Source organism: Pseudomonas sp. FA117 (assembly GCF_057370475.1).
This window is the reverse complement of the sequence record NZ_CM170675.1, coordinates 3674582-3726444: the sequence shown is the minus strand read 5'-3', so window position 1 is coordinate 3726444 and position 51863 is coordinate 3674582. Positions and strand designations below refer to the sequence as shown.

Genomic DNA, 51863 nt, shown 5'->3' with positions numbered 1-51863 from the left:
ACTCGCGCAGTGGGTTCTACGGCAAGTTGGTCAGCCATGGCGACTTCCTCAGCCGACGCTTGGCCCCGGCGTTCGTGCGTGGCTGGGACGACTGGTTGCAGGCAGGCCTGCGCGCCAGTCGCGAGCGTCTCGGTGGCGGGTGGGAGCAGGCCTACCGCTGCAGCCCGATCTGGCATTTCGCCCTGGCTGCCGGGGTGTGCGGCGAGCCGGCCTGGGCCGGGGTGATGATGCCCAGTGTCGACCGGGTAGGGCGCTACTTTCCCCTGACCCTGGCCTATGGTGGCCCGGATGTGCCGGTGCTGGAGCGTCTGCGTTGCGACGGCGCGTGGTATGCCGAAGTCGAGCGCCTGGCGTTGTCGACCCTGGCGGCCGGTTTCGTGCTGGAGGATTTCGACCGTGCGCTGATTCAGTTGCCAGCGCCGTCACGGCCCGAGCCGATGAACACCGCGCCGACCTGGGGGCGGCCGGCGATGGGCGAGCTCTGGTTGGCATTGCCTGAGCAGGAGGGTATGGCGCAGGCAGCGGAGCAATGGCTGATGCAATTGGCCGTTCTGGCGGAGCAGCGGTCGCTTGCCGGGCATGCGCTGTTCTGGACCGAGGGTGGGCCGCAGGTGCCGCCGACGCTGGTGGTGAGCCGGGGATTGCCGGCCGTGGGCCGGTTCGTCGGGATGCTGGGCGGGGAGGGTGGAGGCGCGGCTTGAGCTTGATGCCCGCACCGGCCTCCTCGCGGAACCCGTCCGCTCCGACCGTCAGTCGGTAGACGCCGCCACCGCATCGATCTCCACCAGCATTCCATCCAGCGCCAGCCGTGGTACGGGGATCAGGGTGCAGACGGGGTGTCCGGTTTCCCAGACCCGATTCGCCTCGCTGACCCACTCGCGCAGGCGATGCTCGTCATGATCGACGATCAGCAGCGTCAGCTTGAGCACCTGTTGCAGGCTCGAGCCTTGCGATTTCAAGGCCGTTTCCAGGTTGGCCAGTGCCTGCCTGGCCTGCTGCGGGAAGTCGGCGGGCAGGTGTCCGTCGATGTCCTCGCCACCTTGCCCGGCAATGAACAGCAGCCGGGCCCCAGGTGCCAGTGCTGCAACGTGGGAGTAGCCATTGCTGCTAGGGTCGTACAGGCCCGGTGGGTTGGACAGCTCGAAGGCGGGGCGGGAATCAACGGACATGGCACTGCTCCTTGGGAAAGAGCAGGCAGTCTGCAACCTCGAGTCAACTAGAGGTCAAGCGTCAATATGACAATGGCTGCAGCGCTCAGGAATCGGCGAATGCGCGCAGCGTGTCGCCTTCCATCCGGTAGCGCACCCACTCGGGTTGCGCCTTGGCGCCGATGGAGCGGTAGAACTCGATGGCGGGTTCGTTCCAGTCCAGCACGCTCCACTCGAACCTGCCACAGTCGTTGTCGCACGCGATGCGCGCCAGGTGCTGGAGCAGCGCCTTGCCGGCGCCGCTGCCGCGGTGTTCAGGGCTGACGTAGAGGTCTTCCAGGTACAGGCCGTTGCTGCCCAGCCAGGTGGAGTAGCTGAAGAAGTACACGGCGAAACCGATGGCTTGATCACCCTTCGAGCAGATCAGCGCATGCGCCGTCGAGCCGTCGCTGAACAGGGTGCGCTGGATGTCCTCGACGCTGGCGATCACTTCATGCCGGGCACGTTCGTAATCGGCCAGGTCGGTGATGAAGCTGAGTATCTGCGCCGCATCGCTGGGCTGTGCCGGGCGGATATGAAGTTCCATGATGGTGTCTGCCACTCGAGAGAAAGAGCCCGGATGCTAAACCAAAGCGCTAGAATGCATGTACTGCAATCTTTTCAGTTGAAAGTGAACATCATGCATTCTGTACTGCGCCGACTCGATCTCAACCTGCTGCTGGTGTTCGATGCGCTGTACCGCAGCCGGACCGTGACCTATGCCGCCGAGGCGCTGGCCATCAGTCCGTCTGCCTTCAGCCATGCACTGGGGCGCCTGCGCGAGGCGCTGAACGATGAGCTGTTCATTCGCCAGGGCAATCGCATGCATCCGACCCAGCGTGCCGACATGCTGGCCACGGCGGTGAGCGAGAGCCTGAAACTGCTGTGCGATCAGTTGGACGAATGGGAACCGTTCGATCCGGCTACCAGCCAACGCACCTTCGTCTTCGCCGCCACCGACTACACGGCCTTCGCGCTGTTGCCGCAGTTGATGGATCGCCTTCGGGAAGTGGCTCCGAGCCTGTCGTTGCGCGTGGTCTATTCCGACCGCAAGGTGTCCATCGAAGACCTGGCGCGCGGGCGTATCGATTTTGCCCTGGGCTACAGCGAAGACCGGGAGGTACTGCCCGCCGGGGTCGATAGCGAGGATTGGCTGGTGGGCGAGTACATTGTCATTGCCAGCCAGCATCATCCAAGAATCAAGGGCGCTCCGGACCTGGACAGCTACCTCGAAGAGAAGCATGTGGTCATCACGCCTTGGGGGGAGACGCGCGGAGTGGTCGACCATGTGCTGGACGGCATGGGATTGAAGCGCAAGGTCGCCTTGCAGATTCCCGCAGTGATGATTGCACCTTTCATCATCGCCGGGACGGATTTGCTGATGACCATTCCTCGCCACGCTGCCGAAACGCTCCAGAGGGCGACACCCATTGCCTTGTACCCGGCACCCTTTGCCATTCCCGCGTACAGGTTGAAGCTCTACAGCCACAGCAAGTATGCGCGCAGCGATGCGCACGCCTGGATGAGCCGGCAACTGCGCGAGCTGTTCATTCAGCAGGCGCTGTAGATGCCCGCGCAGTTGCCGCAGCCCAGGCGCAGACCTTCAACCTCTGTCCGCCGCTCGCAGAAACGCGGTGATCAACGAAACAACCTCCGCTTGAATCACGCCCCGCGGCCGAGCGTTTTCACCACCTCGGCATATGACCCCATCCCCCGCGGCATCCTCTTCAAGCAGCGCCACCGTCCCCAGGCTTGCACAGCGACAGGAAGCTGAAGTGGCTGGCGTCCTTGATCGCCACATTTCGGCGCCGGCCTGGGTGTGGTTATTCGTCGATGACAGACCCCAGACGCTTGATCAGCAGGGAGCTGGGCGAGATGAGGCTTGGGGCGCGATGGTTGGCGCTGTCGGGGTTGCTCATTCGAATGCTGAATCCATGGCGGGCCAGAATCTCGAAATGCTGGCTCATGCGTGTTTCTGCAGGATAGAAGCGGTGAAACCTGCTGTCGAGGCGATGATCGCGGGACAAGCCCGCTTCTGCAGGAACCCCGCTGACCTAAGACTCAGCGGTGGAAACTGTGGGAGCTTCCAGCCCCCTGATCACATGATTTCCTACGCGCACGAATCAGATTTTCGCTATTTCATGTAGTCCCTTTCCCAAGCATCCTCTGCGCGCTTTTGCACCATCGTAGTCACAGCTAGTCTCGCTGGGCCGTTGCCAAATCAGCGGCCAGGTCTGCAAGCCTGTGCGGTATTACGATGGCGCCCACCTCCTGACGTCTTCGGCGTTTCGCCGCAGGTCCGGTTCAATGGTGGCTGCGTGCGGGTGACCTTTGGGTCAACCGGGTTTTTGCCTCGTAATGCCCCGGTCTTGCAGGCCTGCACGTAGCCGCCACCCTTCACCTGCAAGTGAGGAGTGGGCGGTCGGACTTCCGCATTACGAGGTGCATATGCTCAAGATCGTCCCCGACCCACCGCAAACCACCGAAGCCCCCGACTACCTCGAAGACACCCTGGTCGAAGCCATGGAGTACACCCTGTGTGGCCTGGCGGTAGCCAGCCAGTCGATCACCGTCCTCCCCAAATCTCCCGCCACGATCATGCTGCTCAGCGTGATGCACGAGTTCGACGCCGTGCGCTTGCTGTTGGAGTGCGCCTTGGCCCAGGTGCAGCTCAAGAGCCGAACGCAGCCGATGTCCCTGCACTAGCCCGTGCTCATTTCCAAAGGGCTTGCAGGGGGCTCTGTGGGAGCGGGCTCGTCCCGCGATCACGGGCGACGCCCGTGCCATACACCGCATCGCCTGCTTCGCGGGTTTACCCGCGAAGAGGCCAGCATTGGCTCGGCACAGCTCCACACCATCACAGCTGCCCCTGCAGAGCCACCCCAATTCACAGCACCTCGAAGGACTTCCCCATGGACAAGGACTCACCAGACCACCTCGGCAAGCTCGGCTGGACCGTCGGCACCACCACTTGCCTGGAAAGCGGCGTCAAAGGCAAACACCTGTTCCGCGTAGAACCCGGCAACTGCGCCGACCACGCGCTGCAGCAGGCTTCGGAACTACTCGATAGCGCCCGGCGGGCGTCTTCCATCGGTGTGATGGAGGACGAGCCGGTGCTGGTTTGGGCTGCGCATTACCTCAGTGAGATGGCCAAGGCGTTGATGGATGATGCGCATAGAGGGATGCGTGGTAGCGATTGAGGTAGCGGTTGGGCGGTTCAGCGTTGTCCGTCCGGTTTTACGAGGACGTCTTGGATGACGGCTTTCGACCCAAAACGGACACTGGTGAATCGCTTCAATCCCAGAGCAGCACCACCCGGCAGCTTCCGAAGTAGTATGTGAACAAGGCGCTGGGGCTGTTCTGGTCGGTGATGAAACTGGCCGCGGAGCTGTCTCAATGGTTTTTTCTGGCAACTATTGCAGCCAGAAGAGGCATTACCGCGAACACACCAAACAGCCAGCGCGCCGCCTGTGCTGTCCCTTCAACTCCCCCAGGCTCAATCAGCCCCCCGGCATTGGTGACCAGGCCGGCAAGAGCCGCACCTGTTGCAGTGGCAAGCAACTGGATGGTGGTAATCGATGCCCCTGCCAGCTCCTGCTCATTGGGCGAAGCTACCTTGAGCACACTTGTCAGCAGATGCGGCCATGTCAGGCCGACGCCCAAACCGATGACGGCCAACGCCATGCAAATCAGTGTCAACTCCAACCCTGTACCCTTACCGCTGGTTGGTACCAGCATTGCCAAAGCGATCATGCCAAACAAGCCGAGCAGAGGCCCGGCCATCATCACACGATAGATCGTCGACCCGGTCGCACCAGAACTGATCAGAGAGCCCAGGGTCCAGCCCGCCGCCATCAGTGCTGCCAGATATCCCGCTACCAGGGGAGATTGATGATGAAGAACCTGGAGGAACAACGGCACGTAAACTTCACCACTGGTCACCATGAGCACCAACAGCGACATCATGGCGTAGAGTGCCGCCAACCTGGAGCGCACAAGAAATGCTTCAGTCGGCAGCAACTTGTTATGTGAATTGCGTTCGACACGGATAAATAGTACGGCCAGGGCGAGTGCTATTCCGATCCCCAGGATATTCCGCGACAGATCCGCAAAAGTGCCTCCCGCACTGATAGCGAATACTGCAAGCGTCAGGAGTAACAGCTGTCTGTAGGGTATGAGGGATTTACCGGCGCTGCTTCGAGACTCATCTCGATCAGGCAGAACTGCGCAGGCTAGCAGTGCGAACAGTACAGCTGCGGCGGCCACTGTCCAGAATGCCGCTCGCCAGACACCCCACTCAGCAAAGACTCCGCCTACCGCGGGGCCGACCAATGTCGCCACACCCCACATACCTGAAACCAAAGCCATAGCGCGAGGCCATAGCGACTCGTCGAAAGCGATACGAATCATTGCATAGGCAAGGGCGAACAGCAGCCCGCCCCCGATGCCCTGAACCAAACGCCCAACCAGCATGAGAGGCATGTTCGGCGAGACGGCGCACATTGCCGCTCCGATCGCAAAAATCAAGGCAGCCACCGCGTAGCTCGCTTTCGGGCCTGCCAGCCCAAGCACTTTGCTGGACAACGCCGAGCCCAGGATGGAGGCCACTACAAACAATGTTGTGTTCCATGAATAAAGATCGAGCCCGCCAATATCGCTCACCACCGTGGGGAGCATCGTGGTGGCGATATAGACGTTGATTGCATGCAGCGCGACCCCGCCTGCCAGAGCAAGGGCGCGGGTGGCGTTCTTGCCGGACAACAGATCTTTCCATCCCGTTTGGGAATCAGATTTGCTTTCGTTGATGGCGCTGCAAGGATCAGGGATATGAGCGATCGTGGTGTCTGGTTTTTCCATGTGGTTTGACCCTCTTCACTTGTACTTGCGCAGATATGGGTCGTCCCTTATAAAACCTCATGTTTACATGAGGTCAATAGGTTTGTTGCGATGAAGATTGATGCAGGTGTCCCGCTCTCCGTCGGAGCCGTTGCCCGCCGCAGCGGCGTTACGGTGGCCACGGTGCATTTCTATGAAGCCAAGGGGCTGATCCAAGGTTGGCGTAATGAAGGCAACCAGCGCCGCTATAACCGGGACGTTTTGCGTAAGATCGCAATCATCAAGATTGCGCAGCGGGCGGGCGTTCCGCTGGCGAAGATCAAGGAAGCATTGGACGAGTTACCCTCGGGTCGAGCGCTGACCGCCAAAGATTGGGCGAGGTTATCCAGCCAATGGCGGGACATGCTGAACGAACGTATCCGAAGCTTGACCCATCTTCGGGATGAACTCGATGGATGCATTGGCTGTGGCTGTCTATCCATGACCGATTGCCCGCTGAGAAACCCAGGCGACCGGTTGGCGCTAGTCGGTGAAGGCGCAGTGTTGCTGGAGACGGATCAAGAGCGTTCCAGCGTCAAATAGGACTTGTCCAATGATTCGGTAGAGAAGTATTGCGCAAACGTGCCCCATCAACGGTCCAGAAGGACTACCGCACCATTCAATGAATAGTGGCTTTTAGGCATTATTTTCTTGGTAGGATCACTGCCCTTATCCGCCTGCTGGAGGCGGTGTGCTTGAATACAGGACGTTTCATGAAAAAAGTGCTGTTCGGTGTGTGTGTTCTCTCGCTTGCCGGCTGCGTCAGCGCGCCCGACACTGCCTTCAATCAGGCTACCCCAGGCTGCAAGGCTGCCACCGCCGAGATCAATGGCAAGCCGGTTTCAACGCAGTTCTGCATCAGGACCGTCGCTTTCAAACCTTCGCAGTACCGCGTGACGGTCAACGACCAGGTACTGTTCACCGGCACTGACTACCAGCGTGTGGCCTTTACCAAAACCATCAAGGAAGGCTCAGCCAAAGGTGGCTGCAACGAGTTGATCGAGTTGCAGGGTGGCGGTTCGAAGACGATGCCTTTGAGCGAATTGCCCTCCGAACTGGTAGCCGGCTGCCGAATCAAGGCCGACGCGGCTGGTAACTCCCTGCCCTTCAGCAAGAGCGCCGACTGTGACAAGGTGTTCTACAAGTCGCTGGCACCGCTGCTGGGCAAAGCGATGCCGGTCGAAGTCGCTCGTCAATGCACCGTGGCGGTGGGTGACCAGACTGTGTTCGACCAGCGCTTCGATTTTTAGCGTTTGTTCGGCTAAACGACGATATTCAATAACGCCCTGGCCTTTGCCAGGGCTGTTGCGGTTTTTCGCAAGTACGCTAGGCGAGCCACCACCCCTCACTCATACTTCACCAACACCACCGTAGCGTTATCCCGCCCGCCATACTCCGCCGCCAACCGAATCAACCGCTGACTGCTCACCTCCAGATTCTCCCGCCCGGCACCCTCCAGCACCCTTGCCAGTTCATGGTGCGGTACACAGCCATGCACACCGTCACTGCACAGCATCAGCAGATCCTGGGCCTGGACGCCCTGTACCCACACCTGCGGTTCGATCCGCGGCGCGGGGCCGATGGCCTGCAACAGCACGTTGCGCGCCGGCAGCCGGTCGAAATGCCCGGCATCGAGGGCCTGCTGGTACCAGGTCTGGTCGCGGCTCAATTGCTCCAGCTCACCGCCGCGATATCGATACAGGCGGCTGTCGCCGACGTGGAAGGCCAGCAGCGGCCCGCCGGCCTGGGGGCGCCAGAGGCCGGTCAGGGTGGTGCCCATGCCGCGGCCTTCGCCGAGCTGGCGGGTGCGGTTGTGTGCGTACAGGCGGGCGTTGACTGCCTCCAGTGCCTCGTGCAGCACGCCCAGGGCCTGCATCGACGGCACCTGGCAGGTCGCGTCCGGGTCGCTGCTGGTACGGGCGATCTGCGCCACCTGGCGGGCCAGGCAGTCGCGCAGGGTTTCCAGGGCCAGTGCACTGGCCAGCGCGCCCGCTTCGTGGCCACCCATGCCGTCGGCCACGGCCAGCAGCTCCAGGCACGGGTCGATCAGAAAGTGGTCTTCGTTGTGCTGGCGCACCGGGCCGGTGTCGCTGTGGCCGAAGGCGATGGCGCCACGCAGCACGCAAGGGGAGGTGGCCTTGTGGTTTTCCGGCGCGCTCATGGCTGCTCCTCGAGGAAGGCGCTGCGCTGGGCGAGGTCGGGGATATGCTCGGCCATGGCCTGCAACAGGGCCTGGCGGGTGTGGGCGTGGGGCAGGGCGCGGCGGGTGACGATGCGGGCGATGGGGCCGATCAGGTAGGTCAGGCGCGTTTCGCTGGCGTGTACGAACGCAGGGTCCAGTTCTGCCGCTACTGCTGCTTGCGCTTCGACGGCTGTGCTCGTCTGGCTCGCCAGGCTGTGTTCGGTCGGTGGGGTGTCGGTCGAGCTCAGCAACGCGTCGGTGGCGGCGACGAACTGCTCGCGGCCCCGTTCGGAAGGGATATGCGGCAGCAGGGCGCTGCGCAGGCTGGCGAAGTCGTCGGCGCCGGCCAGGCTGCGCTTGACCAGCAGGCGCGCCAGCGGGCCGATCTGCTGCGACAGCAGCGATTCGAGCTGCGGACGGACCTGGCGCTTCCAGGGTGTCAGGGTGTCGGTAGCCTCGCTGCCGGCCGTGGGCGGCGTGGCGAGGCTGGCGTGGCTGAACGAGGGTGGCATCAGCAGCCGGGTGCGGTCGTCGTCCAGTTCCACGCTGGCCAGGGTCTGCGGGCCAGACAGCGCTTCGAGCGCTTCGAGGAAGTCCTGCGCGCTGGCGAAGCGTTCGTCCGGGCGTTTGGCCAGGGCCTGGCGGATCAACGCGTCGAACTGCGGATCGAGGGTCGGGTTCAGGCTCGAGGGCGGTACCGGTGTCTGGTTGAGGATCTGCTGCATCACCATGGTCGCCGAGCCCGAGAACGGCCGCTCGCCGGTGAGCAACTGGTACAGCACGATGCCGGCCGAGAACACGTCGGAGCGCCCGTCCACCAGCTCGCCGCAGAACTGCTCGGGCGACATGTAGCTGGGCGTGCCGATCATCGAGCCAGTCTGGGTCAGCACCGAGGTGTCGATGCGGGCGATGCCGAAGTCGGTGACCTTGACCTGGCCGTCGGCGGTGATCAGCAGGTTGGCAGGCTTCACGTCGCGGTGCACCACGCCCTTGGCATGGGCGTAGTGCAGGGCACCGAGCAGCTGGCGCATCCAGCCCAGCACCTGGGCCAGTTGGCGCGGCTCCTGGTTCTGCAGGCGGGTGTTGAGGGCGATGCCGTCGACGAATTCCATGGCGATGTAGGCGGCGCCGTCGTCCTCGCCGTAGTCGTACACCGCGACGATGTTCGGATGGCTCAGGCGCCCGGCGGCCTGGGCCTCGTTCTGGAAGCGGCTGAGCAACTGCTGTTGCTGGGCGTCGCCGAGCAGCTCGCGGCGGATGGTCTTGAGCGCCACCACCCGCGCGATGTGCGGGTCGAAGGCCTTGTACACGGTGCCCATGGCACCCTTGCCCAGCACGCTGTCGATGCGGTACTTGCCCAGTTGTTCGAGCATGGTGAACTCCTGGTTACTCTTCGAGCATCTTCATGGCGCTGACCAGGCTGGTGCGCATGCGTACGAACGACTGGCCCATGCGTGCCAGCTCGTCGTGGCCGCTGACGTCCATTTCCGGGACGTCGTCCTCGCCCAGGCTGACCCGGTCGGCCAGCGCCGACATCGCCCGCAGGCGGCGGGTGACGAACAGGTGGACCATGACGTTCAGCGCACAGAACAGGAACACGAACACCCCCAGCAGCGACAGCATGAAGGTGTGCAGCATCTCGCTGGCGCGCTGCAGCGGCACGGCCAGTGGCACCGAGACCAGGCGCGCGCCGATGATCTCGTTGAGTTTCCAGCCGAAGCCGTTGTGCGTGCCATAGCGGTCGACCACGGTCTTGGGTGTTGTTTCCGGCGAAGTGTGGCAAGCCAGGCAGGCAGGGTCGGTGATCTGGATCGGCTGGGCGACGAACAGCGCCGGGCCCTTGCCGTCGCTGCGTTCGCCGATCAGCTCGCGGGTGTCGGGCTTGCCGCGCAGTTGCTCGACCACCTCGGTTTCCCAGCCGGTCGCCTTGTTGCGTGGGTTGGTCGGATTGAGGGTGGCTTCCTTGTAGAGGAAGTCGGGGTAGGTCTTGAGCAGTTGCTGGAGCTGCTCGGTGGCGGCGAAGGAGGGGATCGACTGCGGCAGGAACTCGAACTTCAGGCGGTTCTCCAGCAGCGGCACGATCTGCTCGGCGGTGTAGGTGCTGCTGGCGCTGGCGGCGCTCATGAGCATCCGCGCCTTGTCCAGCGACTCTTCGCGGGCGCTCTTTTGCAGCAGGTAATTGGCGAACAGGCTGCTGGCGATGAAGCCGACGACGAAGACCGCCAGGAACACCAGGTTGAAGCGTACGGCCAGTGTCAGTTTCATGAGGGCTCCGGTGGCGTCAGCGAGTGGCGTTCTTGCGTTCGAATCGGTACAGCGCGGTTTCCCAGTCCAGCGTGCCGCCGAAGCGCTGGACGATGGCCTGGCGGAAGGCCGGGTCGGCCAGGCGCGGTGCGAAGCGCGAGGCCATGGACCCGGTGTTGGGCTTGAGGGGGCCGAGCAGCAACGGGCTGGCGTCGGCGAAGGTGACGTCGCGCAGTTTGTTCAGCGGGTCGTTGGCCAGCTTGCGGGCCGCGACACTGGGCAGGGGGTCGAAGAAGGCCGGCGGCATGGCACTGATGAATTCGCCACTGGGCCGACCGGCCGCGCCGAGCGGCCCCTGACCCTTGGCCTGGGCGTATTCTTCGCGGCGCAGCACCTGCCTGGCGGTATCGCGTGGGGCCTGCTGCGGGTCGCGTACGCTGACCATGCCGTCTTCGACGAACACCTCGGTCCCGCTGGCATCGGCGTGGATGACACTGGCGGCCTTGCTGGCGTCGAGCGCCAGGTTGGCGGTGCTGACCTGCAGCCTGCCCTGGGGGACGCCGGCGAGCGGCTGCAGCTTGAGCCAGCCCTGCAGCAGGCTCAGATGGGTGGTGTTGCCGCGCTGTTCCAGGTACAGGTGCGTGTGCGGGCCGAGGGCCACGCGGGTGCCGGCCAATTGGTCGATGAGCACGCCTGCGCTGCCGGCCTCGAGGTAGTCGGTGCTTTGCAGGCGAGTTCCCGCGCTGGCCTCGTACAGGGTCGTGGCGCGGATCAGTTGCACGGGCTTTTCTGCCACGCTGATCACCCCGAGGTTGGCCGGGGCGGCAAGCAGTGGCGAGAGGTGGAGCAGGCCAGCCAGGAGGGGGAAGAGCGCGGTTCGTTTCACGGTTCGATCATCGTGTGGACGGCGGGGGTAACCCCAGGATCTGCGCAGGCTACCGACTCCACCGGCTCGATGAACGTCAATTTTTTCTATGTATTTCAAGCAGATGGATTAAGTGAAATCATGGAATAAAAGCGTGGCGACGGGTGTTCTCGTCATGGGCGCGCGGGGTTTTCGTTGGCTTTGCCGGCCCTATCGCGGGACCAGCCCGCTCCCACAGGTAGACATGGCAGGAATAAACGGGCGGGTTGGCTTGTTGTGTGGAGGTCCCCATTGATCACAGGCAAGACACCATGCACCCGACCTCACGCACCCTCCCGCAACGGCGCAGCGCCGCCCTTGGCGTCTGCGCCCTGATACTGCCACTGCTGGTCGGCGCGGCGCCGACCACCTTCACCGTCGCCCCGGGCAAGACCGAGCGCCTCAGCGTGCAGGCGGTCGGGGTGCAGGTGTACGACTGCCGCGCCGACGAAACCGGGCAGCTGAAGTGGACGTTCCGTGAACCGCTGGCGACCCTCACCGTCGACGGCAAGACGGTTGGCCACCATTTTGTCGGGCCGGCCTGGGAAATGGACGATGGCAGCCGGGTGACCGGCAAGGTGGTGGCGCAGGCCCCGGGTGAGGGCGAGCAGGATATTGCGCTGCTGCAACTGCAGGTGAGCAGCCATCAGGGGCAGGGTGTGCTGGCGGCGGTGGACGAGGTACAGCGCCTCGATACCCGTGGTGGCAAGTTCGCCGGGAGTTGCATGCAGGCGGGTGCGCTGCATGTCGAGCCGTACACTGCGAGGTATGTGTTTTTCGGGCGGTAGGGGCGGCGGGACTGGTGGCTATCAGAACTGGCCCTGTCGCGGGGCGAGCCCGCTCCCACAGGTTCAGCAGCGCTCTGGAGTGCTGCTGAACCTGTGTCGGCGCTGACGCAGCGGTCAGAGAATCGACAGCGGGTAGTCGACGATCAGCCGGAACTCGTTGACATCCCCTTCGGCCTGATCGGCATTGCCGCGGTGAATCGCTTCGCGCAGGCGCACCGACAGATCCTTGGCCGGGCCTGATTGCACCACATACTTGGCCTCGAGGTTGGTTTCGTGATGCTTGCCGTCCTCGCCGTAACCGTAGCCCCGGTACTTGCTGTCGGCGGCCATCTTGTCACCGTCGATCCCGTGGCCGTTGACGTAGCGGGCCATGAAGCTCAGCCCGGGCACGCCGAAGGTGTTCATGTCCAGGTCGTAGCGCACCTGCCAAGACTTTTCTTCCGGCCCGTTGAAGTCCGAGTACTGGATGGAGTTGGCCAGGAAGATGCCGTCACCGGTGTCTCCCGGGCCGTTGATGCCGAAGGCGACATAGTCGAACGGGGTATCGCCATGCACCTTCTGGTAGGCCAGGGTGATGGTGTGCGCCGAGAGGAAGCTGTACGCCGTGGAGAACGACCAGGTGGTGTTGCTGATCGATCCGGCGTCGGCGCGGCCGTCGTCGTGGGTGCGGTAGATGTTGAAGTCGAAGTTCAGCGACTGGTCGTCGGCCAGCGGCAGGATGTAGTTGGCGTTACCGTAGTACTGGCGCCAGATGTCCTGCAGCTTGGAGCCGTACAGCGACACCGACAGCGCGTCGTTGACCGCGTACTTGCCGCCGGCGTAGTCGATGCTGTCGGCCTGGATGTTGGCGTAGGACGCCCAGAGGCCGTGGTCGCCGTTGGTGGTGACCGGCCCGTTGCCGCCGGTGAAGTGGCCGGCTTCCAGGTCCAGTCCCTTGATCTCGCTGCTGAGCAGGTTGAAGCCGGTGGCGGTTTGCGGCAGCAGGCGGGTGCCACCGGCGGCGAACACCGGGGCGGTGGGTTGCAGGTCGCCCCAGCGCAGTTCGGTCTTGGAGATACGCAGCTTCAGTGCGCCCCCGGCACGTCCGTAGTCGTCTTCAGGGGAGCCGTTGTCCCTGACGGGCAGGTTGCCGGTGCCGGAGGTGCCCTTGCCGCCGTCGAGCTTGAGCGCCAGCTGGCCGAACGCTTCGACGCCGAAGCCCACGGTGCCCTGGGTGAAGCCGGAGCTGTAGTTGAGCAGGAAACCCTGGGTCCAGTCGCGTCGGTCCGGGCCTTGGGACTTGCCATCACGGTTGTAGTAGTAGTTGCGCAGGCGGGCGTTGAGCTCGCTGCCTTCGATGAAGCCCTTGGCCTCGGACTGGCTCGAGACGGCTTCGGCGAACGCGGCTTGCAATGGCGCACAGACCAGCGCCGCGCTCAGCATGGAGAGTCGCAGTGGCGACATGTCATACCCCTTGATTGGAATTGTTGAGGCAGGTGGCTGAATGAATGCTGTAGTTGTTGTAGGTGTATCCGTTGTCGATACCGCGCTACTAGTAACAAATGCCGCGCCGCGTCAGCCATTGTGTTTCGTTGATAATCGAAATCACGCGTATCGATTGAAACATTCCACCTTCAAGGGGTTAAAGTCGGTCCCGATAAAGTTTTCGTGCAGCCAGGGTCCCCCCCCGCGCTAGAGCGTTTCCTGGCTGGGCTCCACTTTATCGCCCTTTGGTTGTTTGCCGCCTGTACCCAGGCGGCTTTTTTATGGGCGCTTGCCAGGTAAATGGCCGATTAAATGGCTAAGGGCCATCTTTTTCACAAGTAACAACGAATCATCGGCAACTTCCACGGTGCCGAAAACAACAAGGCCGGTGACACTTGCTGTCACCGGCCTTGTTGTTTGTCACGCAGACTTCGATCAGCCGATCATGCCACCGCTTCGCGGCTGCTGCTGGCGACGCGGGTGTGGCGAAGGGTCGGCAGCAGGAAGGCGATCGCCAGCACACAGGCGCCGACCAGCAGCACGAAGCCGCCATCCCAGCCGAAGTGGTCGACCGTGTAGCCCATCGCCGCGCTGGCGGCGACCGAGCCGCCCAGGTAGCCGAACAACCCGGTGAACCCGGCGGCGGTACCGGCGGCTTTCTTCGGTGCCAGCTCCAGCGCCTGCAGGCCGATCAGCATCACCGGGCCGTAGATCAGGAAGCCGATGGAGAACAGCGCGATCATGTCGACGGTCGGGTTGCCCGGCGGGTTGAGCCAGTACACCAGGGTCGCCACGGTGACCAGGGCCATGAACACGATGCCGGTCAGGCCGCGGTTGCCACGGAAGATCTTGTCCGACATCCAGCCGCACAACAGGGTGCCGGGGATGCCTGCCCACTCGTAGAAGAAGTACGCCCAGGACGTCTTGTCGACGGTGAAGTGCTTGGCTTCCTTGAGGTAGGTCGGTGCCCAGTCGAGCACGCCGTAACGCAGCAGGTAGACGAAGACGTTGGCCAGGGCGATGTACCAGAGCATCTTGTTGCGCAGCACGTACTTGACGAAGATCTGCTTGGCGCTGAATTCCTGTTCGTGGCTGGCGTCGTAGCCTTCGGGGTAGTCGTTCTTGTATTCCTCGATCGGCGGCAGGCCCACCGATTGTGGCGTGTCGCGCATGGTGACGAAGGCGAACACCGCCACCAGAACGGCCACGGCGGCCGGGACATAGAAGGCGGCGTGCCAGTCGTTGGTCCAGCCCAGGCCGAGGATGAACAGCGGGCCGATCAGGCCGCCACCCACGTTATGTGCCACGTTCCACACCGACACCACGCCGCCGCGTTCCTTCTGCGACCACCAGTGCACCATGGTCCGTCCGCTCGGCGGCCAGCCCATGCCCTGGGCCCAGCCGTTGATGAACAGCAGGATGAACATGATGGTGACACTGGAGGTGGCCCAGTGCGCGAAACCGAACACGAACATCACCGCCGCCGACACCAGCAGGCCGAAAGGCAGGAAGTAGCGTGGGTTGGAGCGGTCGGACACCAGACCCATGAGGAACTTGGACAGGCCATAGGCAATGGCGATTGCCGAGATGGCCAGGCCGAGCTGGCCGCGGGTGTAGCCTTCCTCGTCGATCAGGTAGGGCATGGCCAGGGAGAAGTTCTTGCGCAGCAGGTAGTAGCCGGCATAACCGAAGAAGATGCCGGCGAAGATCTGCCAGCGCAGGCGGCGATAGGTACTGTCGACCTGTTCAGCGGGCAGCGGCGCCCGGTGCACGGCGGGGCGGAAGAAGGCAAACATCGGGGTACTCCAACGTTGTTGTTTTATCTGCGAAAGTGAATATTACATTTTCGTTACAGAAAACAATATCGCTTTCAGCCGCTGGAGTGTTGCTTTGCGAACCTTCCGCCCGATCATGATCAGATGCGTCCTGCGGTCACGCCTCCGTCGACCGGCAGTACGGTCCCGGTGATCCAGGCAGCTTCCTCCGAAGCCAGGAACAGAATGGCCTGAGCCACATCGGCCGGTTGGCCGTTGCGGCCCAGCGGGTGGAAGGCATTGAAGGTCGGCAGCACTTGCTGCACCTGCTCAGGCGGCATGAATGTGCTGTAGACCGGTGTTTCGACCACGGCCGGTGCCACGGTGTTGATGCGGATGTTGGCACTGGCCAGTTCCAGGGCCAGATTGCGGGTCAGCGCATGGACCCCGGCATTGGCGGCAGAGTAGGCCGCCGAGGGTGTTGCGCCGATGGCCTGCAGGGCCCACAGCGAGCCGGTCTGGACGATAGCGCCGCCACCGCGCTTGAGCATGGCCTTGGCGGCCGCCTGGGCCATGAAGAACTTGCCTTTGAGAATGATGTCGAGAAAGCCGTCGTACTCGGCGGGCGTAACGTCGAGGAAGGGCTTGGGCGCAAACACGCCGGCATTGTTGACCAGGATATCGAGCCCGCCGAATTCGCGCTCGGCCAGTTGCACCAGCTGCTCTGCGGTGGCCGGGTCGGCGATGTCGGCTGCCAGGGTACGTACGCGCGTGAGGCCCGGATCGATCTCGCCTGCAGCTTGACTGAGTTTTGCCCCGTCGCGACCACCGAGCACCACGTTCGCACCGGCCTCGACCAAGCGGCGCGCGACTTCCTTGCCGATGCCGGATCCGCCGCCGGTGACGATTGCGGTCTTGTTAGAAAAACTTTTCATGATGATGGATTCCAGTTGAATTTGATTGCAGCTGTACAGGCCATGCTGTGCTAGATTTCTCGCCTGTGTCCTCCATATTGTTGGCAGTCTGGGGCTGCCCAACAACGCATAAGAATTTGCTTTCTTTAAAAGAAAATCTATCAATGACAAGTCCCGCCTATCTCAATGCCCTGCGCGCCTTCGAGGCCGCCGCCCGGCACCAGAGCTTTTCCGCTGCCGCCGCAGAACTCAACGTCACTCCGGCGGCCGTCGGCCAGCAGGTGCGCAATCTCGAAGCCTGGCTGGGCATCGCGCTGTTCATCCGCGCAGGCAGCGGCAGTGCGCGGTTGGTGCTGACCGACGCTGCGCGGGCGGCCTTGCCGGATATCCGCGACGGGTTCGAGCGACTGAGCGTAGGGCTGGCGCGCCTGAAGGATGCCTCGGTGCATGCGGGGCTGACGGTAACGGTGAGCCCTGCCTTCGCATCGAAATGGTTGTTGCCGCGTATCGAGCGTTTCCAGCAGGCCTATCCGGACATGGACGTGCTGCTCGACACCAGCGCCCGCTCGCTGGACTTCCAGGTCGAGCGGATCGATGTCGGCGTGCGCTATGGTGCGGGCAAATGGCCGGGCCTGGCGGCGGTGCACCTGATGGACGAGGTGATGTTTCCGGTGTGTTCGCCAGACTATCCACTGCTGGAGGATGGCCGGCTGACGCCCGAGGCGCTGTCGCGCAGCACCCTGATCCACGACCAGACCATGGCGCGCGATGCCGACTACCCGACCTGGCGAATGTGGCTGGATGCGTCAGGGCTGGGATCGATCAAGTCCGACCATGGCCTGCGCATCAACAACTCGGCAGCGGTGCTGCAGGCGGCCATGGACGGGCAGGGCCTGGCGCTGGCGCGCAGTGTGATGGTGCGTGACGACCTGGCAGCGGGGCGGCTGATCCGCCCCTTCGCCGACAAGGGCCTGGATTGTCCGCTGACCCAGGCCTATTTCGTGGTCTACCGGCCGGAGAATGCGGGGCTGGCCAAGGTGCAGGCGTTTCGCGACTGGCTGCTGGAGCAGGCGCGCGGCACTTGAAGGGTGATGCGCCTACAGCTGCAGCGAGGCATCCTTCACCCAGATCCGCGCGCCTTCGGTGCCGGCCCGGGCCTGCAGGGCCATGCCTGACGGCAGGCGCATCCAGCTCCAGGGGCGCAGGACGAAATCTTCGCCCTCCAGGCTGCCGTCCAGCACCAGCACTTCGAGCCCGCGCCGGTTGTGCAGTTGCAGCGCTGCCGCAGGTGATAGCTGCTCGACGCTGACCCGCTCGTGCACATTCTCGAACAGCAACTGGTGCGGTTGTCCGTCCAGTTGCGTGCTCATCTGTACGTTGTCATCGTCATCGAACTGGCGCAGGCGGACAAAGATCGTGCAGCCCTGTTCACCGCCAGGAGTGTGCTTGCTCCCCGGCGGGTTACGCACGTAGCTGCCCACCGGATAGCGGCCGTGTTCGTCTTCGAACACGCCCTCGAGCACCAGGAACTCTTCGCCCCGCGGGTGGCGATGGGCGCTGAAACGGCTGCCTGGCTCATAGCGCACCAGCGTCGTGGCGCGGGCCTTTTCGCAGCCGATGCGAAATAGCGGGCGGCGTAGCACGCCTGGGCTTGGGCTGTCGATCCAGGGCAGGTCGGCGCCGTGCATGATCACGCGCTGGTCAAAGTCATCGTTGAGGTATTTCTGCAGTCCCATGGGGGCGCTCCCGGGGTGGTCTGAGGGTGTGGCCATGATCGACGCGCGCAAGCGCTGCGGCAATCGAGCAAATCTTCGCGGTCGCTAAAGAAAATCTATGTTGTCGACATGGGCGCGCAAATTCGACTATCCGTCTGTGCCTGAAAAATCTGCCGGCCAACCTGGCAGCTGCGTCGTGGTGCGAAGTTTTTCTTTCGGAATGGGACTATGACCGACAAGACCATCGCCGTCTCCACCCCACCTGTTCGCAGTTGGCTGTGGGCTGCGCTGTTGAGCCTGCTGGCCTTCGCCGCCAACTCGATCTTCTGCCGCCTGGCCCTGGCACAGGGGGCGATAGATCCTGCGTCGTTCACCGCGCTGCGTCTGCTCAGCGGCTGTGCCTTCCTGCTGATTCTGCTGCGCCTGCGTGCCCCGCGCCAGGGGTTGGGCGGCAGTTGGAAGGGCGGTGTGGCGCTGTTTCTGTATGCCTGGCTGTTTTCGCTGGCCTATGTGCAGTTGGGCGCCGGTGTCGGGGCCCTGGTGCTGTTCGGCGCGGTGCAACTGACCATGTTCCTGTATGCCTGGGCACGGGGCGAACGGTTCAGCGGCCGGGTGATGGCCGGGATGCTGGTCGCCTTTGCCGGGCTGGTGATGCTGCTGCTACCGGGCACTGCGGCGCCACCGTTGGCGAGTGCACTGCTGATGGCGTTGGCAGGAGTGGCCTGGGGCGGGTATTCGCTGCTGGGCAAGGGATCGGCGCGACCTTTGGCCGATACGGCGGGCAACTTTCTGTTCAGCCTGCCGTTGCTGGTGCTGCTGGTCGCGGGTCTGGCAATCGGCAATGGTCCGGTGCTAGGTGCGGGTGGGGTGCTCTATGCCCTGGCCTCTGGCGTGCTGGCGTCGGGGGCGGGGTATGCGCTGTGGTATGGCGTGGTCAGGCAAGTCAGTGCACAGCAGGCGGCGACGATGCAGTTGAGCGTGCCGGTGCTCGCCTCGCTGGGGGGCGTCTGCTTGCTGGGCGAGGAAATGTCGTTGCGCTTGCTGCTGGCGTCGGTGGTGGTGCTGGGCGGGGTAGGGCTGGCGCTGTCGGCCCGTTATCGCGGCGCCTGCTCGCCGGAGCGGCCTTGTGTCGCGAAAGGCCGCTCCTGCGATCATTGAGGCTACGGGTTGCGTGTCACTCGCCACACGGTGTTGGCCAGGTCGTCGGCGATGATCAGCGCACCTTTCGGGTCGACCGTCACGCCCACTGGCCGACCTCGGGTCTTGCCATCCTCGCCGCGAAAGCCCGTGGCGAAGTCGATCGGTTCACCTGCCGGCTTGCCGTTGCTGAACGGTACGAAGATCACCTTGTAGCCGACCGGGTTCGGTCGGTTCCAGCTGCCGTGCTCGCCGACGAACACGCCATCGGCGAACTTCTCGCCCATCGCCGGCAGCGAGAAATCGACCCCCAGCGCCGCGACGTGGGAACCGAGGCTGTAGTCCGGCTTGATCGCTGCGGCGACCTTTTCCGGATTCTGCGGCTGGGCGCGGGTGTCGACGTTCTGCCCCCAGTAGCTCCAGGGCCAGCCATAGAAAGCGCCTTCGCGCACCGAGGTCAGGTAGTCCGGCACCAGGTCCGGCCCCAGTTCGTCGCGCTCGTTGACCACCGCCCACAGTTGCCCGGAATCGGGCTGGATGGTCAGCGCCGTCGGGTTGCGCAGACCGGTAGCGTAGGGTTTGTGCGCGCCGGTCTGGGCGTCGATCTGCCAGACCATCGCGCGGTCGATCTCCACTTCCATGCCGCGCTCGGTGATGTTGCTGTTCGAGCCGATACCCACATACAGGTAGCGACCGTCCGGGCTGATGGTCAGGGCCTTGGTCCAGTGGTGGTTGATCGCCGAGGGCAGCTCGGTGAGGGTGGTCGGCGGGCCGTCTGCCTTGGTCTGGCCTTCGGTGTAGTCGAAGCGCACCAGCGCATCCTGGTTGGCCACGTACAGCTTGCCGTCGGCGAAGGCCAGGCCGTAGGGGGCATTGAGGTTCTCGGCGAACACCGTCTGCACCTCGTAGCGCCCGTCGCCATCGGCATCGCGCAGCAGGGTCAGGCGGTTACCGCTCTTGACCTGGGTATTGCCCTGGGCCTTGATCTGGCTGGCGATCACGTCCTTGGGCTTGAGCTTGGCGGCATTGCCGCCGCGGCCTTCGGCGACGATGATGTCGCCGTTGGGCAGGACCAGGGTCTGGCGCGGGATCTTCAGGTCACTGGCAATCGCCGTGATGCTGTAGCCGTCCGGCACCTTGGGCTTCTGCTCACCCCATTGCGCGGGCTCGGCGATTTTCATGCTCGGCAACAGGCCGCGTTCGGGCGCTGGAAGTTTCGGATCGGGGCCGCGCGCCTGGGTGGCGTCGCCTTCGCCGCCACAGGCCGCGAGCAGCAGGCTCATGCTGAGGATGGACAGCGCAAGTGGCGTCTTCATGCCGCACCTCCCGAACGCAGGTTGGTCAGGCCGACCCAGGTGGCGATGCAGGTCAGTACGCTGACGATGGCCGAGAGCACCAGCCCCGAGGGCATCACCGCCCAGGCGTCCTTGGCATGCTCGAAGGCGTTGACCAGCCCCAGCAGCCAGGTCACCAGCAACAACAGGACATAGAGCACCGGGCGACCGGCCTTGCGTTCGGCGCGGACCAGGTTGGCCAGTGCGAACAGCAAGGCCAGGCCGCAGAACAGCAGCCCCCCGGCGATCAGCCAGGCGGCGAAGTTGCTCCACTGGATCTGGAAGCTCTGGTAGTAGGCGATGTCGCTGATCAGTGCCCCGAGAAACAGCGGCACGGTCCCGGCGAGCAGGGTCGCATGCAGCGGCCCAGGCGTGCACCGGTAGGGGTCGTGGACGGTCGTGGTCATGGCGGCTCCTTGTCATTCGGCGATGAAGGCCAGCGTTTTTTACGCAGGCTGCGCCTAAGCAAGGATCGCGCGGCAGGGCAGTTGGTTCAGTGTAATTTCGCGTTCAAGTATTTGGCTCGTGGAGCAGGTGCCCGTTGCGGTCCAGGTGGTAACGCTGCAGGTCGCGCGCCAGGATCAGCCGGCCGTCGTAGTGTATCCGGGCTTCGGCCTGGATATCGTCGATGCACGGGCTGCGCCGTGGATCGCCCTGGTAGCGCGCGCTGAAGTGGGTGAGCACCAGGTTCTTCACGCCGGCAGCCTGGGCGAAGCTGGCCACCGATTCGGCGCTGCTGTGGCCGAAACTCACGCCGGTGCGCTCGATCAGCGGCTGGGTGAAGGTCGCCTCGTGCACCAGTACATCGGCGTTCTTCGCCACCTCTGCGAGCAGTTCGGGGCGGTCGTTGTCGCCGCAGACGATGATGCGCCGGGCCGGCCGTGAGGCGCGCAGGTAGTCGCGTGGTGCAAGCGCACGGCCTGCATGCGTGACCGCCAGGCCTCTGGCCAGCTCGCCCCACAGTGGCCCGCGGGGGATGCCGTCGGCTTCCAGGCGTGGGATGTCCAGGCGCGGTTCGGGGTTGAGTTCGGTGAACACGTAGCCGCGGCTGGGGACGCGATGGGACAGCTCGACCGCGCCGACTTCGACGCAGGCGTTGCTCCAGGTGCCGAAGGTTTCGGCAGCATGCAGCTGCAGTTCGAAGGGCAGGTAGGTGTCGCTGACCGAAAGGCTCAGGCGCACCCAATCGTGCAGTGCCGCAGGCAGGATCAGCTCGAGCGGCTCGCTGCGCCCGGACATGCCGGCACTGGCCAGCAGGCCGGGCAGGCCGAAGCAGTGGTCGCCGTGCACGTGGGTGATGAAGATCGCGCGCAGGTCGCGCACCGACAGCGGGGTGTGCAGGAGCTGGTGCTGGGTGGCCTCGCCGCAGTCGACCAGGTACCAGCCGCTGCCGCTGCTGTCGATCAGCGCAGTGGCGCTGACATTGCGTGCCTTGGTGGGGGCTCCGGCGCTGGTGCCGAGGAACAGCAGGTCCATGTGAACTCATCCAGGGAAGGTATCTGTATTCTAGGGTGTGACGTGCGTGCAGCCCAGTGCAACCAGTCCCGCCTTTGGCACAAGCACCGCCCTGCAGGTGCGTTATAGTCCGGCGCGTGAACCCTTTCCCCACAGGAGTGCCGCCCGTGACCGAGTACACCGCGTTCAAGGTCGAACTGACCGACAACATCGCCCATGTGCAGATCAATCGCCCGGAAAAGATCAATGCGATGAACGCTGCCTTCTGGGAGGAAATCGTCGAGATCTTCCAGTGGATCGACGACACCGAGGCGGTGCGCGCGGTGGTCATCAGCGGCGCGGGCAAGCATTTTTCCTCGGGCATCGACCTGATGATGCTGGCTTCGCTGGCCGGCCAGATGGGCAAGGACGCCGGGCGCAACGCGCGCCTGCTGCGGCGCACCATCCTGCGCCTGCAGGGCTCGTTCAACGCCGTCGACAAGTGCCGCAAGCCGGTACTGGCAGCGATCCAGGGCTATTGCATCGGCGGTGCCATCGACCTGGTGTCGGCCTGCGACATGCGTTACTGCAGCGCCGATGCGCAGTTCTCGATCAAGGAAATCGACATGGGCATGGCCGCCGATGTCGGCACCCTGCAACGTTTGCCACGTATCATCGGCGACGGCATGATGCGTGAACTGGCCTACACCGGGCGGATGATCGACGCCGGCGAGGCATTGCGCATCGGCCTGGTCAACCGGGTCTATGACGACCAGGCTGCATTGCTCGATGGGGTCTTTGCCATCGCCCGGGAAATTGCAGGAAAATCACCCATCGCCGTGGCCGGCACCAAGGAGATGATCAGCTACATGCGCGACCATCGCATCGACGATGGCCTGCAGTACATCGCCACCTGGAACGCCGCCATGCTGCAGTCCGAAGACCTGCGCGTTGCGGTGGCGGCCCACATGAACAAACAGAAACCGACGTTCGCCGACTGACCCTGACGGCGTGCGCGCCTGAAGGGATCCGAAGATGTCAGCACGCTGGACTACCGCAGTACTCGACCCGCAGACCGCTGGCGGCCTGGCCGTCGCCCGCAGCCCTGCGGGGTTCCTGGTGGATGACAACGGTGCGTTGTTCCCGCGTGAGTGGCTCAAGCGCCAGGAGCTGGACGTGCTCTGCGAGCATGGTATCGGTCATTTCGACGGCCAGCCGGTGTTCCTCCTGGAACTGCGCTCGGCCTGCGAATTGCCAGGCATGCAATGGCGCGGCCTGCGCCAGTTCATGCTCGAAGGCGACTTCGACACCTACAAGCTGCTGGGTTATGCCGCACAGATCGGCACCTGGGCGCGCGAGCACCGCTTCTGCGGCAGCTGCGGCCAGCCGATGACGCAGATCCGCTGGGAGCGGGCGATGCACTGCCAGGCCTGCGACCTGCGCAGCTATCCGCGCATCTCGCCGAGCATGATCGTGCTGGTGACTCGCGGCGACGATATCCTGCTGGCGCGCTCGCCGCGTTTCGTCACTGGGGTCTACAGCACCCTGGCCGGCTTTGCCGAGCCGGGCGAGTCGGCCGAAGACTGCCTGGTGCGTGAAGTGCGCGAGGAAGTGGCGGTGCAGGTGAAGAACATTCAATACGTGGGCAGCCAGTGCTGGCCGTTCCCGCATTCGATGATGCTCGGCTTCCACGCCGAATACGCCGGTGGCGAGATCGTCATGCAGCCGGATGAAATCGAAGATGCCCAGTGGTTCAGTGTGCACGACCTGCCACCATTGCCGGCCGGACGCTCCATCGCCCGTTACCTGATCGACCTGTACGTGGCGCGGCGACTGGGGTTGGCCGAGCCGGTACTGCTGACCTGAGGTGCGATCACAGGGTGTTTCAGGAGCGGCGCAAGGCCGCTTTCCTGCGGGTCGGTGCGGCTTCGGATTTACGGCAAGCCAGGTACGGGCGCAGGTTCAAGCCTGGCCGAACCAGTGTTGCCAGGCCAGGCGCACGGTCAGCGCCAGCACCACGGTGATGAACACCGGGCGGATGAACTTGCTGCCGCCGCTGATCGCCGTGCGGGCGCCAAAGAATGCGCCGACCATCACCGACACGCCCATGGCCAGGCCGACGATATAGTCCACCTGCCCGGAAATGACGAACACCGTCAGTGCTGCGACGTTGCTGACGAAGTTCATGCTGCGCGCCACGCCACTGGCACGCACCAGGTCGATGGGGTAGAGCAGCAGCGTGCTCACCGTCCAGAACGCGCCCGCGCCGGGCCCCGCCACGCCATCGTAGAAGCCCAGGCTGAAGCCCTGGGGAAACTGCCACTTCTTCCTGATCGGCGCATCGGCATCCAGCGGCGCCTTGGGGGTGCCACCGAACAGCAGGTACAGGCCGCAGGCGAAGACGATCACCGGCAGCATCCTGTTCAGCCATTCGGCCGGCATGTAGTGGGCGATCACCGCGCCGATCAGCGCGCCGCTCAAGGTGCCGACGATTGCCAGGCGCCACTGCGCGGGGTGGAACAGCTTGCGCCGGTAATAGGTGAAACCCGCGGTGGCCGAGCCGAAGGTCGAGCTGAGCTTGTTGGTGCCCAGCACCAGGTGCGGCGGCATGCCTGCCGTGAGCAGGGCCGGGGTGGTCAGCAGGCCGCCGCCTCCGGCGATGGCGTCGATGAAGCCGGCGACGAAGGCCACGGCGGCAAGAATCAGCAGGGTGAGCGGTTCTACGGTGAGTTCGAAGGGCATGGGACGGCTTTCAGGCGGCAGGCGAGGGCGCGGCAAAAGGTCGCGCCGGAAGCGCCACATGGTAATGCCCGGGCCGTGCCCTTGCCAGTGCCGATCGGTGTGGCCCACTGCTCGGAGGTGGACGGTCGGTACATTCAGCTGTCGGGCAGTCGTGAAGAATGGTGATGGCTGATCAGCCACTGCTGGCCATTCCAGCGGTAGGTGAAGGTGTAGCGCGCGGGCACCTGTTCTCCTGTTCGGATGAGCCTGAATGTGTACAGGCCTGCCAGCGTCGCAGTGTTGCAGGCCTGGGTCAGGTGGTGGCTGTCGAGCTTGCCGGCAGGTTGGTCGGCGAGGAAATGCTGGAAGTAGTCGAGATGTGCAGCGCGGGTCAGACGCGGTGTCTTCGACAGGGTCGGCAACAGCAGGGCATCGCTCTCGTAGAGCGCGACGACCTGCTGCGGATCGCCGCTGCGCAGGCTTTCGTTCCAACGCTCGAACAGGGCGATGGCCTGCCGCTTGTCCATCCGTTCACAGTGCTGCGATGCCGCGTGTACAGGCAGGCCAAGAGTGACCAGCAGCCCGAGCGCGATGCAGTGGTTTGCGGTTTTCATGGTGGAAATCCACGCAAGGCAGGCGCCGGGGTGGGCCTGCGACGTGGTCGAATCTACGGCTGCGCAATAGCGCCCACTATCGGAACGGCCTGATGCGGTTTGAAGGGCGTTTCGCAGGCCCTGCGTCAGACACTGGCCCGCGCAGGGTCAGGCGCCGGTGGCCTTGCCGCCCAGGCGGGCCTGTTCCAGCAGCAGGTTCAGCTGGGCCACCTGCTGGCGCAACTGGTCGCGTTCGTCCTTCAGTTGGCGCAGTTCGTCACGGCGCATGGTGACGTAGAGGGTCTGGGTGGGAGCGGCAGGCATATAGGTACCCATGAGCACACCTCGCAGTTAGGCTGGTGACAGTTACAAGCGTAGACGCTTCGTGCGGCGCGCATTCTGAATTCTTTCCCTGCCCATGGGAACTTTTTTGTTTATGGTGGTCGTGCCGTTCGTCGGTGAACCCTCGGCCGGTACGCTGGACTAACCTGAACACCTGAACCGCGTTGTCATTCATTTCGCAAGGGGAGCATCGGCACATGCAACTGGGAATCGTCGGGCTGGGCCGCATGGGCGGCAATATCGCAAGGCGGCTGATGCGCGCCGGCCACCAGATGGTGGTGCACGACCGCAACCGTGACGCCGTCAGCACCCTGACCGGTGAAGGAGCGCAGGGCGCCCACGACCTCGGCGCCCTGGTACAGAAACTCAAGGCGCCGCGTGCGGTGTGGGTCATGCTGCCGGCCGGCGAACCGACCGAGCAGACCATCGCCCAGCTGGCCGAGCTGCTCGAGCCTGGCGATGCGATCATCGATGGCGGCAACACCTTCTACAAGGACGACATGCGCCGCGCTGCCGAGCTTTCCAGGCGTGGGCTGCACTACCTGGACGTGGGTACGTCCGGTGGCGTCTGGGGCCTCGAGCGGGGCTACTGCATGATGATCGGCGGTGAGAAAGACGTGTTCGAACGCCTCGAACCGCTGTTCCAGGCGCTGGCCCCGGGCGTGGGCGACATTCCCCGTACCCAGGGCCGCAGCGGCGCTCACGGGCGTGCCGAGCAGGGGTACATCCATGCCGGTCCGCCGGGTGCCGGGCACTATGTGAAGATGGTGCACAACGGCATCGAATACGGCCTGATGCAGGCCTACGCCGAAGGTTTCGACCTGCTGCGCAGCAAGGGCGGGCCCGAGCTGCCCGAGGACCAGCGCTTCGACCTGAACGTGGCCGAGATTGCCGAGGTCTGGCGGCGTGGCAGCGTGGTCACCTCCTGGCTGCTCGACCTGACCGCCGATGCCCTGGTGGCCGATCCGCAGCTGGCGCAGTTCAGCGGCTCGGTGTCGGACAGCGGTGAAGGGCGCTGGACCATCGATGCAGCCGTCGAGCAGGCGGTGCCGGTGCCGGTGCTGTCCAGCGCGCTGTTTGCCCGCTTCCGTTCACGCCAGCAGCAAGGCACGTTCGGCGACAAGGTGTTGTCTGCCATGCGCCTGGGCTTCGGTGGCCACGTCGAGAAGAAGGGCTCATGAGCAAACAGACGATCCCCGCTGCGCCGCCCTGCACGCTGTTCCTGTTTGGCGCCAATGGCGACCTGGTCAAGCGCCTGCTGATGCCGGCGCTGTACAACCTCAGCCGTGACGGTTTGCTGGACCGCAACCTGCGTATCGTCGGCGTCGACCATAACCAGGTCAGCGCCGAGCAGTTCGCCGGGCGCCTGCATGATTTCATGGTCGAGCGCGACAAGGGCGGCGAGGGTGCGCCCAAGTGCCTGGATGAAGAGCTCTGGTCTCGGCTGGCCGCGCGCCTTGACTACCTGACCGGCGACTTCCTCGACCCGGCCACCTACGAGGCGATCGGCAAGCGTATCGACAAGACCCGTCATGGCAACGCCATCTTCTACCTGGCCACCTCGCCGCGCTTCTTCCCGGAAGTGGCGCAGCGCCTGGGCGAAGCCGGCCTGCTCGATGAGTCCGCAGGCGGTTTTCGCCGGGTGGTGGTGGAAAAGCCGTTCGGCACCGACCTTGCCAGCGCCGAGGCGCTCAACGCCTGCCTGCTCAAGGTGATGAGCGAGCGGCAGATCTACCGCATCGACCATTACCTGGGCAAGGAGACGGTGCAGAACATTCTGGTCAGCCGCTTCTCCAACGGCCTTTTCGAGTCGTTCTGGAACAACCACTACATCGACCACGTGCAGATCACCGCCGCCGAAACCGTCGGCGTCGAAACCCGTGGCGCCTTCTACGACAACACCGGTGCCCTGCGCGACATGGTGCCCAACCACCTGTTCCAGTTGCTGGCAATGGTCGCCATGGAGCCCCCGGCAGCGTTCGGTGCCGATGCCGTGCGCGGCGAAAAGGCCAAGGTGATCGGCGCCATCCGCCCCTGGTCGCAGAAGATGGCCCTGAAGAATTCGGTGCGCGGGCAGTACGTGGCGGGCAAGCAGGGGCGCAAGCGCCTGGCCGGTTATCGCCAGGAGAACAATGTCGACCAGGACAGCCGCACCGAGACCTACGTCGCGCTCAAGGTGATGATCGACAACTGGCGCTGGGCGGGTGTGCCGTTCTACCTGCGCACCGGCAAGCGCATGAGCGTGCGCGATACCGAGATCGCCATCTGCTTCAAGCCTGCGCCTTACGCCCAGTTTCGCGAGTCGGAGCTGGAGCGGCCCAAGCCCAACTACCTGAAGATCCAGATCCAGCCCAACGAGGGCATGTGGTTCGACCTGCAGGCCAAGCGACCGGGGCCGGAACTGGTGATGGAGAACGTCGAGCTGGGGTTTGCCTACAAGGACTTCTTCAAGATGACCCCGGCAACCGGCTACGAAACGCTGATCTATGACTGCCTGACCGGTGACCAGACGCTGTTCCAGCGTGCCGACAATATCGAGAACGGTTGGCGTGCGGTGCAGCCGTTCCTCGATGCCTGGGCCAGTGCTGGCGAGGTGCACGAGTATGCGGCAGGGGAGGATGGGCCCGAGGCGGGCAATGAACTGCTGAGCCGGGACAAGCGCGAGTGGCATCGCCTGGGCTGAAGAGCCCGGCATGATACCTGACCTGCAGGAGCGGGGTTGTCCCGCGATCGGGCGCGACACCAGGCCGCCCCTGCAGGTCAGGCACGGGTATCAGTGGTGACGGTGCTTCTTGTCCTTGTCACCCATGTGGTTGCCGATCGCGCCACCGGCTGCGCCGCCCAGGCCGGCACCGATGGTCGAACCGTTGGAGCCGCCGAGCTTGCCGCCCAGCAGCGAGCCGCCGGCCGAGCCCAGGCCGCCACCGATCGCCGCTTCGGCGCGGTTGCCTTTGCGCGCACCCACGGCACTGCCCGCTGCGCCGCCCAGGCCTGCGCCGAGGGCCGCACCGGTGCTGCCACCGATCTGTTTGCCGACGACGTTGCCCAGGGCGCCGCCCAGGCCGCCACCGATGGCTGTAGTACCGTCACCGGCGAAGGCGCCTTGGCACAACAGCAGGCCCAGGGCGAGGGAAGGCAGAGTCAGACGCATGATTTCATGAACCTCGAAGCAATCATCAGGGTTGGATGCCGCAGGCCTGCGGCGGATAGGAAGTGAAAGACGTTTCGGCAGTGGATGCAGTCACGCTGCCGGCACCATCGCGCAGTTGCCGATGATGATGAAAATGCAGGTTCGGCAAGGGTTTGCCGGACAACTGCTGAGACCGGGCAGAATTCATTTGGTTTCCAGGGCGCACAAAATATTATCGCTCCAGTGAAGCCGACGTGCCTTGACGCTGCTGTTCTGTCCCGTTCGGTCATGGTCGAGGGCGTATGCGCCTCCTAGACTGTCAGGCAGGTCGCGAACAAGACGGCCATCTGCCACACGGTGAATCATGATGATCGCCCACACCCCCACGCTGTTCGCTGCGGTCGCGCTGGTGGCGACGATCCTGGCTTTCTGCCTGCTGCTGGTCGGCCAGTTCAACCGTCGCGACAACCTGCTGCTGACCGGCTGCGGGCTGTTGGCCCACGCCCTGGCCTACGTCTGCTACACCCTGTTCGGCCATGCGCCGCTGTGGGTCAGCTACGCCTTGGGCAACGGCCTGCTGTCGCTGGCCCTGGCGTTCTATTCGGCCAGCCTGTTCCGCGTGCGCGAACTGACCGTGCCGTGGCGGCCGATCTTCATCATCCCGGCGCTGATGCTGCCGGCCTTGCTGATGCTGCTCGACACCACGGAGCCGCGCATGCTGCTGGCGACCCTGGTGCTGATGCTGCAATGCGCGCTGATTTTCTACTGGGCCAGGCGCCACGCCCAGCACCAGGGGCGTGCCAACCTGCTGCTGGTGATCGGCGCCGGCATCAGCCTGGTGGGGCTGGGCATGCGGGTGGTGGCGGTCGTCGCGGGGACGGCGCAGGACCTGCGTTATGACACCAGCAACCTCAAGCAGACGGTGTCGGTGGCGATCGGCACGGTCACGGTGATGATGTATTCCATCGGCCTGGTGCTGATGGCCAAGGAGCGCAGCGAGTCGCGGCTGCAGCACCTGGCCGGGCACGACGTCCTGACCGGCACCGGCAACCGCCGGGCGATCCTCGAGCGTTTCGAGCAGGAGCTTGAACGGGCGCGCCTGGCGCAGTGCAGCCTGGCGGTGGCGATGATCGACATCGATCACTTCAAGCGCATCAACGATGTGCATGGCCACCTGGCCGGCGACGAGGTGCTCTGCCATTGCGTACGTCAGTTGCAGCAGCGCCTGCGCGCGGGTGACTGCCTGGGGCGTTACGGCGGCGAAGAGTTCCTGCTGCTGCTGCCGGGCACCGAGGGCGAGGGCGCCCTGGTCTTGCTCGACGGCCTGCGCCAGGCCATCGCGAGCAGCCCGGCGCGGTTCGCCGGGCTGCAGATCGACCTGTGCTTCAGTGTCGGGCTCTGGTGTGGTGTGCCCGGGGCGGGCGATACACCCGCCAGCCTGATCGCCCGGGCCGACGCGGCGCTGTACCTAGCCAAGGCCGGCGGGCGCAACACAGTGCGCCTGGCGGCCTGAGCTTCATTTGCCGGGCTGGATCGCCAGCACCACGCCATTGGTGATCTGCACCAGCACGTAGTTGTGGCCCATCTTCACCCAGTGGCTTTCCTTCTCCGGTTGCGGCAGGCCCTTGGCCTTCCAGTCGCGCACGGCTTCGTCGTCGCGCTTGTACTGGTCGGGCGCCTTGTCGCCGACTTTCAGTTCCCGGTTATGCGTCTCGGGTGCGGTGACGCTTTCGACGGAGGACTCTGCCGCCTGCGCGCTCAGTGGCAACTGGGTCAGGGGCAGGGTGAACAGCAGGGCGCACAGCAGGGAGCGGGATTTCATACAGGACTTCCTCATGGATACTCTGTAAGTGCGACAACATCTGGCGTGCGACAATTCACTCGCAATCACCGTCAATGCTACAGTCGCCTCTTTTTCGCTTCGAGGATGGAACATGCGAGCACTACTGCCGATGGCTGCAGCCCTGATGTTGTTCGGTTGCGCCTCATCGACCATGGAGGCTGCGCGCAACGGCCAGCCGAGCGCGCGCCTCGATTCGCATAAAGCGCCAGAGCTGGTGGCCCAGTGCATCCAGTTCAGCTGGCAGGAAGAGTCGCGCTTCGGTGTCGATGCCAGCGGCTACCTGGAAACGCGCAAGGCCGGTGGTTTCACTGTCTATACCCGCGAAGCCGAGTCTTTCGTCGACGTCTACGCGCAAGGCGGCGGCACCCATGTCGATTACTATGCGCAGCGCAACGACATGGTCTCGCTGCAGCGCAAGGCTGCGGCGGCAACCTGCCTCTGACTCAGCGCGGCATGTAGCGCAATTGCCAGCGCCGTGGGATCTTCCATGACACCACGGCCAGCAGCAGGGCGGTCAGTGCGCTGGCCAGCAGGGCAGGGCGTTCGAAGCGCTGTTCTAGCAGGACACCGATCACCGCACCGATGAACATGCCGCACCAGGGCACCAGCTGCACGCGCCAGCCCAGGCGCTGCTGGCCCAGCAAGGTCCGACCCAGGCCACGGCCGAATCGCGAAAGGGCACCGGTGACGTAGGTCAGGCCGATCGGCAGGCCGTTCACTTCCTCGACCACCGCATTGATCATGCCCATCGCACTGACTGCAGCCAGCAGTGCGGGCAATTGCAAGGGCTCCGGCAGCGTGCCGGCGACCGCCAGCAGCACGGCGATGGTGCCCAGCAGTGGCCAGTGCCGTCGGCCGCTGCGTGCAGCGATGATCACCCCCAGGGCATTGCCCAGCACGAACGCTGCGATCACCAGCGCCAGGCGCAGCACCGGGCCGAACTCGGCGGCGCCGATCGAGACGGCCAGGCGCGTGGTGTTGCCGCTCATGAACGACACGAAGTCACCGGTGGCCATGAAGCCGATCGCGTCGGTCATGCCGGCGAGCACCGACAGGGCGGCAACGAAATACAGCCCGACCGCCCCGCGACGCTGTATGCGCTGCTGACGCAGGCTGCTGGACGACGGGCTCCCCGGTAGCATCGCCGTTTTCCTCCGGTCAGCCCAGGCGCGCTTCAAGCCCGGCGATATGTGCCTGCAGGCGTTGGTGTTCCTCGCGTTCGGCGCTGATGTTCTCGAACACGCTGATCAGGTGCTCGGGCTGGCCATCGGCCTGACGCTGCAGCGAGGTACGCACGCGCACCCACAGGTAATGGCCGTCCTTGTGCCGCACGCGCTTCTCCACCGCGTAGCGGTCGATCTCGCCTGCGAGCAGGCGCTTGAGCAATTGCAGGTTGTGCGGCAGGTCGTCGGGGTGGGTCAGTTGCTGGAAGGTCGAGCCGTAGAGTTCGTCTTCGCAGTAGCCGAGCAGCTCGCAGAAACCGCCATTGACCCGCTGCCAGCTGCCGTCAGGGTCGATGTAGGCCAGGGCGCCCCAGGCAAACTCGAAGATGGTGCGAAAGCGCGCCTCGCTCTGGCGCAGTTCTTCCTCGGCAACCTTGCGCTCGGTGGCATCCATGCTGATGCCGACCATCTTCACGGCACGCCCAGCGCTGTCGGCCAGCACCGTGGCGCGCGAGGCGATCCAGCACTGGCTGGCGTCGGCGCGGATGATGCGGAAATCACATTCGCAGCCGGTGCCCTCGGCGACGGCCTGGGCATACATGGCCTGCATCGGCGGGATGTCGTCGGCGTGGATGTGGGCCCAGAATTCCTCGTTGCGCTGCACGGGCCAGCCGTAGACCGCCTCGACATTGGGCGAGTAGGTGACCTCGTCGGTGATCAGGTTCCACTCCCAGGTGACGATCCGCGCCCCTTCCTGGGCCAGCTTCATGCGCGTTTCGCTTTCCATGATCTCGGCGGTGTAGCGTCGACGCACATCGGTCATCGGCAATTCCACCACCTCGGCCTGCTGCACGCTCTGCAGCGCTTGCTCGCCGTAGCGCAGCCAGATCCAGTTGACCTTGAGGAAGTCGGCAAGCTTGCGCAGGTTGTCGTAGTCAATCTCGCCGCCGCGGGTCCACTTGTGCACCGCCGTGCGTGAAATACCCAGGGCCGTGCCCACCGCCTGCAGGGTCAGCTTGTGGTGTTCGAGCAATTCCTTGAGACGAAACGCAAAGCTGTTCTCAACCATTGGAACGGTTCCTGGAAGCGGGCCGGAAGCTGGAGTATAACCGACCGTCAACTTTGGGTTGACAGGCAAATGGGTTTTTTTCGCATTCGGGTATTCCTCGCATCGTTCATAAATTGATATGTTATCACGTAAATGTCAGGAGTTTTTTTCATGAAAGTCACCCCAGCCCGGCTCTGCCTGGGCTTTTCGTTGTCTGTGCTCGGTCTTTCCGGCAATGCCGCCGAGCCGGTGGTGCTCGAGGCCGTGACCGTCAGCGACAGCCATCTGGACGAGCGCGCCGACGGGCCGGTGCAGGGCTACCGTGCGACCCGTTCGAGCACGGCCACGCGCACCGACACCGACCTGCGCGATACCCCGCAGAGTGTGGCGGTGGTGCCCAGCCAGGTACTCGAAGACCTCAACAGCACACGCATCGATCGCGCCCTGGACTTTGCCGGCGGGGTGACCCGGCAGAACAACTTCGGCGGGCTGACCTTCCTCAACTACAGCGTGCGTGGCTTCACTACCGGTGAGCTGTACAAGAATGGTTTCGCCATCAACCGTGGCAGCTACAGCGCACCGGACACCTCGACCATCGAGCGCATCGAAGTGCTCAAGGGTCCGGCCGCCAGCCTGTATGGGCGTGGCGATCCGGGAGGGCTGGTCAACATCGTCAGCAAGCGTCCGCAGGAAGAGGCCTTCACCCGGCTCAAGGCCAGCGCCGGAAGCTGGGACCGCTACCGTGGCAGCCTCGACGTCAACACGCCACTGGACGAGGAGGGGCGCCTGCTGTCGCGGGTCAACCTGGCGGTGGAGGACAACGGCAGCTTCCGTGACCACGTCGACAGCCGTCGGCAGATCGTCAGCCCTTCGCTGAGCTGGCAGCTCGACCCCGATACGCTGTTGTCGCTGGATGCCGAATTCTCGCGCACCGAGTCGGTGTTCGACCGAGGCATCCCGGCGGTGAACGGCCAGCTGGGGTCGGTCAAGCGCTCGACCTTCCTCGGTGAGCCCAACGACGGCCATATCCGCAACGACAACCAGACCCTGGACCTGGCCCTGGAACATCACCTGAACGACAGCTGGAAGCTGCGCCTGGCCAACCACTACACCCAGGGCCATCTGCGCGGCAACAGTTCGGAGCCCTCGCGGGTGGTTGGCGATGTGATCAGCCGTTTCTACCGCGAACGGAATTTCGAGTGGAACGACAACATCACCCAGGCCGAACTGCACGGGCAGTTCGACTTCCTCGGCTGGCAGCACCAGAGCCTGATCGGCCTGGAGTACGAGAACTATCGCAACAGTCAGAAGTACCCGCAGAGCGCGACTTCGCTCGGCTACGGGCTGGATATCTACCAGCCGGTGTACGGCCAGCCGAAACCGCCGCTGATCAACCCCAATGACTTCTTCGAGCGCACCGAGAGCCAGGCCCTCAACCTGCAGGACCAGATCACCTTCGACGAGCGTTGGCGCGGCCTGGTCGGCGTGCGCCTGGAGCGCGTAGAGCAGACCGCGCTCAACCGCGCCACCGGAGTGAGCAACAGCCAGGTCAAGGAGGTCGCCACCCCGCGTGTCGGCCTGCTGTACCAGTGGACACCGCAAGTGGGTGTGTTCGCCAACGCCTCGACCTCGTTCAAGCCCAATGCCATCGGCACCCAGGGCCAGGTGTACAAGCCCGAAAAGGGCCTGGGCTACGAGACCGGTCTGAAGCTCGATCTGTTCGACAGCCGACTGGGCGCGACTGTCGCGCTGTTCAGCATCGACAAGGAAAACGTCGTCACCACCGACGCCTTCGGTGAAAGCATCGCCGCGGGCAAGGCGCGCAGCCAGGGTCTGGACCTGCAGTTCAGCGGGCAGCTCACCGACGCGCTGCGAGTGATCGGTGCCTATGCCTACATCGATGCCGAGGTCACCAAGGGCGATGCAGCGTTGCCCAAGGGGAGCGACCTGCTGGGGATTCCCCGCCACAGCGGCAGCCTGATGCTGGTGCACGAGTTCCAGGATGGCTGGCTGCGCGGCTCCGATGTCGGTGCTTCGGCCAACTATGTGGGCGAGCGCTCCGGGGAGGCTGGCGGCAACCTGCGCCTGCCGGCATACAGCACCCTGGACCTGCTGGCCCACTACAAGGCCAGCGAGCAGCTGAGCTTCGGGGTGAACCTGAACAACCTCTTCGACCGCAAGTACTACGAGCGTGGCTACAACGCCGCGTGGAACATGCCGGGCGAGCCGCGCAACCTGAGTGTCAGCATGAGTCTGTCGCTGTAGTCCGGGGACCGCTCGGCGGTCCCCAACCCAACCCTCATCGACCCTGACGTATCCACCCCGGGCAGCGTTCCTCGAACGAATGCCCGGTCGGTACCAGTTGTTCGTCCCCGATCTCATCGAAACAGCCCAGCAGCAGCGCCACCGTCGGTGCATCGTCGATCGCGCCGATCGAGCTGCCGCAGCGCCGGCAGAAGGCCCGGCTGGAATAATCCGAAGATCGCCAGGTGTCCGGCGCTCCGTCCTCTCCCACCCAACGTACCCGCCCACGCTCGAACTCCACCCAGCTCGCCAGCAGGGCGCCGGTATGCTGCTGGCACCAGCGGCAGGAGCAATGGTGCGCATTGGCTGCGGGCGCATCGGCCTCGAAGCGGATCGCGCCGCACAGGCAGCCGCCCTTGTAGGTCTTCATGCTGGCTTTCTCTCCTTGAATGAGCGGTTGTCGACCTGCACCGAGGCCGGTTAACGTGGCGTTTTTCCGCACAGGGAAGTGTCCATGAATCCGTCACTGGAACTCAACCGCGCCAACTGGGACGAGCGGGCGCCCTTGCATGCCGCCTCGCCGGGCTATGAAGTCGAGCGCTTCGTGCAATCTGCCGGACACTTGTCGGAAGTGGTGCGTTTCGACCTGCCGTTGCTGGGCGACATCCGCGGCCTCAAGACCCTGCACCTGCAATGCCATATCGGCACCGACACCCTGTCGCTCGCGCGTCTGGGTGCGCAGGTCAGCGGGCTGGACTTTTCGTCGGCATCGCTGGCGCAGGCGCGGTTGCTGGCCGAGCGCTGTGGCACGGATATCGACTATGTCGAGGCCGATGTCTACCGCGCCAGCGAGGTGCTGCCCAAGGCGAGCCATGACCTGATCTACACCGGGATCGGCGCACTGTGCTGGCTGCCGGACATCCAGCGCTGGGCGCAGAATGTCGCGGCATTGCTCAAGCCGGGAGGGCGGCTGTTCCTGCGTGAGGGGCACCCGATGCTGTGGACGCTCGACGAAACCCACGCCGATCGCCTGCAGGTCGACTTCCCGTACTTCGAGCACGAGGCGCCGGTTATCTTCCACAGCGACCAGACCTACGTCGAAAGCGAGCATCGCCTGGCGCAGACCGAGACCCATTCCTGGAATCGCGGCCTCGGCGAAATCATCACGGCCTTGCTCGACCAGGGCTTGCAACTGACTGCGCTGGTCGAGCATCAGAGCATCCCGTGGGAGGCCTTGCCCGGGCAGATGAGCAAGGGCGCCGACGGTGAGTGGCGCCTGGTGGATCGCCCCGAGCGCCTGCCGCTGAGCTATACCCTGCAGGCGCGCAAGGGCTGATTCAGGAGAGGAAGCCGCCGTCGACGTTGAGCGCGGTGCCGGTGGTGTAGCTGGAAGCGTCGCTGGCCAGGTACAGCACTGCGCCGGCCATCTCGCTCGGGTCGGCCACGCGCTTGAGCGGGATCTGCTGCAGGGCAGTCTTGAGAATGGCGTCGTTCTTCACCAGCGCCGAGGCGAACTTGGTGTCGGTCAGGCCTGGCAGCAAGGCGTTGCAGCGGATGCCGAACTGCGCGCACTCCTTGGCGAACACCTTGGTCATGTTGATCACCGCAGCCTTGGTCACCGAATAGATGCCCTGGAACAGGCCTGGCGACACGCCGTTGATCGAGGCCACGTTGATGATGCTGCCACCGCCGTGCTCGCGCATCAGCTTGCCGGCTTCCACCGACATGAAGAAGTAGCCGCGGATGTTCACGTCGACGGTTTTCTGGAAGGCGCTGACGTCGGTGTCCAGCACGTTGCAGAACTGCGGGTTGGTGGCGGCGTTGTTGACCAGGATATCCAGGCGCCCGAACTGCTCGCGGATGCCGGCGAACACCTGCTGGATCTGTTCCAGCTCCCCGATGTGGCAGGCCACTGCGGTGGCCTTGCCGCCTGCGGCGATGATCGCCTCGGCGACCTGCTGGCAGCCCTCGAGCTTGCGGCTGGAAACGATCACGTGGGCACCTTGCTGGGCCAGCAGTTTGGCGATGGCTTCGCCGATGCCGCGGCTGGCGCCGGATACGAAGGCGATCTTGCCGTCAAGGTCGAACAGTTGGGTCTTGGACATGCTGGTTTTCCTTGTTGTCGCCGGTTACAGGGTGGATTTGCCGATCAGTTGCAGGCTCATCTGCTCCAGCAGCCGGTTCATGTGGATGAACTGGGCGAAGCGTTTGTCCTGGGTCTGGCCGTGGAAGAAGCGGTAATAGATCTGCTGGACGATCCCGGCCAGGCGGAACAAGCCGTAGCAGTAGTAGAAGTCGAAGTTGTCGATGCGAATGCCGGCGCGCTCGGCGTAGTAGTCGACGAACTGGCGGCGGGTCAGCATGCCGGGTGCGTTGCTCGGCTGGCGGCGCATCAGTTGCACCGGCGCCGGGTCGTCCGCTTCGATCCAGTAGGCCAGGCTGTTGCCCAGGTCCATCAGCGGGTCGCCGATGGTTGCCATCTCCCAGTCCAGCACGCCGATGATGCGCATGGGGTTGTCGGCGTCGAGGATGACGTTGTCGAAGCGATAGTCGTTGTGCACGATGCCGGGGCGCGGATGGTCGGCGGGCATCTTCTCGCGCAGCCAGGCAATCACCTGTTCCCAGCGCGGCGCATCCGGGGTCAGGGCTTTTTCGTAGCGGCTCGACCAACCTTCGATCTGGCGCTGCACGTAGCCTTCGGGCTTGCCCAGGTCGGCAAGGCCGCAGGCGGTGTAGTCGACCTGATGCAGTTCCACCAGACGGTCGATGAAACTCTTGCACAGGGCTTGGGTGCGGCCCGCGTCCAGCGCCAGTTCGGCCGGCAGGTCCGAACGCAGGATGATGCCCTTGACCCGCTCCATCACATAGAACTCGCCGCCGATCAGCGACTCGTCGGTGCAGTGCACATAGGCCTTGGGGCAGAACGGGAAGCCGTCGTTGAGCTGGTTGAGGATGCGGAACTCACGGCCCATGTCATGGGCCGACTTGGCCTTGTGGCCGAACGGCGGACGGCGCAGCACGAACTCGCGCCCAGGGTAGGCCACCAGGTAGGTGAGGTTGGAGGCGCCACCGGGGAACTGGCTGATGCTCGGGGTGCCTGTCAGGCCGGTGATGTGCCGCTTGAGGTAAGGGTCGATGATCGCCGCATCGAGTTCTTCGCCGGGGCGGACCTGGGTGGACTGGTCGGTGAGCGTCATGCGTCTTCCTTATTCTCGGTCGCAAGGATCATTGGCTAATCTAATGGGCGGCCCAGGCTGGGACAAGCGTGCCAGCGGTCATATCGACGCGGGTGTTGCCGGTCGATCACTGCCCCTGATGAATGGCGCCACATGCCTGCAGGCGAAAAAAAACCGAAGCCGGCCTGGCTTCGGTTTTTTCATCGACCCGTTCGCATCACTCAGGACGGGAACAGCTCGCTCAGCTTCATCGACAGCATCATGTCGCCCTCGACGCGCAGCTTGCCGCCCATGAAGGCCTGCATGCCGTCGGTCTCGCCGCTGACGATGCCCTTGAGGGTTTCGCTGTCCATCACCAGGGTGCAGTTGGCGTCAGGGTTCTCGCCTTCCTGCAGTTCGCAGGTGCCGTCCTTGACGATCAGTGCGTAGTGCTTGTCTTCGTCGGTGATGTTGAAGCCGAACACCAGGTCCAGGCCGGCGGCAGCGGATGGGTTGAACTTCTCTTGCATCTTCTTCACGGCATCAGCTACGGAGGTCATGGCGCATTCCTTATTGAGTGATATTCAGGTCCCCGCAGGGACACGACGTGCCGGGCTCTATCGGTAGGTGATGAGCTCCGGCGCCTTCAGCAGTTGCACATGGGCCTGGCTGTTGAAGGAAGCCATTGCCACGTCGCGGCCGCGGAACTTCAGCTGGCTGAGCGACGTGTTGATGATTTGCCAGTTCAGGATGAACGCCTGGGCTGGGGTGATGCCGGTGACCAGATGGAGCAGGGCGGCGATGCTGCCGCCGGAGGTGAAGATGGCGATGTTGTCGCCACTCGACGCATGCGTCAGCACCCGCTGCAGCCCGGCGTCGATCCGTGCGATGAACGAAGCCCAGGTTTCCAGGCCGTCGTGCGCCGCGTGCTGGCCATCGTGCCAGCGCTGCACCATCAGCGCGAACAGGCGCTGGAACTCGCTGCGGTTTTGCGCGGCGTTGCGCAGCACGTGCAGCGCCTCGGGCTCCTCCGGCAGCAGGGCCGGAAGCAGGGCGCGGATCACGCCGTCGGCATCGAACTCGTTGAAGGCGGCATCGGTCTCTATGGCCGGTATCGCGCAACCGCAGGCCGCCATGGCGTCAAGCGCCAGGCGCGCGGTGTCCTGCTGGCGGCGCAGGTCGCCGGCCAGGCAGCGGTCCAGGCGCAGGTCCAACTGGGCCAGGTGCTCTCCCAATGCCTGACTCTGGCGCACACCCAGCGGCGACAGGACATCGTAGTCGTCGGCACCGAAGGAGGCTTGGCCATGTCGGATCAGGTAGATGTTGCCCACTGGAATGTCCGGCCGGGATAGAGGTTGCTGCGAGGTTAGGACGCGCCAGACAGGCTGTCAATGAAAAAACATACAAGCGTTTGAAAAGGTTGTTTGAACTGTGTTGCCAGCATTTTCCCATGCTGGCAGCCGCTCAGGCGCACCGGTATGCTTGCAACAGTTTCGCGCCGTGCAGGCGCAGGTCTATTAAGGAGTCAATGTGGAGTTTCTTGCCGAATACGCAAGCTTTCTCGCCAAAACCGCCACCCTGGTGATCGCCATCCTGGTCATCCTGTCGGGCATCGCCAACCTGCGTGGCAAGGGCCGGCGCAAGCCCGGCGGGCAATTGCAGGTGACCCGTCTGAACGAGTTCTACAAGGAGCTGCGCGAGCGCCTGGAAGCCGGCCTGCTCGACAAGGCCGAACTCAAGGCCCTGCGCAAGCAGCAGGCCAGGACCGAAAAACAGAAGAAGAAAGGCAAGGCCAAGCCCGAGGAGAAGGGACGCGTCTTCGTGCTGGACTTCGACGGCGACATCAAGGCCTCGGCCACCGAGAGCCTGCGCAACGAGATCACTGCGCTGCTGACCCTCGCCACCCCGCGTGACGAAGTGGTGCTGCGCCTGGAGAGCGGCGGCGGGCTGGTGCACAGCTACGGCCTGGCCGCCTCGCAACTGGCGCGCATCCGCCAGGCCGGCATCCCGCTGACCGTGTGCATCGACAAGGTCGCGGCGAGCGGCGGCTACATGATGGCCTGTATCGGCGAGAAGATCGTCAGCGCCCCGTTCGCCGTGCTCGGCTCGATCGGCGTGGTCGCGCAGTTGCCCAACGTCAACCGCCTGCTGAAGAAGCACGATGTCGACTTCGAAGTGTTCACCGCCGGTGAATACAAGCGCACCGTGACCGTATTCGGCGAGAACACCGAGAAGGGCCGGGAGAAATTCCAGGAAGACCTGGACGTCACCCACCAGCTGTTCAAGGACTTCGTCGCCCGCTACCGCCCGCAGTTGCACATCGATGAAGTCGCCACCGGCGAAGTGTGGCTGGGCGTAGCCGCTCTCAACCGCAAGCTGGTCGACGAGCTGCGCACCAGCGACGAGTACCTCAGCGACCGCGCCCACGACGCCAACCTGTTCCACGTCCGCTATGCCGAGCGCAAGTCGCTGCAGGAGCGGATCGGCGTTGCTGCCAGCGCCACGCTGGAGAACACCCTGGTGAGCCTCTGGAGCAAGCTTGGCCGCTTGCGCTAACACCTTGAACCCCTTGAAGATTTTTTTCTTCAAGGGGGTTGCAAGGTGAGGGGAATGCCGACATAATGGCGTCCATCGAAACGCAGCTTGCTTGAAAAAGCCGAGCGGTTTCAAGGAGATAGCGAAAGCTGACTCCGAACTTTGAGGCCGAGTAGCAAAGTGGTTATGCTCCGGATTGCAAATCCGTCTACGCCGGTTCGATTCCGACCTCGGCCTCCACCATTCGAAAGCCCCGCAGATTAACGTCTGCGGGGTTTTTCTTTATGGGTCAAAAAAGCCAAGAGTTCCGAAACAAAGGGCATAGAGTTCCGAAACTTCAGCCTTCGAGGGCTTTGCGGCTCGGCCCCGCACTGGGCTCGGTGCACTGACCCCGCCCGCAGGCGGGCTATGGTAGATTTCCTGCTCCAGCAAGGAGGCAGGCGCAGATGAGCAGCAGAGCAACGGATCGGCAGATCGACAACATCGAGTTCAACGTAAGCGACCGCGGTGGCTACGAACTGGCCGTCTGGACCGAAACGAACCGAGGGGCCACCGCACCCTCGCGCACGGCACTCGAACCCAGTTGAGCAAACCCGGCTAGGTATGCTGTCCGGGCATCGACGATCCTTGCTCCACCGCAACCACTGGACCCTCACCGATGTCCTGCACTCCCAGCAACGCGATCTACGCACAACGCTTCGAAGCGGTGCTCACCCATATCCAGGCCAACCTTGAAGGCGACCTGTCGGTGAACACGCTGAGCCAGATCGCGCACTTCTCGAGCTTTCATTTCCATCGGCAGTTCACGGCGTACGTCGGCGTCCCCGTCGCGCGTTATGTGCAGCTGATGCGTTTGCGTCGAGCGGCTCAGCGGCTGGCTGCAGATGAACGGCATTCGGTGCTGGATGCCGCGCTGGACGCCGGCTTCGAAAGCCCAGAGGCATTCAGCCGGGCGTTTCGCCGGGACTTCGGGCTGTCGCCCAGTGCCTTTCGCCAGGCACCGAGCTGGCAGCTGTGGAATGCGGTGTTTGCCATTCCTCATTTCTCCAGGAGTATCGTCATGCAAGTACGGATCGTCGATTTCGCCGAAGTCAGGGTTGCCGCCCTGGAACACCGGGGTGCCCCCGCGTTGCTGGACCAGACCATCGCTCGCTTCATCGCCTGGCGCAAGCGCACCGGGCAGTCGCCGGTGGACGCCAGCCGTACCTTCGGGATTCCCTACGGCAACCCCGACACCACCCCGGCGGCAGATTTTCGCTTTGCCATCTGCGGGGAAATTGCCCAGGCGCCGACCGCCAACGAAGAGGGGGTGCAGGAGCGGTTCATCCCTGCCGGACGCTGCGCGGTGGTGCGGCATGTCGGTTCGCCGCACGCCATCGGCGAGAGCATCTACCCGGTGTATCGCGACTGGTTGCCGGGCAGTGGCGAGGAGCTGCGCGACCATCCGCTGTTCTTCGAGTACCTGAGCGTCTATCCCGAGACGCCTGTCGAGCAGTGGCAGACCGACATCTACATCCCGTTGCAGTGAATGTGCCTCAGTGAGCGGCGGCGATGGCCAGCGCCAATTGTCGATCGCTCATGAATGGCGGCTGCGCACTGGCACGGTATTCACGGCGTGCCTGTTCGAAGTAGGGGCCACGGATGGCGCCGTCCGAGCCAAGGAACGCGACGGCATCGTCCTTGGATGACTTGAGCCAGCCAGGCCCCTCGGTGGTCAGCGCCGAGGTCCCTGCCAGGACGATGGTCGGTGCGAGCGTGGTGATCATCAGCGCCGCCTCGAACGGGTTGGCGTTTTCGTTGGCGTGGGCCGTGTGGCCGAGGATGGCGAGAAGGGCAAAGCGGATCGCGGTCCTTGCGTGCATGTCTGTTGCTTCCGTTCTTGTGCAGGTAGAGCTGGCAGTACAGCGGCTGAGCGCCTCGATTGCGGCAGGGGGCCGTTTCTGCAGGAAATGCGATCAAGATTACCCGAAGCAGGTCGTCGTAGCTGGCGCAAAAAGAAAAACCCGCCACCTGGGCGGGTTCAAGAACGTATCGAAGCCCGGTCACTATGCCGCGGAAAATGTCGGTATTTCGTGAAAGCGGCGTCGACAGACTGTTTCTAGATATGGCTGAGTTCCAGCTGACTGATGACGCACACCGAGCCATCGTCCGCGCTCGTGGTGTCGCTGTAGTCCACCTGGTTGTACACGCCGCCATGGAAGTTGAAGGTCCGGGCATTCCAGCTGTCGGCCATCTGCATCACGCCGGTGCTGCCTGTGCGGCCGTTGCAGGTGGCGCTGACCGTCGCCGCGCCGGCGCTGCTGACCTCGATGCTCACTTCGAACGGGGTATTCAGCGGTACGTCAGTCAGCACGTTGCTGCTCAGGGGGGTGGGCTGGTTGAAGTCCTGGCGAAAACCCAGGGTGATCTTGCCCTTGTTCCAGAACACCTTGATCACAGGGTTGTCGTCGTCCTTGACATGCATCTGCGAAATCACCACTTTCTGCGCCGAATTGACCTTCTCCAGAAGCATGCGTTGATGATTGCGGTGGCGGGTGGCACTGGTCAGTGTCCAGTACACCGGCTCCTTCCACTCGCAGCGGGTGCGGTGGGTGCTTTTGCTCGAAGCGCCCCGGGTCGGCGCGCTCATGCGCACCGAGCCGTCGCTGAGGCGGGCGATCACCTGGGTGAGGGTGGCCAGGGCCTGGGCACCGGTCAGTTCCAGTGCCACTGGATTGCTGGGCGACCTGGGCACCGGCGTGGTGATGATGAGGTTGTCCATGTTCACGGCCATTGCTGTTCTCCTTGCGAAAAAGACAGGTCCTGCAACTGGTGCGAACCCGGGCAAGCGGCGCAAGTTTCAGTCAATTGGCCCGGCGCATAAAAAAGCCCGCCATGGCGGCGGGCAAGACGTTCTGAAGGGAGCAGCTCAAGAGTAGGGCCTGCGGGGTTAAGCCAGCGTTAACCCGTTGAGTGATTGACCGCAGCATCCGATCAGCCTATACAGGCGACCCACCTTGGAGCCCCGTGATGCACGACGAAGACGACCTGCCGGAACCTGAACACGATCACCTGCTCGATCACGAATTCCTCTACGACGACTTCGAGCCCGAGGCCGATGCCCAGGGTGCCGAGGACGAGATCGAAGAAGATGACCCGCTACTGGACGATCTCGACGATGACGAAGACGACCATCCCGCCTGGCACGATCACCCCGACGACTGATTCAGCGTCGGTCCAGCGAGAAGCGTCCAGGGCCGGTCACGGCCAACAGCAGCAGCCCGCCGATGATGCTCATGTTCTTGAAGAACTGGGTCATGTTGGCCGCACGTGCCGGCTCGACCATGCTCCAGAACGGGTGGCCGATCAGTGCTGTGCCGAGCACGAACAGGGCGAACAGAAACGCCAGCGGCCGGGTGTAGAAACCCAGGATCAGCAAGATGGCGACGAAGAACTCCATGATCACCGCCACGGTTGCAGCGACGCTGGGCACCGGGGCGCCTATCGAGGTGAAGTAGGCGACCGTGCCTTCGAAGCCGGTCAGCTTGCCCCAGCCTGAGAGCACGAAGAGGATCATCAGCAGGATCCGCGCGAGAAGGAGGATGGCGTCGCGTTGGCCGTCGAACAGGGTGTAGCGCATGGGAGTGCTCCGCAGGACTGTGTAGCCTCCACTCTAGCAGGTGCGCACACCTTTGCTGCGGGCATGAAAAAGGCGCCCGGTAGGCGCCTTCGACAGGAATATGGTGCGAGTGGTGGGACTCGAACCCACAAGGCTTGCGCCGACAGATTTTAAGTCTGCTGTGTATACCAATTCCACCACACTCGCACACTTGACCGGGGTCCTGGGGACCGACACGCTTCGATGCTGAAGGGCCACACAATCAAGCGCGCTTTATAACCCATCGTTATAGGGGAGTCAACCGCGCTGCCTTTTTCACGGGCGAATCAATTGGGCGATTCCGCGCATGTCGTCGGCGCTTTCGCGCAGCTCCTGGACCTGCTCGCCCATGGCTGCAGCGTCGTCCTGATGCACCGAATGCCGGAGAAAGCGGGCGTGGCCGTCGAGTGCGTGACATAGCTGGTCGATCTGCCCGGCGGTGTGAAGCAGGTCGTCCTGCAGGCCCAGCAGTCGATAGTTGGTAGCCATGTCGATTCCATGATGGAGGAGGGCGGGCGTACTATAGGGGATTTCCGCACTTGCTGTCATTGCGCCATATATCGGACACTTCGTCGTTGCACTAAGCTCACCTACAGTTCCTCTTGTCGTGCTCGTGGAGCCTGCATGGTTTCGAATGATCGTCCCGATCCACCGTTGATGCCCGCCAGCCGTTACGAACAACTGGTGCAGGCGGTGGTCGACTACGCCATCTACATGCTCGACCCGACCGGCCATGTGGTGTCTTGGAACCCTGGCGCCGAGCGGATCAAGGGCTATCGCGCCGACGAAGTGATCGGTCGGCATTTTTCGCTGTTCTTCACCCCGCAGGATTGCGCCGACGGACGCCCGGCCCGGTTGTTGCGCCAGGCGCTGGAGCAGGGCGTCGCCCAGGACGAGGGCTGGCGGGTGCGCAAGGATGGCACGCAGTTCTGGGCCCTGGCGGCGCTGGATGTGGTGCGCGATGAGCATGGCCAGGTCATCGGCCTGGCCAAGGTCACCCGCGACATCACCGATCGGCGTGAGTCGGCGCTGCAACTCGATGCGATGCGCGCGCAGCTGTTCCAGGCGCAGAAGCTCGAGGCGCTGGGTCAGCTCACCGGCGGGCTGGCCCATGACTTCAACAACCTGCTGACCATCATCCTCAGTTCCGCGCGCCTGGCCCGTGCCAGTGACGAGGCCGCGCGTGTCGATCGTCTGCTCGAGCACATCCTCGATGCCGGGCAGCGTGGCGCGCAGTTGACGCAGCAGTTGCTGACCTTCGCTCGCCACCGGCAGTTGAGCGTCACCCGCATCGCGCCGCTGGAGCTGATCGCCTCCACCCGCAGCCTGGTCGAGCATGCACTGCCTGACGGGATCGAGTTGCACGAGCGCGTGACGCCCGGCCTGCCGCTGATCGAGGTGGATGCCGGGCAGTTGCAGATGGTCCTGCTCAACCTGCTGTTCAATGCCCGTGATGCCATTGCCGGTGAAGGGCGTATCGACCTGGAGGTCGAAGTGGTCGAGCTTGCGGGCGAAGTAGACGGCCTGCACGGCCCGTTCGTGCGTTTCGATGTACGCGACAGCGGGCAGGGTATCGAGGCCCAGGTGCTGCCGCGCATCTTCGAGCCTTTTTTCACCACCAAGGCCTTTGGCAAGGGAACCGGACTGGGGTTGAGTCAGGTCTATGGCTTTGCCAAGCAGAGCAATGGTGCCATCTGCGTTGCCAGCACGGTCGGTGAGGGCACGCGCATGAGCCTGTTCCTGCCGCTTTCATCGAATTTGCCCGAACCCTGAAACGCGAGGTACAGAGCACGTCATGGTAGAAACACTCAAGCGACTGGCGACCGGCATCGAAGGCCTCGACGCACTGCTCAAGGGCGGACTGGTGGCCGGCGCCTCCTATATCGTCCAGGGCCCTCCTGGTGCAGGCAAGACCATCCTCGCCAACCAGCTGGCCTGTGGGCACGTGCGTGACGGCGGCCGGGTGCTGGTGGCGACGTTGCTCAGCGAGTCCCATGAACGCCTGTTCCAGTACCTGTCGACCCTGGAGTTCTTCGACCCGACGCTGGTCGGTGACCAGATCCAGTTCGTCAGCGCTTTCGATACGCTGCAGGACGAAGGGCTGGAAGCGGTGGTGCGCCTGCTGCGCCAGGAGATCGCCCGGCAGCAGGCCAGCCTGTTGATCGTCGACGGCTTGCTCAACGCCCGGGCGCGTGCCGAGACCAGCCTCGACACCAAGAAATTCGTCGCCGAACTGCAAGGTCACGCGGCGTTTGCCGGTTGCACGGTGCTGCTGCTGACCAGCGCCCGGCTCGACGAGGGCAGCCCTGAGCACACCATGGTCGATGGCGTCATCGAGCTGGGCGAGCAGTTGTCGGGCAGCCGGGCGGTACGCCATCTGCATCTGCGCAAGACCCGCGGCAGCGGTGCGCTGTCGGGGTTGCACGAGTGCCTGATCGACGACGCCGGGCTGCAGGTCTACCCGCGTCTCGAGGCGCTCTACAGCCACCCCAGCGACCTGGGTTCCGACACCCTGGTACGTATCACCACCGGAGTCGACGCCCTGGATGAAATGCTCGGCGGCGGCCTGGCCGAAGCGTCGGTGAGCCTGGTCATGGGGCCATCGGGTGCGGGCAAGTCGTCACTGGGGCTGACCTTCCTCGCAGCGGCAACGCCCGAGGCGCCGGCATTGCATTTCGGCTTCTACGAGCCGCCCGCGCGCCTGCGCCTGAAGGCGGCCTCGCTCGGCTACGACTTTGCCGAAATGGAACGCCAGGGCAGCCTGCAGCTCAGTTGGCAGCCCACCACCGAAGGGCTGCTCGACCAGGTCGGCGCGCGTTTGCTGGAGCAGGTCCGGGCCACCGGCGCGCGGCGCGTGGTGATCGACAGCCTGGGAGCCTTCGGGCGCCTGGCATTCGACCCTGGCCGGCTCAATGGTTTCTTCCGCGCCCTGACGGGCGAACTGCGCGCCCAGGGCGTCAGCGTGCTGCTGACCTGGGAGATGCGCGACCTGTTCGGGTCGGAAATCACCTCGCCGGCACCCGACCTGTCGAGCATCGTCGACAACCTGTTCCTCATGCGCTTCGTCGAGCTGGAGTCGCAGCTGCGCCGCGTGCTGTCGATCCTCAAGGTGCGCGACAGCCACTATGATCCTTCACTGCATGAGCTGGCCATCGGCGCCAATGGCATCACCTTGCGCAATGCCTTTGCGGGCGCAAGTGGGGTCTTGTCGGGTACGGCGGTACCCCAGGGAGGCCACTGACGGCACCGGACATGAACACCATCCTGATCGTCGATGACGAATACCTGATTGCCGACATCCTCGGATTTGCCCTGGAGGACGAAGGCTTTCTGGTGGAAAAGGCCAGCAACGGGCGCAAGGCCCTCGAAGCCCTGAGAGAAAAGCGGGTGGACCTGGTGATCACCGACTACATGATGCCGGTGCTCAATGGCGAGGAACTGGCGCGGGCGATCCGTGACGAACTGGAGCTGGTCGACCTGCCGGTCATTCTCATGAGTGGCGCGCAGGCCAGCCAGGGGCGCGACAGCCCAGGGCTGTTCGGGGCGGTGTTCGACAAGCCGTTCGACATGGACAGAATGATCGCCAAGGTACGCGAGCTGCTCGGTACCTGAAATCCAGGCGATATCCCGCTGGGACGTGCCGGATGATCAAGCGCGTCCGTGCGGCTTGAGGCGTAGGACTGGTCAGTATTGGTCGTCGGTTTTTTCCGGCGCAGGGTTGCCGGCCTGGATACGCTTGAAGATCTCTTCACGATGGACCTGGACATCCTTCGGTGCATCGATGCCGATCCTCACTTGCATCCCTTTTACGCCCAGAATGGTGACTTTGATGTCGTCGTTGATGACGATGCTTTCGCCAACCTTGCGGGTGAGTATCAGCATGTAGTTCTCCTTGGTGATATAGAAATCCGCCGGGCCATGTGCCGCAACGGTGGGAGCCTGTCCCTCTTCCTTCTCATTAAAGACGCTTTCGGAAGATATAAATTCCTCCGCAGGCAAAATCTGTTGGCAGTCTTCAGGTGCAGGTGCCGAAATCAACCACATCGGTTCACTCGGCGAAGGTGCTCGGTGGCAAGGATAGGGGGCTGGAGCGATTATGGGAAATTTCTCTGCTTAATGTCGTAAATAGCGCTGGTCAATGAAACTTCACAGCGACTCCAGTGCCTGCAGGAAGCGCAGCAGCGCCACCTCTTCCAGCTCCAGCCCCTTGCGCGCACGAGTGCGCGGCAGCGCAGCCAGGCGACCAAGATGGAAGTGTTCGAGCACCGCCGGGTGGATATAGCAGCGCCGACACACTGCCGGGGTGTTGCCCAGTCGACTGGCGACTTCGCGCACGATCGCCGTGACCTGCTTCTTCGCTTCGGTCTCAGGCTCCCAGGCCAGCGGGCGCAGCAGGTTCAATGCCAGCGCACTGCCGCCCCAGGTGCGGTAGTCCTTGGCGGTGAAATCGGCGCCGGTCAGTTGCTGGAGGAACAGGTTGACGTCGCTGGAGCCAATCCGGTGGCGCTGGCCGTCTTCATCCAGGTACTGGAACAGTTCCTGGCCGGGCAGCTCCATGCAGCGCCGGACCAGTTGCGCCAGGCGTCGGTCGCGCACGGTGATGCTGTGTTCGACGCCGCGCTTGCCGCGAAACTGGAAGCGGATGCTGCTGCCCTTGACCTCGACGTGGCGGTTGCGCAGCGTGGTCAGCCCGTAGGACTGGTTGTCGCGCAGGTACTGGCGGTTGCCGATGCGGATCAGCGTGCTGTCGAGCAGGCTGACCACCAACGCCATGACCTTCTCGCGGTCCATGCCGGGGCGCGACAGGTGCAGGTCCAGTTGCTGGCGCAGGCGGGGAAGGGCCTGGGCGAAGGCCAGCATGCGCCCGTACTTGTGCTCGTCGCGCAGGCTGCGCCATTCATTGTGGTAGCGGTATTGCTTGCGGCCACGAGCATCGCGGCCGGTGGCCTGCAGGTGGCCCTGCGGATCGAGGCAGATCCACACATCGGTGTAGGCGGGCGGGATGACCAGCGCAGCGATGCGCGCCAGGATCTCCTTGTCGCGTACCCGTGTGCCGCCGGGGTCGAGGTAGATGAAGCCGTTGCGCCAACGGCGCCGGCTCAGGCCTGGGTGGGTGTCGTCGACATAATGCAGGGTGCGGGGCAGGGTGATCTCGGGCATGGCGTTGTCCATCGACCTGGTGTCTGATCGGTGGACAACGGCGCCGCGCAAGTTGCTCAGGCCAGTAGCGCCACCGACTTGATCTGTGCCCACAGTGCCTGGCCCGGTTGCACGCCGAGCTGCTCCGCCGAGAAGCGGGTGATGCGAGCGAGCAGGGCGTTGCCGGCAGCGTCGAGGCTCACCAGTATGTGTGCCGGGTTGTCGGCAGGGCGGCACTCGCGCACCGTCACCGGCAGGCGGTTGAGAATGCTCGAGGTGCTGTCGTGGCTGAGGGTCAGGCTGACGTCGCGGGCCTGGACCTTCAGGCGCAGGGTGCTGCCGACGTGCAGGTCGGGGTGGGCGATGCGCAGCAGCGGGCCCTCGCTGCCGGGCAGGCGCAGGTCGAACAGTTCGTACTCCGGCTGATGTCCGATCACCAGTCCTTCGAGCACCACGCCGGCTTCGTCGCTCTGTGCCAGCGACAGGTCGAGGCGGGCGAGGGTCTGGCCGATCGGCCCGCTGGCCATGACCTTGCCCTGTTCCAGCAGCACCAGGTGGTCTGCCAGGCGCGCGACTTCATCCTGGGAGTGGCTGACGTACACCACGGGAATGTCCAGCTCGTCGTGCAGGCGTTCCAGGTAAGGCAGGATCTCGCGCTTGCGCGGCCCGTCGAGCGCAGCCAGGGGTTCGTCCATCAGCAACAGTCGCGGGCTGCTGAGCAGGGCGCGAGCGATGCCGACACGCTGCGCTTCGCCACCGGAAAGCGTGACCGGCTTGCGTTCGAGCAGGTGGCCGATGCCCAGCAACTGGCAGGCCTGATCCAGCCCGACCTTGCGCTCGTTGGCCGCGACCCGTCGCCAGCCGAATTCCAAATTGCCGCGCACCGACAGGTGCGGGAACAGGCTGGCTTCCTGGAACACGTAGCCCACGGGGCGCCGGTGCGGTGCAAGGAAGATGCCCTGGCGGCTGTCTTCCCAGACCTCGCCATTGATCTCGATATAGGCCTGTGCAGCGCGCTCCAGGCCGGCCAGGCAGCGCAGGCAGGAGGTCTTGCCCGAGCCGGAATGACCGAACAGCGCGCTGATGCCGCGCCCGGGCAGGTCGAGGTCGACATCCAGGGTGAAGTCGTCGCGCGCCAGCTTCAGGCGCGCGTGCATGCGTGAACTCATTTCAGCTCCAGCCAGCCTTGCCGCGGCGGCCGGCATACAGCATCAGCAGCACCAGGAAGGAGAACACCACCATCGCACCGGCCAGCCAGTGCGCTTGCGAATAGGCCATGGATTCGACGTGATCGAAGATCTGCACCGAAACCACGCGGGTCTTGTCAGGGATATTGCCACCGATCATCAGCACCACGCCGAACTCGCCGACGGTGTGGGCAAAGCCCAGGATGCTGGCGGTGATGAAACCGGGGCGGGCCAGCGGCAGCACCACATGGACGAAGGTGTCCCAGGGGCTGGCACGCAGCGTGGCGGCCACTTCCAACGGGCGCTGGCCGATGGCGCCGAAGGCGTTCTGCAGTGGCTGGACCACGAACGGCATGGAGTACACCACCGAGCCGATCACCAGCCCGGTGAAGCTGAATACCACGGTACCCAGGCCCAGGGCCTGGGTCGCCTGGCCGAGCCAGCCGTGCGGGCCGAGGGCGATAAGCAGGTAGAAGCCGATCACCGTCGGTGGCAGTACCAGCGGCAGTGCCACCACGGCGCCAATCGGCCCGCGCAGCCAGGAGCGGGTGCGGGCCAGCCACCAGGCGATGGGGGTGCCCACCACCAGCAGGATCAACGTGGTCAGGCTGGCCAGCTTGATGGTCAGCCAGATCGCACCCAGGTCACTGGCGTCGAGCGGCATCAGATTTCATAGCCGTAGGACTTGATCACCGCTGCGGCTTTCGGGCCCTTGAGATATTCGACCAGGGCCTTGGCTGCCGGGTTGTCCTTGCCCTTGTTGAGGATCACCGCGTCCTGGCGGATCGGGTCGTGCAGGTTGGACGGCACGATCCAGGCAGAGCCGCTTTCGACCTTGCCATCCTTGTAGATCTGCGACAGGGCGACGAAGCCCAGTTCGGCGTTGCCGGTGGAGACGAACTGGAACGCCTGAGTGATGTTCTGGCCTTCGACGATCTTGGCCTTGGTGGCCGCGGTCAGGTTGAGCTTGTCCAGCACTTGGGTAGCCGCCAGGCCGTAAGGTGCAGCCTTGGGGTTGGCGATGGACAGGTGCTGATATTGGTTTTTCTTCAGGACCTCACCCTTGTCGTCGACATAGCCGGGTTTGGCCGACCACAGCGCAAGGGTGCCGATGGCGTAGGTGAAGCGCGAGCCCTCGACGATTTCCTTCTCCTGCTCGAGCTTGGCCGGGGTGCTGTCGTCGGCGGCGAGGAA

General features: G+C 64.1%; 61 protein-coding genes, 2 tRNA genes and 1 pseudogene (2 of these 64 running past the window's edge). 26 read left to right on the top strand and 38 right to left on the bottom strand.

The genetic code is table 11. From position 1 onward, the window contains the following. Positions 1-701: the 3' portion of a type VI secretion system-associated protein TagF gene (tagF, locus tag AC1TXO_RS17340; protein ID WP_486402881.1), read on the top strand. Its footprint begins 13 nt before the window's first position; 701 of the gene's 714 nt are visible here — the last part of the coding sequence; its start codon lies beyond the left edge, outside the window; its stop codon occupies positions 699-701. 48 nt (positions 702-749) lie between these two features. Here the strand turns inward: tagF and AC1TXO_RS17335 are convergent, their stop codons facing one another. Further along, the gene (locus AC1TXO_RS17335) at positions 750-1169 is read right to left on the bottom strand and encodes a RidA family protein (RefSeq protein ID WP_486402880.1); all 420 of its coding nucleotides are present in this window, start codon (positions 1167-1169) and stop codon (positions 750-752) included. 85 nt (positions 1170-1254) lie between these two features. Beyond that, positions 1255-1734 (bottom strand): GNAT family N-acetyltransferase, encoded by a 480-nt coding sequence (locus AC1TXO_RS17330; protein ID WP_486402879.1) that lies wholly within the window; start codon positions 1732-1734, stop codon positions 1255-1257. Between the two features lie 93 nt (positions 1735-1827). Here AC1TXO_RS17330 and AC1TXO_RS17325 point away from each other — a divergent pair, with 93 nt between their 5' ends. Continuing rightward, positions 1828-2754: a LysR family transcriptional regulator gene (locus AC1TXO_RS17325; RefSeq protein WP_486402878.1), complete on the top strand. Its 927-nt coding sequence runs from the start codon at positions 1828-1830 to the stop codon at positions 2752-2754. A 36-nt stretch (positions 2755-2790) separates the two neighbouring features. On the opposite strand, the pseudogene AC1TXO_RS17320 reads toward AC1TXO_RS17325, so the two are convergent. Beyond that, positions 2791-2992, bottom strand: a pseudogene (locus tag AC1TXO_RS17320) (dienelactone hydrolase); the annotation flags it as partial. A gap of 18 nt (positions 2993-3010) precedes the next feature. Then, positions 3011-3154 carry a hypothetical protein gene (locus tag AC1TXO_RS17315; RefSeq protein ID WP_486402877.1) on the bottom strand — a complete coding sequence of 48 codons (144 nt, stop codon included), beginning with the start codon at positions 3152-3154 and terminating at the stop codon, positions 3011-3013. A 481-nt stretch (positions 3155-3635) separates the two neighbouring features. On the opposite strand from AC1TXO_RS17315, the gene AC1TXO_RS17310 reads away from it, so the two are divergent. Both AC1TXO_RS17310 and AC1TXO_RS17305 read left to right on the top strand, forming a co-directional pair. After that, on the top strand, positions 3636-3893 hold the full coding sequence (locus AC1TXO_RS17310; RefSeq protein ID WP_486402876.1) for a hypothetical protein: 258 nt from the start codon (positions 3636-3638) through the stop codon (positions 3891-3893). Between the two features lie 206 nt (positions 3894-4099). Next, complete coding sequence (locus tag AC1TXO_RS17305) at positions 4100-4387, top strand: DUF3077 domain-containing protein (protein WP_486402875.1); 288 nt, start codon at positions 4100-4102, stop codon at positions 4385-4387. A gap of 193 nt (positions 4388-4580) precedes the next feature. Here the strand turns inward: AC1TXO_RS17305 and AC1TXO_RS17300 are convergent, their stop codons facing one another. Further along, complete coding sequence (locus tag AC1TXO_RS17300) at positions 4581-6044, bottom strand: MFS transporter (protein ID WP_486402874.1); 1464 nt, start codon at positions 6042-6044, stop codon at positions 4581-4583. Positions 6045-6134: 90 nt separating this feature from the next. Here AC1TXO_RS17300 and soxR point away from each other — a divergent pair, with 90 nt between their 5' ends. Together soxR and AC1TXO_RS17290 are read left to right on the top strand one after the other, a co-directional pair. Then, the gene (gene soxR / locus AC1TXO_RS17295) at positions 6135-6605 is read left to right on the top strand and encodes a redox-sensitive transcriptional activator SoxR (protein WP_486402873.1); all 471 of its coding nucleotides are present in this window, start codon (positions 6135-6137) and stop codon (positions 6603-6605) included. Positions 6606-6775: 170 nt separating this feature from the next. Continuing rightward, positions 6776-7312 (top strand): hypothetical protein, encoded by a 537-nt coding sequence (locus AC1TXO_RS17290; protein ID WP_486402872.1) that lies wholly within the window; start codon positions 6776-6778, stop codon positions 7310-7312. Positions 7313-7407: 95 nt separating this feature from the next. On the opposite strand, the gene AC1TXO_RS17285 is transcribed toward AC1TXO_RS17290, so the two are convergent. From AC1TXO_RS17285 to AC1TXO_RS17270, 4 genes are read right to left on the bottom strand one after another with little or no spacing between them, the layout of a single operon-like run. Next, a complete protein-coding gene (locus AC1TXO_RS17285; protein WP_486402871.1) occupies positions 7408-8223 on the bottom strand; it encodes a PP2C family protein-serine/threonine phosphatase in 816 nt (271 codons plus the stop codon). Next, entirely contained in the window at positions 8220-9617 is a 1398-nt protein-coding gene (locus AC1TXO_RS17280; RefSeq protein WP_486402870.1) for a serine/threonine-protein kinase, read from the bottom strand. Before AC1TXO_RS17280 ends, AC1TXO_RS17285 begins: the two co-directional genes overlap by 4 nt. Before the next feature lie 13 nt (positions 9618-9630). After that, positions 9631-10509 carry a c-type heme family protein gene (locus tag AC1TXO_RS17275; protein WP_486402869.1) on the bottom strand — a complete coding sequence of 293 codons (879 nt, stop codon included), beginning with the start codon at positions 10507-10509 and terminating at the stop codon, positions 9631-9633. A 16-nt stretch (positions 10510-10525) separates the two neighbouring features. Then, the gene (locus tag AC1TXO_RS17270) at positions 10526-11374 is read right to left on the bottom strand and encodes a FecR family protein (RefSeq protein WP_486402868.1); all 849 of its coding nucleotides are present in this window, start codon (positions 11372-11374) and stop codon (positions 10526-10528) included. Positions 11375-11664: 290 nt separating this feature from the next. On the opposite strand from AC1TXO_RS17270, the gene AC1TXO_RS17265 reads away from it, so the two are divergent. Next, the gene (locus AC1TXO_RS17265) at positions 11665-12180 is read left to right on the top strand and encodes a DUF3455 domain-containing protein (RefSeq protein ID WP_486402867.1); all 516 of its coding nucleotides are present in this window, start codon (positions 11665-11667) and stop codon (positions 12178-12180) included. A 114-nt stretch (positions 12181-12294) separates the two neighbouring features. Here the strand turns inward: AC1TXO_RS17265 and AC1TXO_RS17260 are convergent, their stop codons facing one another. The 3 genes from AC1TXO_RS17260 to AC1TXO_RS17250 all read right to left on the bottom strand — a co-directional run bounded on the left by AC1TXO_RS17260 (position 12295) and on the right by AC1TXO_RS17250 (position 16333). Continuing rightward, complete coding sequence (locus AC1TXO_RS17260; protein WP_486402866.1) at positions 12295-13623, bottom strand: OprD family porin; 1329 nt, start codon at positions 13621-13623, stop codon at positions 12295-12297. A gap of 464 nt (positions 13624-14087) precedes the next feature. Next, positions 14088-15440 (bottom strand): glycerol-3-phosphate transporter, encoded by a 1353-nt coding sequence (gene glpT / locus AC1TXO_RS17255; protein WP_486402865.1) that lies wholly within the window; start codon positions 15438-15440, stop codon positions 14088-14090. 119 nt (positions 15441-15559) lie between these two features. Next, positions 15560-16333 carry an SDR family NAD(P)-dependent oxidoreductase gene (locus tag AC1TXO_RS17250; RefSeq protein ID WP_486402864.1) on the bottom strand — a complete coding sequence of 258 codons (774 nt, stop codon included), beginning with the start codon at positions 16331-16333 and terminating at the stop codon, positions 15560-15562. Between the two features lie 143 nt (positions 16334-16476). Here AC1TXO_RS17250 and gcvA point away from each other — a divergent pair, with 143 nt between their 5' ends. Then, positions 16477-17397, top strand: a complete 921-nt coding sequence (gene gcvA, locus AC1TXO_RS17245; RefSeq protein WP_486402863.1) for a transcriptional regulator GcvA — start codon at positions 16477-16479, stop codon at positions 17395-17397. A 12-nt stretch (positions 17398-17409) separates the two neighbouring features. Here gcvA and AC1TXO_RS17240 read toward each other — a convergent pair whose 3' ends face one another. Next, complete coding sequence (locus tag AC1TXO_RS17240) at positions 17410-18048, bottom strand: cupin domain-containing protein (RefSeq protein ID WP_486402862.1); 639 nt, start codon at positions 18046-18048, stop codon at positions 17410-17412. A gap of 207 nt (positions 18049-18255) precedes the next feature. Here AC1TXO_RS17240 and AC1TXO_RS17235 point away from each other — a divergent pair, with 207 nt between their 5' ends. After that, a complete protein-coding gene (locus AC1TXO_RS17235) occupies positions 18256-19185 on the top strand; it encodes a DMT family transporter (RefSeq protein WP_486402861.1) in 930 nt (309 codons plus the stop codon). Positions 19186-19187: 2 nt separating this feature from the next. On the opposite strand, the gene AC1TXO_RS17230 is transcribed toward AC1TXO_RS17235, so the two are convergent. The 3 genes from AC1TXO_RS17230 to AC1TXO_RS17220 form a co-directional block, all read right to left on the bottom strand. Beyond that, positions 19188-20480, bottom strand: coding sequence for a PQQ-dependent sugar dehydrogenase (locus tag AC1TXO_RS17230; protein WP_486402860.1), 1293 nt, complete (start codon positions 20478-20480; stop codon positions 19188-19190). Beyond that, positions 20477-20905: a DUF2231 domain-containing protein gene (locus AC1TXO_RS17225; protein ID WP_486402859.1), complete on the bottom strand. Its 429-nt coding sequence runs from the start codon at positions 20903-20905 to the stop codon at positions 20477-20479. Before AC1TXO_RS17225 ends, AC1TXO_RS17230 begins: the two co-directional genes overlap by 4 nt. A 103-nt stretch (positions 20906-21008) precedes the next feature. After that, a complete protein-coding gene (locus AC1TXO_RS17220; protein ID WP_486402858.1) occupies positions 21009-21974 on the bottom strand; it encodes a ribonuclease Z in 966 nt (321 codons plus the stop codon). Between the two features lie 146 nt (positions 21975-22120). Between AC1TXO_RS17220 and AC1TXO_RS17215 the strand changes: the two genes are divergently transcribed. Both AC1TXO_RS17215 and nudC read left to right on the top strand, forming a co-directional pair. Then, the gene (locus AC1TXO_RS17215) at positions 22121-22933 is read left to right on the top strand and encodes a crotonase/enoyl-CoA hydratase family protein (RefSeq protein WP_486402857.1); all 813 of its coding nucleotides are present in this window, start codon (positions 22121-22123) and stop codon (positions 22931-22933) included. Positions 22934-22967: 34 nt separating this feature from the next. Continuing rightward, a complete protein-coding gene (nudC, locus tag AC1TXO_RS17210; RefSeq protein ID WP_486402856.1) occupies positions 22968-23798 on the top strand; it encodes an NAD(+) diphosphatase in 831 nt (276 codons plus the stop codon). Positions 23799-23894: 96 nt separating this feature from the next. Here nudC and AC1TXO_RS17205 read toward each other — a convergent pair whose 3' ends face one another. From AC1TXO_RS17205 to AC1TXO_RS17195, 3 genes are all read right to left on the bottom strand, one after another. Continuing rightward, positions 23895-24674, bottom strand: coding sequence for a TSUP family transporter (locus AC1TXO_RS17205; protein ID WP_486402855.1), 780 nt, complete (start codon positions 24672-24674; stop codon positions 23895-23897). Between the two features lie 134 nt (positions 24675-24808). Next, complete coding sequence (locus AC1TXO_RS17200) at positions 24809-25267, bottom strand: DUF4440 domain-containing protein (protein ID WP_486402854.1); 459 nt, start codon at positions 25265-25267, stop codon at positions 24809-24811. A 147-nt stretch (positions 25268-25414) separates the two neighbouring features. Further along, positions 25415-25582 (bottom strand): DUF6026 family protein, encoded by a 168-nt coding sequence (locus AC1TXO_RS17195; RefSeq protein ID WP_486402853.1) that lies wholly within the window; start codon positions 25580-25582, stop codon positions 25415-25417. Positions 25583-25785: 203 nt separating this feature from the next. Here AC1TXO_RS17195 and gnd point away from each other — a divergent pair, with 203 nt between their 5' ends. After that, positions 25786-26769 (top strand): phosphogluconate dehydrogenase (NAD(+)-dependent, decarboxylating), encoded by a 984-nt coding sequence (gene gnd / locus AC1TXO_RS17190; protein ID WP_486402852.1) that lies wholly within the window; start codon positions 25786-25788, stop codon positions 26767-26769. After that, positions 26766-28271 carry a glucose-6-phosphate dehydrogenase gene (gene zwf, locus AC1TXO_RS17185; protein WP_486402851.1) on the top strand — a complete coding sequence of 502 codons (1506 nt, stop codon included), beginning with the start codon at positions 26766-26768 and terminating at the stop codon, positions 28269-28271. The genes gnd and zwf overlap by 4 nt, the downstream gene beginning before the upstream one ends. Before the next feature lie 90 nt (positions 28272-28361). Here the strand turns inward: zwf and AC1TXO_RS17180 are convergent, their stop codons facing one another. Continuing rightward, on the bottom strand, positions 28362-28739 hold the full coding sequence (locus tag AC1TXO_RS17180; protein WP_486402850.1) for a glycine zipper domain-containing protein: 378 nt from the start codon (positions 28737-28739) through the stop codon (positions 28362-28364). Positions 28740-29085: 346 nt separating this feature from the next. Between AC1TXO_RS17180 and AC1TXO_RS17175 the strand changes: the two genes are divergently transcribed. Continuing rightward, on the top strand, positions 29086-30231 hold the full coding sequence (locus AC1TXO_RS17175; protein ID WP_486406856.1) for a GGDEF domain-containing protein: 1146 nt from the start codon (positions 29086-29088) through the stop codon (positions 30229-30231). Positions 30232-30234: 3 nt separating this feature from the next. Here AC1TXO_RS17175 and AC1TXO_RS17170 read toward each other — a convergent pair whose 3' ends face one another. Further along, positions 30235-30540, bottom strand: a complete 306-nt coding sequence (locus AC1TXO_RS17170; RefSeq protein WP_486402849.1) for an RcnB family protein — start codon at positions 30538-30540, stop codon at positions 30235-30237. Between the two features lie 112 nt (positions 30541-30652). Between AC1TXO_RS17170 and AC1TXO_RS17165 the strand changes: the two genes are divergently transcribed. Further along, entirely contained in the window at positions 30653-31003 is a 351-nt protein-coding gene (locus AC1TXO_RS17165; protein ID WP_486402848.1) for a hypothetical protein, read from the top strand. Position 31004: 1 nt separating this feature from the next. Here AC1TXO_RS17165 and AC1TXO_RS17160 read toward each other — a convergent pair whose 3' ends face one another. Together AC1TXO_RS17160 and AC1TXO_RS17155 are read right to left on the bottom strand one after the other, a co-directional pair. After that, complete coding sequence (locus tag AC1TXO_RS17160; RefSeq protein WP_486402847.1) at positions 31005-31703, bottom strand: YoaK family protein; 699 nt, start codon at positions 31701-31703, stop codon at positions 31005-31007. A 16-nt stretch (positions 31704-31719) separates the two neighbouring features. Next, positions 31720-32793 carry a PAS domain-containing protein gene (locus AC1TXO_RS17155; RefSeq protein ID WP_486402846.1) on the bottom strand — a complete coding sequence of 358 codons (1074 nt, stop codon included), beginning with the start codon at positions 32791-32793 and terminating at the stop codon, positions 31720-31722. Between the two features lie 150 nt (positions 32794-32943). Here AC1TXO_RS17155 and AC1TXO_RS17150 point away from each other — a divergent pair, with 150 nt between their 5' ends. Further along, positions 32944-35037 carry a TonB-dependent siderophore receptor gene (locus tag AC1TXO_RS17150; RefSeq protein WP_486402845.1) on the top strand — a complete coding sequence of 698 codons (2094 nt, stop codon included), beginning with the start codon at positions 32944-32946 and terminating at the stop codon, positions 35035-35037. A gap of 34 nt (positions 35038-35071) precedes the next feature. On the opposite strand, the gene AC1TXO_RS17145 is transcribed toward AC1TXO_RS17150, so the two are convergent. Beyond that, complete coding sequence (locus tag AC1TXO_RS17145) at positions 35072-35446, bottom strand: GFA family protein (protein ID WP_486402844.1); 375 nt, start codon at positions 35444-35446, stop codon at positions 35072-35074. Positions 35447-35530: 84 nt separating this feature from the next. On the opposite strand from AC1TXO_RS17145, the gene AC1TXO_RS17140 reads away from it, so the two are divergent. Next, positions 35531-36352 (top strand): class I SAM-dependent methyltransferase, encoded by an 822-nt coding sequence (locus AC1TXO_RS17140; protein ID WP_486402843.1) that lies wholly within the window; start codon positions 35531-35533, stop codon positions 36350-36352. 1 nt (position 36353) lies between these two features. Here AC1TXO_RS17140 and AC1TXO_RS17135 read toward each other — a convergent pair whose 3' ends face one another. From AC1TXO_RS17135 to AC1TXO_RS17120, 4 genes are all read right to left on the bottom strand, one after another. Continuing rightward, positions 36354-37121: an SDR family oxidoreductase gene (locus tag AC1TXO_RS17135; protein ID WP_486402842.1), complete on the bottom strand. Its 768-nt coding sequence runs from the start codon at positions 37119-37121 to the stop codon at positions 36354-36356. A 24-nt stretch (positions 37122-37145) separates the two neighbouring features. After that, positions 37146-38213, bottom strand: coding sequence for a phosphotransferase family protein (locus AC1TXO_RS17130; protein WP_486402841.1), 1068 nt, complete (start codon positions 38211-38213; stop codon positions 37146-37148). Between the two features lie 200 nt (positions 38214-38413). After that, on the bottom strand, positions 38414-38731 hold the full coding sequence (locus tag AC1TXO_RS17125) for an SCP2 sterol-binding domain-containing protein (protein ID WP_009682121.1): 318 nt from the start codon (positions 38729-38731) through the stop codon (positions 38414-38416). A 57-nt stretch (positions 38732-38788) separates the two neighbouring features. Next, positions 38789-39502: a histidine phosphatase family protein gene (locus AC1TXO_RS17120; protein ID WP_486402840.1), complete on the bottom strand. Its 714-nt coding sequence runs from the start codon at positions 39500-39502 to the stop codon at positions 38789-38791. A 199-nt stretch (positions 39503-39701) separates the two neighbouring features. On the opposite strand from AC1TXO_RS17120, the gene sohB reads away from it, so the two are divergent. From sohB to AC1TXO_RS17100, 4 genes are all read left to right on the top strand, one after another. Then, positions 39702-40727: a protease SohB gene (gene sohB, locus AC1TXO_RS17115; protein ID WP_486402839.1), complete on the top strand. Its 1026-nt coding sequence runs from the start codon at positions 39702-39704 to the stop codon at positions 40725-40727. Positions 40728-40872: 145 nt separating this feature from the next. After that, a tRNA-Cys gene (locus AC1TXO_RS17110) sits at positions 40873-40946 on the top strand. A 206-nt stretch (positions 40947-41152) separates the two neighbouring features. Then, on the top strand, positions 41153-41293 hold the full coding sequence (locus AC1TXO_RS17105) for a hypothetical protein (protein ID WP_486402838.1): 141 nt from the start codon (positions 41153-41155) through the stop codon (positions 41291-41293). A gap of 71 nt (positions 41294-41364) precedes the next feature. Next, the gene (locus AC1TXO_RS17100) at positions 41365-42234 is read left to right on the top strand and encodes an AraC family transcriptional regulator (protein ID WP_486402837.1); all 870 of its coding nucleotides are present in this window, start codon (positions 41365-41367) and stop codon (positions 42232-42234) included. 7 nt (positions 42235-42241) lie between these two features. Here AC1TXO_RS17100 and AC1TXO_RS17095 read toward each other — a convergent pair whose 3' ends face one another. Continuing rightward, a complete protein-coding gene (locus AC1TXO_RS17095; protein WP_486402836.1) occupies positions 42242-42568 on the bottom strand; it encodes a DUF2388 domain-containing protein in 327 nt (108 codons plus the stop codon). Between AC1TXO_RS17095 and AC1TXO_RS17090 the strand changes: the two genes are divergently transcribed. After that, positions 42567-42782: a hypothetical protein gene (locus AC1TXO_RS17090; RefSeq protein ID WP_486402835.1), complete on the top strand. Its 216-nt coding sequence runs from the start codon at positions 42567-42569 to the stop codon at positions 42780-42782. The two genes, AC1TXO_RS17095 and AC1TXO_RS17090, sit on opposite strands and share 2 nt — an antisense overlap. A 22-nt stretch (positions 42783-42804) precedes the next feature. On the opposite strand, the gene AC1TXO_RS17085 is transcribed toward AC1TXO_RS17090, so the two are convergent. Then, a complete protein-coding gene (locus tag AC1TXO_RS17085; protein WP_486402834.1) occupies positions 42805-43479 on the bottom strand; it encodes a polysaccharide lyase family 7 protein in 675 nt (224 codons plus the stop codon). 236 nt (positions 43480-43715) lie between these two features. On the opposite strand from AC1TXO_RS17085, the gene AC1TXO_RS17080 reads away from it, so the two are divergent. Further along, the gene (locus AC1TXO_RS17080; protein ID WP_486402833.1) at positions 43716-43910 is read left to right on the top strand and encodes a hypothetical protein; all 195 of its coding nucleotides are present in this window, start codon (positions 43716-43718) and stop codon (positions 43908-43910) included. A 1-nt stretch (position 43911) separates the two neighbouring features. On the opposite strand, the gene AC1TXO_RS17075 is transcribed toward AC1TXO_RS17080, so the two are convergent. From AC1TXO_RS17075 to AC1TXO_RS17065, 3 genes are all read right to left on the bottom strand, one after another. Further along, complete coding sequence (locus AC1TXO_RS17075) at positions 43912-44325, bottom strand: DoxX family protein (protein WP_486402832.1); 414 nt, start codon at positions 44323-44325, stop codon at positions 43912-43914. Positions 44326-44426: 101 nt separating this feature from the next. Next, positions 44427-44511 (bottom strand) — tRNA-Leu (locus tag AC1TXO_RS17070). A 108-nt stretch (positions 44512-44619) separates the two neighbouring features. After that, positions 44620-44832 carry a hypothetical protein gene (locus AC1TXO_RS17065; RefSeq protein ID WP_486402831.1) on the bottom strand — a complete coding sequence of 71 codons (213 nt, stop codon included), beginning with the start codon at positions 44830-44832 and terminating at the stop codon, positions 44620-44622. 135 nt (positions 44833-44967) lie between these two features. Between AC1TXO_RS17065 and AC1TXO_RS17060 the strand changes: the two genes are divergently transcribed. From AC1TXO_RS17060 to AC1TXO_RS17050, 3 genes are read left to right on the top strand one after another with little or no spacing between them, the layout of a single operon-like run. Then, positions 44968-46116, top strand: coding sequence for a two-component system sensor histidine kinase NtrB (locus AC1TXO_RS17060; protein ID WP_486402830.1), 1149 nt, complete (start codon positions 44968-44970; stop codon positions 46114-46116). Between the two features lie 22 nt (positions 46117-46138). Then, positions 46139-47584, top strand: coding sequence for an ATPase domain-containing protein (locus tag AC1TXO_RS17055; protein ID WP_486402829.1), 1446 nt, complete (start codon positions 46139-46141; stop codon positions 47582-47584). A gap of 11 nt (positions 47585-47595) precedes the next feature. After that, complete coding sequence (locus tag AC1TXO_RS17050; protein ID WP_486402828.1) at positions 47596-47955, top strand: response regulator; 360 nt, start codon at positions 47596-47598, stop codon at positions 47953-47955. Between the two features lie 72 nt (positions 47956-48027). On the opposite strand, the gene csrA is transcribed toward AC1TXO_RS17050, so the two are convergent. The 5 genes from csrA to modA form a co-directional block, all read right to left on the bottom strand. Next, on the bottom strand, positions 48028-48225 hold the full coding sequence (gene csrA, locus AC1TXO_RS17045; protein ID WP_486406855.1) for a carbon storage regulator CsrA: 198 nt from the start codon (positions 48223-48225) through the stop codon (positions 48028-48030). A gap of 264 nt (positions 48226-48489) precedes the next feature. After that, positions 48490-49503, bottom strand: a complete 1014-nt coding sequence (locus tag AC1TXO_RS17040) for a DNA topoisomerase IB (RefSeq protein WP_486402827.1) — start codon at positions 49501-49503, stop codon at positions 48490-48492. Positions 49504-49559: 56 nt separating this feature from the next. Beyond that, positions 49560-50651, bottom strand: a complete 1092-nt coding sequence (gene modC, locus AC1TXO_RS17035) for a molybdenum ABC transporter ATP-binding protein (protein WP_486402826.1) — start codon at positions 50649-50651, stop codon at positions 49560-49562. A 1-nt stretch (position 50652) separates the two neighbouring features. Next, positions 50653-51333: a molybdate ABC transporter permease subunit gene (modB, locus tag AC1TXO_RS17030; RefSeq protein ID WP_486402825.1), complete on the bottom strand. Its 681-nt coding sequence runs from the start codon at positions 51331-51333 to the stop codon at positions 50653-50655. Further along, positions 51333-51863, bottom strand: partial view of a molybdate ABC transporter substrate-binding protein gene (modA, locus tag AC1TXO_RS17025; protein WP_486402824.1) — the 3' portion only. 228 nt of this gene lie beyond the right edge of the window; 531 of the gene's 759 nt are visible here — the last part of the coding sequence; its start codon lies beyond the right edge, outside the window; the stop codon is at positions 51333-51335. Before modA ends, modB begins: the two co-directional genes overlap by 1 nt.

What these genes read in the sequence shown, in the direction of transcription:
- AC1TXO_RS17335 (WP_486402880.1), bottom strand. Translation starts at nt 1,169, where the DNA reads ATGTCCGTTGATTCCCGCCCCGCCTTCGAGCTGTCCAACCCACCGGGC.
- AC1TXO_RS17330 (WP_486402879.1), bottom strand. Translation starts at nt 1,734, where the DNA reads ATGGAACTTCATATCCGCCCGGCACAGCCCAGCGATGCGGCGCAGATA.
- AC1TXO_RS17325 (WP_486402878.1), top strand. Translation starts at nt 1,828, where the DNA reads ATGCATTCTGTACTGCGCCGACTCGATCTCAACCTGCTGCTGGTGTTC.
- AC1TXO_RS17315 (WP_486402877.1), bottom strand. Translation starts at nt 3,154, where the DNA reads ATGAGCCAGCATTTCGAGATTCTGGCCCGCCATGGATTCAGCATTCGA.
- AC1TXO_RS17310 (WP_486402876.1), top strand. Translation starts at nt 3,636, where the DNA reads ATGCTCAAGATCGTCCCCGACCCACCGCAAACCACCGAAGCCCCCGAC.
- AC1TXO_RS17305 (WP_486402875.1), top strand. Translation starts at nt 4,100, where the DNA reads ATGGACAAGGACTCACCAGACCACCTCGGCAAGCTCGGCTGGACCGTC.
- AC1TXO_RS17300 (WP_486402874.1), bottom strand. Translation starts at nt 6,044, where the DNA reads ATGGAAAAACCAGACACCACGATCGCTCATATCCCTGATCCTTGCAGC.
- soxR (WP_486402873.1), top strand. Translation starts at nt 6,135, where the DNA reads ATGAAGATTGATGCAGGTGTCCCGCTCTCCGTCGGAGCCGTTGCCCGC.
- AC1TXO_RS17290 (WP_486402872.1), top strand. Translation starts at nt 6,776, where the DNA reads ATGAAAAAAGTGCTGTTCGGTGTGTGTGTTCTCTCGCTTGCCGGCTGC.
- AC1TXO_RS17285 (WP_486402871.1), bottom strand. Translation starts at nt 8,223, where the DNA reads ATGAGCGCGCCGGAAAACCACAAGGCCACCTCCCCTTGCGTGCTGCGT.
- AC1TXO_RS17280 (WP_486402870.1), bottom strand. Translation starts at nt 9,617, where the DNA reads ATGCTCGAACAACTGGGCAAGTACCGCATCGACAGCGTGCTGGGCAAG.
- AC1TXO_RS17275 (WP_486402869.1), bottom strand. Translation starts at nt 10,509, where the DNA reads ATGAAACTGACACTGGCCGTACGCTTCAACCTGGTGTTCCTGGCGGTC.
- AC1TXO_RS17265 (WP_486402867.1), top strand. Translation starts at nt 11,665, where the DNA reads ATGCACCCGACCTCACGCACCCTCCCGCAACGGCGCAGCGCCGCCCTT.
- AC1TXO_RS17260 (WP_486402866.1), bottom strand. Translation starts at nt 13,623, where the DNA reads ATGTCGCCACTGCGACTCTCCATGCTGAGCGCGGCGCTGGTCTGTGCG.
- glpT (WP_486402865.1), bottom strand. Translation starts at nt 15,440, where the DNA reads ATGTTTGCCTTCTTCCGCCCCGCCGTGCACCGGGCGCCGCTGCCCGCT.
- AC1TXO_RS17250 (WP_486402864.1), bottom strand. Translation starts at nt 16,333, where the DNA reads ATGAAAAGTTTTTCTAACAAGACCGCAATCGTCACCGGCGGCGGATCC.
- gcvA (WP_486402863.1), top strand. Translation starts at nt 16,477, where the DNA reads ATGACAAGTCCCGCCTATCTCAATGCCCTGCGCGCCTTCGAGGCCGCC.
- AC1TXO_RS17240 (WP_486402862.1), bottom strand. Translation starts at nt 18,048, where the DNA reads ATGGGACTGCAGAAATACCTCAACGATGACTTTGACCAGCGCGTGATC.
- AC1TXO_RS17235 (WP_486402861.1), top strand. Translation starts at nt 18,256, where the DNA reads ATGACCGACAAGACCATCGCCGTCTCCACCCCACCTGTTCGCAGTTGG.
- AC1TXO_RS17230 (WP_486402860.1), bottom strand. Translation starts at nt 20,480, where the DNA reads ATGAAGACGCCACTTGCGCTGTCCATCCTCAGCATGAGCCTGCTGCTC.
- AC1TXO_RS17225 (WP_486402859.1), bottom strand. Translation starts at nt 20,905, where the DNA reads ATGACCACGACCGTCCACGACCCCTACCGGTGCACGCCTGGGCCGCTG.
- AC1TXO_RS17220 (WP_486402858.1), bottom strand. Translation starts at nt 21,974, where the DNA reads ATGGACCTGCTGTTCCTCGGCACCAGCGCCGGAGCCCCCACCAAGGCA.
- nudC (WP_486402856.1), top strand. Translation starts at nt 22,968, where the DNA reads ATGTCAGCACGCTGGACTACCGCAGTACTCGACCCGCAGACCGCTGGC.
- AC1TXO_RS17205 (WP_486402855.1), bottom strand. Translation starts at nt 24,674, where the DNA reads ATGCCCTTCGAACTCACCGTAGAACCGCTCACCCTGCTGATTCTTGCC.
- AC1TXO_RS17200 (WP_486402854.1), bottom strand. Translation starts at nt 25,267, where the DNA reads ATGAAAACCGCAAACCACTGCATCGCGCTCGGGCTGCTGGTCACTCTT.
- AC1TXO_RS17195 (WP_486402853.1), bottom strand. Translation starts at nt 25,582, where the DNA reads ATGGGTACCTATATGCCTGCCGCTCCCACCCAGACCCTCTACGTCACC.
- gnd (WP_486402852.1), top strand. Translation starts at nt 25,786, where the DNA reads ATGCAACTGGGAATCGTCGGGCTGGGCCGCATGGGCGGCAATATCGCA.
- zwf (WP_486402851.1), top strand. Translation starts at nt 26,766, where the DNA reads ATGAGCAAACAGACGATCCCCGCTGCGCCGCCCTGCACGCTGTTCCTG.
- AC1TXO_RS17180 (WP_486402850.1), bottom strand. Translation starts at nt 28,739, where the DNA reads ATGCGTCTGACTCTGCCTTCCCTCGCCCTGGGCCTGCTGTTGTGCCAA.
- AC1TXO_RS17175 (WP_486406856.1), top strand. Translation starts at nt 29,086, where the DNA reads ATGATCGCCCACACCCCCACGCTGTTCGCTGCGGTCGCGCTGGTGGCG.
- AC1TXO_RS17170 (WP_486402849.1), bottom strand. Translation starts at nt 30,540, where the DNA reads ATGAAATCCCGCTCCCTGCTGTGCGCCCTGCTGTTCACCCTGCCCCTG.
- AC1TXO_RS17165 (WP_486402848.1), top strand. Translation starts at nt 30,653, where the DNA reads ATGCGAGCACTACTGCCGATGGCTGCAGCCCTGATGTTGTTCGGTTGC.
- AC1TXO_RS17160 (WP_486402847.1), bottom strand. Translation starts at nt 31,703, where the DNA reads ATGCTACCGGGGAGCCCGTCGTCCAGCAGCCTGCGTCAGCAGCGCATA.
- AC1TXO_RS17155 (WP_486402846.1), bottom strand. Translation starts at nt 32,793, where the DNA reads ATGGTTGAGAACAGCTTTGCGTTTCGTCTCAAGGAATTGCTCGAACAC.
- AC1TXO_RS17150 (WP_486402845.1), top strand. Translation starts at nt 32,944, where the DNA reads ATGAAAGTCACCCCAGCCCGGCTCTGCCTGGGCTTTTCGTTGTCTGTG.
- AC1TXO_RS17145 (WP_486402844.1), bottom strand. Translation starts at nt 35,446, where the DNA reads ATGAAGACCTACAAGGGCGGCTGCCTGTGCGGCGCGATCCGCTTCGAG.
- AC1TXO_RS17140 (WP_486402843.1), top strand. Translation starts at nt 35,531, where the DNA reads ATGAATCCGTCACTGGAACTCAACCGCGCCAACTGGGACGAGCGGGCG.
- AC1TXO_RS17135 (WP_486402842.1), bottom strand. Translation starts at nt 37,121, where the DNA reads ATGTCCAAGACCCAACTGTTCGACCTTGACGGCAAGATCGCCTTCGTA.
- AC1TXO_RS17130 (WP_486402841.1), bottom strand. Translation starts at nt 38,213, where the DNA reads ATGACGCTCACCGACCAGTCCACCCAGGTCCGCCCCGGCGAAGAACTC.
- AC1TXO_RS17125 (WP_009682121.1), bottom strand. Translation starts at nt 38,731, where the DNA reads ATGACCTCCGTAGCTGATGCCGTGAAGAAGATGCAAGAGAAGTTCAAC.
- AC1TXO_RS17105 (WP_486402838.1), top strand. Translation starts at nt 41,153, where the DNA reads ATGAGCAGCAGAGCAACGGATCGGCAGATCGACAACATCGAGTTCAAC.
- AC1TXO_RS17100 (WP_486402837.1), top strand. Translation starts at nt 41,365, where the DNA reads ATGTCCTGCACTCCCAGCAACGCGATCTACGCACAACGCTTCGAAGCG.
- AC1TXO_RS17090 (WP_486402835.1), top strand. Translation starts at nt 42,567, where the DNA reads ATGTCTGTTGCTTCCGTTCTTGTGCAGGTAGAGCTGGCAGTACAGCGG.
- AC1TXO_RS17095 (WP_486402836.1), bottom strand. Translation starts at nt 42,568, where the DNA reads ATGCACGCAAGGACCGCGATCCGCTTTGCCCTTCTCGCCATCCTCGGC.
- AC1TXO_RS17085 (WP_486402834.1), bottom strand. Translation starts at nt 43,479, where the DNA reads ATGGCCGTGAACATGGACAACCTCATCATCACCACGCCGGTGCCCAGG.
- AC1TXO_RS17080 (WP_486402833.1), top strand. Translation starts at nt 43,716, where the DNA reads ATGCACGACGAAGACGACCTGCCGGAACCTGAACACGATCACCTGCTC.
- AC1TXO_RS17075 (WP_486402832.1), bottom strand. Translation starts at nt 44,325, where the DNA reads ATGCGCTACACCCTGTTCGACGGCCAACGCGACGCCATCCTCCTTCTC.
- AC1TXO_RS17065 (WP_486402831.1), bottom strand. Translation starts at nt 44,832, where the DNA reads ATGGCTACCAACTATCGACTGCTGGGCCTGCAGGACGACCTGCTTCAC.
- AC1TXO_RS17060 (WP_486402830.1), top strand. Translation starts at nt 44,968, where the DNA reads ATGGTTTCGAATGATCGTCCCGATCCACCGTTGATGCCCGCCAGCCGT.
- AC1TXO_RS17055 (WP_486402829.1), top strand. Translation starts at nt 46,139, where the DNA reads ATGGTAGAAACACTCAAGCGACTGGCGACCGGCATCGAAGGCCTCGAC.
- AC1TXO_RS17050 (WP_486402828.1), top strand. Translation starts at nt 47,596, where the DNA reads ATGAACACCATCCTGATCGTCGATGACGAATACCTGATTGCCGACATC.
- csrA (WP_486406855.1), bottom strand. Translation starts at nt 48,225, where the DNA reads ATGCTGATACTCACCCGCAAGGTTGGCGAAAGCATCGTCATCAACGAC.
- AC1TXO_RS17040 (WP_486402827.1), bottom strand. Translation starts at nt 49,503, where the DNA reads ATGCCCGAGATCACCCTGCCCCGCACCCTGCATTATGTCGACGACACC.
- modC (WP_486402826.1), bottom strand. Translation starts at nt 50,651, where the DNA reads ATGAGTTCACGCATGCACGCGCGCCTGAAGCTGGCGCGCGACGACTTC.
- modB (WP_486402825.1), bottom strand. Translation starts at nt 51,333, where the DNA reads ATGCCGCTCGACGCCAGTGACCTGGGTGCGATCTGGCTGACCATCAAG.